Here is a 57671-nt window from a genome sequence, read left to right on the forward strand (position 1 = left end):
AATTATAGTTGTCAAAGGCCAGAAAGTTGGCGTCGATACTGTCCGGGAAATGCTCCAGGAAAACGGCAGGCACATTATGCCTGATGATACTGTTCTGAAAGTATTCCACGTTGTCCGGCTGGCAGGAGATCAGGATCAGGCCGGCTACATTCCTGCCGATAAGCTGGTCAATAATCTTGCGTTCCAGCTTTGGCGTATGGTAAGAAAATGAAATATTCAGCGAATAGTCCATGCTCTCAGCGCGTGAGATGATCCCCTTTAGAATATCTGAGTGACATGAGTCATCAATATCCGGAAAAACAACGCCAATCTCCCGGGATGTCTCTGACTTGAGGTTCCTGGCAGAAGCATTAGGGATATAGTTCAGTTCCTCGATGACACTCATGATTCTGGTCCTGGTGGCCGGCTTCACACTCTTTGTATTATTCAGACAGTTTGAGACAGTCGCGATGGAGACGCCCGCCCGTTCTGCAACATCTTTCAAAGTCGCCATAAAAGTTCCTCCTTCAATTGAGTAAACGAACAAAGTATACTATAATATTATAATGCCAGGGTCAAAAGGTCATTCAATGCATGCTCGCATGCAATTGAATGACTTTGGGACCCGTAAAACATGAGAAAGTAGCCCGATTAGGGCGGATTTCGAATGTTTTTAGGATTTTGGGAGCACGAAGTGCGGAGAAATCCGTAGGCATCAGGGGTCAAAATATTTTTGATCCCAACATTATATTGTCATAAGGAAAATGAAAAGTCAATGTTAATGTAAAACGTTTCAAGTTAAACAGCTATTTTGAGGAGGAACTCTATGCACTATCGTTTTCAGATCCTGATGAATGATTATACGCTTTGTCCTTCAGACTGGGGGATGACGGGGGAATGTGCCACATTTTACCGTATTTATTATGTCTGCGGGGGGAAGGCATGGTTCCGGCAGGGGGAGGAGGAAGTACAACTGAAAAAGGGCTGGCTTTATATCCTTCCTGTCATGCAGTCTTATTCCCTCAGGCACGATGTCAAAGACCCGCTGGAGGTCCTCTGGTTCCATGTAGAACTGGATCTGTCTATGGGGAGGGATTTCACCGCTGTCGAGATCTGTGAAGGGGAGGACTTGTACTATCTGCTGAAAAGCATCCAAGTCATCCAGAGAGATCCTGCCTCCTTTGAAGATGTGAACCGGCTCTTTGATATTTTCCTGAAAAGGCTGGAACAGCGGCTGACCCTCTACCGCACGGGAAGCAGGCGCATGAACCGGGTCCTTTCTTATATAGATGAGCACATAGCCGATGACCCGGAGATTCAGGAGCTTGCGGCCTGTGCGGGAATGGAACGGTCCTACTTCACGAGGCGGTTCAAGGAAATCTTTAAGATGTGTCCCCGGCAGTTCGTCTATACGAGAAAAATGAGTGTCGGGGCAAAGGCCCTGCTGGAGGGCGCCACTGTCAGGGAGGCGGCAGAGAAATGCGGCTACAGCGATGAAAAGGCATTCACCAGAGCATTCAAGCGGTACATGGAAGTCACACCCGGAGAATATAAGAAGCGCCGTGCCTGCACAGAACCATAAAAAAGAAGATGTCAGAAAGAATAAGTCACATCGGGCAACCATGAAGCCACAACCGAAAGTTGTGGCTTTTTGCATGGGGTGGTAAGGTTTGATCAGGAAAGTAAAGGAAACCATATATGCCAAAGGAGGAACCGCTATGCTGCACGACCCGTCACACAGACCGGTAGTACCGGAAGAGAAAGAAATTGTATTATCCCGTGGGGATAAGGATATTTTGAGACGGCTGGGAGGCCGGATTGCAGAAATATCCGGTGACAAAATCAATGAAATTAATGCAAGAAACTGGACGCTTTTAAATGATAAGAAATCTGTAAAACCGATGGTCTGGATCAACGAAGTGCCGTGGCATGAGATGAATGTAAACGAGGAACTTACGGTTCGCTGTACACATCCCTGGGCAAGGAATCTGGAAGAGACACTGCGCAGGACGATTTTCCAGTGGGACCATTTCCGCGGGGATATGGTAGTCAGCCCGTTTATCGAGTGCCCGCTGGCGATCCATTCTACAGACTTTGGTATCGTTGAGGATGTGGACACGGCTATGACTGATGATAAGAATGATATTTATTCCCGGCATTTTAAAATCCAGATCAAAGAGCCGGAAGACATCGAAAAAATCAAGATGCCGGTCGTCACCCACTTTGAGAAAGCTACCCAGTATTCCTATGATGCCATGTGCGATATATTTGAAGGAATCATACCAGTGAAAAAGGTCGGGCAGACACACATCTGGTATACTCCGTGGGATTACCTGATCCGCTGGTGGGGCGTGCAGGAGGCGATCATGGATCTGGTCATGCGCCCGGACATGGTCCATGACATTTATGAAAAAATGGTGCAGGCATGGATGACAGAGCTTGACCAGTTTGAAGAGCAGAACCTTCTTTCGCTGGACTGTAACAATACCCGTGTCGGCTCCGGCGGATATGGCTACACAACAGAACTTCCGGGAACGGACTATGACCCCGGCCACGTTCTTGCCAAAAATATGTGGGGGTGTTCCAACGCCCAGATATTCTCAACTGTATCCCCCAAGATGCACTGGGACTTTGCAATAGAACACGACCTGAAATGGCTGAAAAGATTCGGCCTGACATACTACGGCTGCTGCGAACCTCTGGATTTAAAAGTCAGTTACTTAAGAAGAATCCCGAACCTGCGCAAGATATCCGTTTCTCCGTGGTGTAAAAGCGGGCGTATTATAGAAGATATCGGCACCGATTATGTCATCAGCAGAAAACCGAACCCCGCTATAGTAGCCGGAAATATCTTTGACGAGGCCCAGGCTGAAAAAGAAATCCGTGAATTCATGGACCTGACAGAAGGAAGATATCATGTAGAGCTGATTTTCAAGGATATCTCCACCGTAAGATATGATCCTGAAAGACTCTTCAAATGGGAGAAAATCGCCATGAGGGTAGCTGGGAATTTTGCAAAATAATCTGTTTTGGGGGCATATGGAACAGCATCTGCCCCCCATTTGTCTCTTCTAAAGGTGTTCTTCTAAACTTCTTAAATAGTGTTACAACTCCTACATTTTTAGTATGATTTAAATTTAAACGTTTAAATTTAAAATTTAATTTTAATTGAATTTACTATTCCACCTCTCTATAATGGACTTATCAAGTAAAGGACGTAAGGGAGGGATCGGGATGATGACAAGTAAAGAACGCGTCAGGGCGGCATTTGAACACAAAACTCCTGACCGTGTCCCTGCTACAATGCAGGCGGTTGAGACTGCCTGGGACAAGATGAAAGAATATTTCCGGGTTGAGACTCAGGATGAAGTCATGGATATTCTGGAAATTGATACGAGGATTATGGATATTCCGCCATACATCGGAAATAAAAAGCCCGATTATGTGAATGCAAACGGGGAGGTCGTACATACGCACCCCTTCGGGCAGCGGTATGTGGAGAAATGGAATGGTGTGGAGTACAACAATCACACGATCTGGCGGCCGATGCAGCATGTGGAGACGATGGAGGATTTCCTCACTTTCCATGACTGGCCGGACCCGGACGACTTCGATTATGAGGCGGTAAAGCGGTTCTGTGATAAGCATAAAGATAAGGCGATACGCATCGGATGGCCGGGACCTTATCAGGTATTTCTGGAAATGTACCCGGCGGAACAGTTTTATATGCTTATGGCTGATGAACCGGACCTCGTCAAGGCGATGCTGAACCGTTACAGTGATTTTTACATGGAACTGTACGAGAGGATGTTTGAAGCAGGGGATGGGGCAATCGACCTGATCCGGCCGTGTGATGACTACGGGACACAGATCAGCCTGTTGTTCAGCCCGCAGATGTGGGACGAATATTTCGCGGAGAATACAAAAAAGCTTGTACAGCTTGCCCATAAATACGGATGTTACTATCTCCAGCATTCCTGCGGCGCGGTCAGGCCGATTATTCCGAACCTGATCGACTGTGGCGCAGACGGACTCGAGCCGATCCAGAAGGTGAAGGGGATGGAGGTAGATTCTCTGAAAAGGGATTTTGGAGACCAGATTTGCTTTCAGGGAGGTGTGGACACCCAGCGCCTGCTCCCGTTTGGTACACCGGAGGAGGTCCGGAGAGAAACAGAGTACATTATCGAGACGATGAATGTAAACGGCGGATATATTCTGGGACCGAGTCAGGATTTTGAAGGCGATGTCCCGGTGGAAAATATCATCGCGCTGTATGATGCGCGTAAGAAATTCATGTAATCGTAAGGAGAGCTGTTTATGAAAAAAAGGATATTATGCTTTGGAGATTCGAATACATGGGGGGCAATTCCCGGAGACAGTGCAAGACACCCGCAGGATGTACGCTGGACAGGCGTCCTTCAGAGGGAACTCGGGGAGGATTACCAGGTGATTGAGGAAGGTTATAACGGGCGGACTTCCGTACACGACGATGTAGTGGAAGGAAGACTTGCCGGAATTACCTATTTCGCACCCTGCTGCGACTCGCAGTCGCCTCTTGACCTGATCATCCTGATGCTGGGAACCAATGACTTAAAGGCAAGGTTTGCAGTGAATCCGGAGACGATTGCCTTTGGATTTGGACGCTATCTGGATGTGCTTAAGACAGTGCCGATGGACGGCAAAAAACCGGAAGTGCTGCTTGTGTCACCGATCCTGATCAATCCGGCATATAGGGACAATGTACTCTTCTATGATATGTTTGGGGACGGCGCCTATGAGCGGTCGCTGGGTTTTGCAAAGGCATACAAAGCGTTTGCAGAAGCGAACGGACTTCATTACATGGATGCGGCACAGTACGGGGAGGCTTCCACAAAGGACGGGGTCCACATGGAGCCGCAATATCATGAAAGACTTGGAAAGGCATTTGCCGAAAAGGTGAGGGAAGTTCTGAATTAACCCGGATGCAGCCGCGGTGAAGCGTCACAATTATGTGATGGGCTTTGCCGGCGGAGAAATCAATAAATAGCGTATCGGTTCCGATACGTCACAAGCGCTATACGAAAGGAGCAATCAGCATGGGTAACGCATCTAAAAATGAAGCGTATGCATTGGACATGAGAAAAGTGTCCAAAAGGTTTCCCGGAACATTGGCTGTAGATCAGGTCGATTTCCGAGTGAGAGCAGGGGAGGTACATGCCCTCATGGGTGAGAATGGAGCTGGTAAATCAACTCTGATGAAAATGCTCGCCGGACTTTTTAATGACTACACAGGAGAGATTTATATTGACGGGGAAAAGAGAGAGGTGCATACACCGAATCTCGCCAGAGAATATGGAATTGGAATGGTATATCAGGAACTGTCTCTTGCAAGAAGAATTTCTATTTATGAGAACCTTCTGGTTGGACGTCTTCCGAAGAAGAATGCATTGTTTATCGACAAGGCAAAGGCGATTGAGGAGGCGAAAAAACTGCTCCACCGTGTGGGTCTGGATGATATCGACCCGACGCTGGATGTATCCGAGATCAGCCAGTGTGATGCACAGCTGGTAGAGATTGCAAAGGTACTGGGCTTCGAACCTAAGATACTTGTTATGGATGAGCCCACAAGTGCGCTGTCCAGCGAGGAAGTCAACAGGCTGTTTGACATCGTGAGAAATCTGAAAGAACAGGGGCTGGCCATTGTATATATTTCCCATCATCTAGGAGAGATTTTTGAAATAGCCGATATGGTAACGGTCATGAGGGACGGAAAGCTGGTAGATTCCTTCCCGATTACGGAGACTAATACAGAACAGCTCGTTGAATGCATGGTCGGTGAACCGGTAAAAAGCTTTTACGCTGACCACAAGAGCATGGTAACAGATGAAGAAGTGTTACGGGTAGAAGATTTTACAAGGTGGGGATTTTTCCACCATATTAACTTCAACCTCCATAAAGGAGAAGTACTCGCCATCTGCGGACTGGCAGGATCCGGAAGAACAGAAATCGCAAGAGGCCTGACAGGCGTTGACAAGACCGACGGGGGCAAGGTATATATCCACGGCAAAGAAGTTCATTTCAAAGACCTCGGAGAGTCTATCAGGGGCGGCCTCGGATATCTGACAGAAGACAGAAAAGTCGTAGGTCTGGCGCTTCCGCAGACTGTGTCCGACAATGTGACGGCATGCATTATTGATAAATGTGGGCCCGGAATCCTTTATCAGGCAAAGAAGCAGAATGACCTTGTCGATGAGAGAATCAATGAAATGAGTGTATACCCGGCAGACAGGGACAGACTGGTAAACAGCTTCTCCGGTGGTAACCAGCAGAAAGTGCTGATGGCAAAATGGCTGGCGGCGGACGTAGATATTCTGATTCTGGATGAACCTACACGAGGTGTTGACGTCAATGCAAAACAGGTTATCCATGATGCTGTGAAGAGATACGTTTCCCAGGGAAATGCATGTATTCTTCTTTCCAGTGACCTGCCTGAGGTAGTAGGTTTATGTGACCGTGCAGTTATTTTAAGAGAAGGGCATATCATCGGTGAAATTCCGAAAGAAGGAATTAACGAAAACGCACTGTTGATTGCAGCAAATGGGGAGGGTGAGTACGTATCATGTCAGAACAAATAAATAAAAATTCAAATACAAACACTCCAAAAGTAGATACCAGAAAGACGGAAATCAATAAGTTCAGTCTCATTTTCAATAAATTGGGAATCTATGTTGTAGTCGTAGCTCTGATCATTATCGGCCTGATTGTTTCGAAAGGAACATTTTTTGCAGCCAGCAATATCCAGTCTATTCTGGAAGCGGTTGCCCTGATCGGTATGGTCAGTTCAGGCCTGATCTTTATTACATATTCCGGCAACATGACAGACATGTCCATCCCACTGACAATGGCGGTAGGAGGTATGATGGCAGTGCAGACCATCAACTTCGGATTCCCTGTTGCAATTCTGATTGGTATCCTGTCAGGTGCACTGATTGGCCTTGTCAACGGATTCATGATCGGAAAGTTCAGGGCGAACCCGATCATCTGGACATGGGGGTTCAACCTGCTGCTTTCCGGTATCGTAAGAGTTATCTGGGAAGGAAAACAGCTTTATGCAGATAAAGTTGCAAAGGATACAGAATTCGCACAGAATGCGGCTAATACATTCTTCTCTATAGCAAGGACCTACATTGGGAAATACATTTCCCTGATGGCAATCGTCATGATCGTGATGATGGTGATTGCATGGTTCATTCATTCCAAGACAAAATTTGGACAGAAGCTGAAACTGATCGGAACGAACTACGAAGTAGCGAAGTTTTCCGGAATCAATTGTACAAAGACGCTCGTAACGGCGTATATCATCAACGGAGTCTGTGCATCCATAGGGGGAATCTTCTTCGCAGCATTGCGTAAGACCGCTTCCTATGAAAACGGGACAGGATATGATTTCTCATGTCTGACAGCCGTACTTCTCGGAGGATGTCTCTTAAACGGAGGAAAAGGCTCGGTAGTCGGGACCTTCGGGGGCGTGCTTGCATATGGAATCCTGAACAATATCCTCTCCTGGATCGGTCTGGGAACATATGAAAAGTACCTGGTACAGGGACTTGTCTTCCTGTTCATTGTATGGCTGAACACATATTCTAACAGAAAGTTGGGTAGAGCATAATGAAAAATAAGAAGATTAAAATTAGTGCAAACTTAATTAATGAAAACAGATCTTATCTTTTCCTGGCTCTGATATTGATAATTGGTCTTTTTGTAGATAATTTTTACACCATGTACAACATTAGTGCCGCTACGGGAAACGGAAGCCTTGTAATCTGGCTGGGACTTGGGTTTACAGTATGTATGATCGCCGGGCACATGGACCTTACGATTATGTATATGTCCACGTTTGCAGCCCTGCTCTGCCTCGGTCTGCACGGTGACCAGGGACTGCCCTGGGCCGTATGTATTCTGATTGCAACACTGGCCGGCGTTTTGGTAGGATGCATCAACGGCTTCCTCGTTACAAAGTTAAAGATACACTCCTTTATCGCAACGCTGGGTATGCAGTTCGTATTAAAAGGCTCCATGTATATCTACACAGGTGGTGAAGAACTCAGTATCGGAAAAGATTATGCATTCAGTGATGTGCTGAATGACACACCGGTTGGTTTCCTGCCGTTTTCCACCTATTTCCTGATTACAACACTGGTTGTGTTCATCGTCATGATCGTACTGCGCTACACAAGATTCGGCCGCAACGTATACATGATCGGCGGCAACCTTGAGACGGCATGGCTGGCAGGAATCAAGAGCGACGGCGTGACAACAATGGCATTCGTCATTTCTTCCGCGGCATGTGCACTGGGCGGGGCGCTGAACGGAATTTACTCAGGAACGGCCGGAATCACAATGGGTGAGAAAGGAATCAGCCCTCTTATGATCGCCCTGACCGCTACCATCATCGGCGGAACCGCAATCAATGGCGGTAAAGGAAGTGTCATATGGACATGGGTTTCACTGGTTGCAATCGCACTTCTGAAGGCGATCTTTAAGAAAACAGAGATCCAGGTGCTTGTAATCGCCGCGATACTGATCGGATGTATCGTCTACGAAACAATCGCTTTATATAACAGGAACAAGACGGTTGGCACAAGACCGAACCTGCATAAAGAAGCCTTGAAAGAACTCGGAAAATCACACTAAATTTCAACGGGTGCTTCAGGATCAGGGGAAGGCCCCGTCAGAAATAAAAGATGCAGGGTGTTATATGGATTAGAAACATGCGGGACATGTTTTTAATAAACAAACAAAAGGAGGAAAGAAAAATGTTCAAAAAGTATTTAGCAGTTATGCTTGCCGGAACGATGCTGGTGAGTACCTTATGTCTCACAGGATGCGGAAACAGCGGCTCAGACTCAAAGGATGACAAGAAAGCTTCATCGGAGGATTCTTCTTCAGGCGGGGACAATCTGGCAGAATCAAAGGAATTGCTGCAGAAAGCAATCGATGACATTCAGACGACGGACAACCACCAGATGATGGCGGAAGGAACAACTTTCGACGTACCGGAAGCAGAAGGTGATGCAGAAGCACTGGAAAAACTGGATGATTCCGACATGAACAAGTGGCATTATTATGAATATCTGGACTGGGATTCAGAAGCTGACTCAAGATTCCCGGAATCTCCGGCTGACGGACAGAAGGGCAAACACGTAATCCTGATCGTACATGGCGCCCATGCATGGACAACATGTTATCAGGAAGCTTTTGAGGAAGCTTGTGAAGCAGTTGGAATGACTTGTGACGTATATGATCCGAACTGGGACCAGTCCACGCAGGACGGATATATTGACCAGGCTATCAATGAGCAGCCGGATGCTATCGTAGTTATTCCTGTAAGTGCTGACCATGCGGGACAGCAGTTCAAGAAGATCACAAAAGCCGGTATTCCTGCATTCTGCAGCAATACACTTCCGGAAGCTGACGCAATGAACAACATCTTAGCTTACACAGGACCGAACGACTGGTACCAGATGAGAAACCTTGCAAGCAAGCTTGGTGAGGAACTCGGAGGAAAGGGCGGCGTTGCCTACATCACACATAATGTAGGAACATCACCATATTATGCACGTACATTCGGACCAATGTCCACATTAGCAGAAGAATATCCTGACATCAAATCTCTTGACGTACAGTCACCGGGATTCGAAGCTTCTGCTGTAAAACAGGTTGTTTCAGACTGGATCACAAAATATGGAAAAGATCTGAATGCAATCGTTCTCGCAGATGATTCTGACCAGGCAATCGGAGCAACAGAGGCCTGCAAGGCAGCAGGGCGTGAAGATATCCTGATCGTGGCAGCAGGTATGTCCAAACAGGGTGCAGAGCTCATCCAGAGCGGCGAACTGAAATATGCAAGCTACCAGTCATGTCAGGCAGATGCAGGTCTGGCAGTAAGAACAGTATCCGAGTACTTTAACGGTGAAGATATCGAAAGAGTATCTTATATCGGAACAGACATCATCGGAGCTGACAATGTAGAAGAATACCTTCCTTGCCAGTGGTAGGCAATTGAGCGAAGCAGCATAAAAAGAATGGGCGGACGGGCGGAGGCCGGCAGTAAAGCTTCCGCCTGTCTTGTAAAAAGGAGAGACAGATGAACAGTAAAGAACGTTTTTTGGCAACGGTTGAGAGGAAACCGGTAGACCGCCCCGCAGCATGGCTCGGTATGCCGGATATCTATGCACAGCCGGCATTATTTGAGTACTATGGTGTTAAGAATATGCATGAGTTAAAACTGGCGGTAGGGGATGATTTCTATGCGGTGGAAGTTCCATATCAATCACCGACGGCAAGTGCCATTTATGCTGCATTTGACTGGTATATGGACGGAAATGTGGATGCAGAAGACCGCACGCTGACCGCTGACGGATGCTTTAAAGATGCGGAGGAGCTGGAAGATCTGGATTTCTTTAAATGGCCAGACCCGGCGGAATATATTGACGTCGAAGAGTGCAGACGCCGTGTAGAGGCGGCTCCCGACGATAAAGTGACTTTAGGCATGTTATGGTCTGCACATTTTCAGGATACGTGCGCGGCTTTCGGTATGGAGACAGCCTTAATGAACATGATTGCAAATCCGGAGATTTACGAGGCTGTTGACGAGAAGATCATGGATTTCTACCTGAAAGCAAATAAAATTTTCTTTGAAGCCACAAAGGGCAGACTGGACGCCGTACTGATCGGCAACGACATGGGAAGCCAGAGGGGGCTGATGCTTTCTCCGGACATGGTCCGCCGTTTCATTATCCCGGGCTGTAAACGACTGGTAGAACAGGCGCACAGTTATGGTGTAAAAGTAATCTATCACTCCTGCGGATCAATCGCCGATATTATTCCGGACCTGATTGAAGCAGGCGTGGATATCGTACATCCGATTCAGGCACTGGCTGCAGGCATGGAACCGGAAAGCCTGAAAGAAAAATTCGGTGACAAAGTATCCTTCTGCGGAGGCGTAGATACACAGGACCTGCTGGTAAACGGAAGCCCGGAGGATGTGCGTAACAAAGTAAAAGAACTGCGTACCATATTCCCGACAGGACTGATTATATCCCCAAGCCATGAGGCAGTTATGCCGGACGTTCCTCCTGCAAACATCCATGCATTATTTGAAGAAGCACAAAAAGTATATTAGGAGGTGCAGCAATGCAGAGATATGGTTCCATAATTGGAGTGAAAAAAGAAAAATTAGATGAATACAAATATCATCATGCAAATATATGGCCCGAGATCAACGCCATGATCAAAGAGTGTAACCTGTCGAACTATTCCATTTATAACTTTGGTGAATTATTGTTCTCCTATTATGAGTATACCGGCGACGATTATGAGGCAGACATGGCAAAAATGGCCGCAGACCCTAAGACACAGGAATGGTGGGATCTGGTGATGCCTTTCCAGCAGCCGCTTGACGGAAGAAAAGAAGGCGAATGGTGGGCTGAGATGGAAGAGGTCTACCATCTGGATTAATTCATGCCTGCATTATAAATATGTATACGAAGACAGCCTTAAGAATCAGGAATAGAAATATCTGACAATCAGACAGAACTGTCTGCCCGGAAACTGGCAACAGAAACTGTCAGAATGTCAGATGTTTTTGCTTTTAATCAAAAAGAATACACACTTTATTCTTTAATTAGAGTTAAATAAAAAGATAATTAGTCAAATATATATAAAAAAACTAAAAATAGTGTTGACAAAATGGGAAACGTGTAGTATTCTTAATACAAGAAATAAAACAAATGAACAATCGCTTAAAAAGAAAAAGTAATCTCATAAGAGAGAGGAAAATTCTTCGTAAATGAAAGTTCAGAATGTTTTAGGAACTGGACAAAAGTAAATGATTAGAACGGAAAGATGGAGAAATTATCATAATGACGAGAAAGTTATGAGAGAAGTAAAATCCATCGTAAAAAGAAAATCATTGAACATGTCCGGTAAAGTTTAAGAACAGGAGGTACGGACCACCAGCAAATTAAAGTTTTAAACCAAACCGCTATCAACAAAATTGGTAGAGAAAGAGGTAAAAAAAGAATGATAGAAATATCAGTGTGAAGATGGGTGTTAATCATAATTAGATTGGCATCCATCTTTACTTTGTGTGGATATAAAATAGCTTTGCGGAAAGTGACCCGAAAAGCTATTTTGTGTTGTATATTTCTGCAAAAATTGTTAAAATAAGAAAGATGTGGGGAGAAATCAGAGCATGTTGCAGGGGAGATGAGTATGGCAAGATCAAGTAACCAGAAGGAAAAGATCCTGTTTCTTATGAGGCTGTTCCACGAGGAAACAGATGCGATGCATCCTCTTTCCAGAAAGCAGCTTGAAGAGAAGCTGTTGGAATATGGAATTCAGGCAGAACGGAAAAGTCTGTATAATGATATCGAGACGCTGAAAAAGTTCGGGATGGATATCGCTTACCGGAAAGAGCGGCCTGAAGGATATTTTCTTCAAAGCCATGAATTCGAACTGGCGGAGCTGAAATTACTGGTGGACGCGGTTCAGTCTTCCAGATTTATTACAGAGAGCAAGTCGAACAGCCTGATCCGTAAGATCGAGAGTATGGCAAGCAAGTATGAAGCAAAGCAGCTTCAGCGTCAGGTTGTTGTTGCGAACAGAATCAAGGCGATGAATGAAAGCATTTATTATAATATAGATAAGATTTATGCGTCTATTGCTTCAAACCAGCAGATTCTGTTCCGGTATTTCGAATGGACGATCGAGAAGACAACCAGGCTCAAGAAGGGCGGGGAGCCATATCAGGTCAGTCCCTGGGCGCTTACATGGGACGATGAGAATTATTATCTGATCGGGTATGATGTAGATGCCGGAATCCTGAAGCACTTCAGGGTGGATAAGATGCTTGATATTGAAACATTGGGAGAACCAAGGGTCGGGAAGGAAGAGTTTGGAAGATTCGACCTGGCACACTATACGAAAAAAACATTTGGTATGTTTGGCGGGGAGGAAGAGACCTTACGTATCAGATTTCATAATAAATACATAGGCGTTGTCATAGACAGGTTTGGGAAGGATGTATCTGTCAGGCCGGACGGGGAGGAGAGTTTCACGGCACGCGTGGATGTGGCTGTCAGTGGACAGTTTTTCGGCTGGCTGACCGGGCTGGGGAAGGATGTCAGAATTCTTTCTCCGGTGTACGTGGCGGATATGTATCTGGATTTCTTAAAGGAGATCACCGGGGCATATGACAGCGGGGAGTAACTGTAAATAATTTTAAGGGACAAAGGTGAACAAGATGATAATGAATATGGATTACATTTTAGGACAGGTGCAGGGGTACCTTGATACAGGTATGGCTGTGTTGACGGATAAGGGGAGAGACTTGGGTCAGGCGGATCTTATCACACTGATTGTGGTGGCTGCCACCGGCCTTCTGTTTTGCTTCTTCGGACTGAAGATGGTGCGGTTCTGGGCAGCGGTTCTCGGACTGGCCGTCGGTTTTTCAGGCGGGGCGTATCTGGCTTCTTATTTCGGACTGGACGGCTACATCCCACTAATTATCGGTGCGGCGGCAGGTCTGATCCTCGCAGGGCTTAGTGCGGGATTCTTTCTGGCAGGGGCATTTTTCGTCATGTGGATTCTGGGTACGGCAGGCAGTGCATGCATTTTACAGCCGAAGGACTGGCAGTTTATGCTGGTCTGTGCAGCAATCGGGCTGGTCATCGGATTAATTACCCTGAAATTCGCGGGGCCGGTTACGATGCTGGTTACCGGTATTTATGGTGGTTTTGCCGCAGGACAGGCAATTTACATCCTGCTTCCTTTGAAGAACCGGATTATAAATATCGCGGTCATCGCAGTGCTTGCGATTCTCGGCATTATTGTACAATTTCTTTTGGAATCAAAGAAGCGCAAAAAGCAGCATCTAAAGAAAGCTGAGGAGATTAGAAATACACAATCTGTTGCCAATGAAGTGGACAAGGCCCGTGCAATGGTGGACAATCTGGATCAGGAGGCACCAGTTATGGAGGCTGGCCCTGACGACATTGGTGAGGAGCCGGAGGATGAAGGTGAGGCGTATTCCGGTATGGATTTCGATGACATCGATGAGGATATTGACGAAGAATTTCTGGAAGATGATGAAGAATTCGAAGACGATGACGACATCCAGATTTTCAGTCTGGATGATGATGAAAAATAATCTGGATACAGTTTACAGTACGGAACAGGAAGAAGTTTATTGCCAGTCCCCCGGCAAAGTTGTATAATATATCTATAATCCAATTGAAGAAAAGGGGGCTTACTTATGAAGATTGATATGCATTGCCACGTGAAAGAAGGGTCTATTGACAGTAAAGTAAGCTTGGACGAATATATTACAATTCTAAAGAGCAAAGGTTTTCAGGGGATGGTGGTTACTGACCATAACACGTATAAGGGGTACCGCCACTGGAAGTACCACATGAAAGGGAAGGCCCATGAAGATTTTGTGGTGCTAAAGGGGATCGAGTACGATACGAGAGATGCCGGACACATTCTGGTCATCATGCCTGAGGGCGTGAAGATGCGGCTCCTTGAGATGCGGGGGATGCCGGTATCTGTGCTGATCGATCTTGTCCACAGGAACGGCGGTGTATTAGGGCCGGCCCACCCGTGCGGAGAGAAGTATCTGAGCATCACGAATACGAAAAAGTTTTATACGAACCCGGAGATCATGAAGCGATTTGATTTCGTCGAGGCTTATAACTGCTGCGAGTCTGCCGCATCCAATGCGGGAGCAATGAAGCTTGCACAGAAGTATGGAAAGGTGACGATAGGGGGGAGCGATTCGCATAAGCCGGGCTGTGTGGGACGGGCCTATACGATCATACCGGAACCTGTGACTTGTGAGACCGAACTGATCTCCATGATCCATAAAAAGACGAAGTTTGAGACCGGCGGAACGTTATATGAGAAGACGACGAAGGACCGCATCGGCAAGGTCAATAAGATTCTCGTCTATTCCTTCTGGTTTTACAACAAAGGCGGCGAGCTGCTGAGAAGGCACGGAAGGAATGAGAAGATGGATGTCGAGAACCCGGTCGACCCGATTGATCCGATCGAATTGTACTACACGGGGGACCCGAACCTGTTCTAACCAGCCGCTGTCAGACAGATTTGCGGTACTGCATTGGTGTGAGGTGGTATTTACGTTTGAACAGCCGGTTAAAGTAGGACAGGTTGTCAAAGCCCGTGCGCGCTGCAATCTCAAGGACGGAGGCCCCTGTGGAGGCGAGCAGCCGCGCGGCCATCGTGAGGCGGTAGTCATTCAGGTATTCGATGAATCCTGTGCCCATATGGGTTTTGAAGAACTTCATGAAGTGGGATTTACTGTAGTATGTCAGTGCCGCCATATCATCGATAGTGATTGAATCGGCGTAGTGGTCTTCCACATATTTTAATATTGTTTTTAATTTCTTCAGAGATTTTGTCTTGATTTTCGGGACAGGGTCTCTGTTTTTTTGTGCCGAGATAAGAAAAAAGAAGAAGCGGAACAGCTCGGCTTTGACAGCAAGCTGATACCCTTCGGACTGCACCTCGCACAATTCATCGATATGACGGATACAGCCTGCAATTTGCGGATAAATCTGGCAGGCGGGGGTGATGAAGGTCAGAGGGCTCTGCTCCTCATTCAAAAGGGGCAGGATAAACCGGTTCGCACACAGGTCATTTTCACCCGATATGAGCATCCCGGGCATGAACAGTATATTCTCGTATTCCATTTCACAGCCTGCCTTCTGATCGATCGAGTGGAGCTGGCCTGGGAGGATCAGGACGATGTCCCCGGCAGTGACCGTCTCGGAGTGCAGATCTGCGGAGACATAACCCTGCCCCTTTTTTATGACAATCAGTTCCAGCTCTTCGTGCCAGTGGAACGGGACCTGCGTGAAATCCAGTGGGATGGAGCAGAGATAGGTATTGTAGGGAAATTCAGATGATGTATGTGATTTGGTTTCATGATAGTTTTGGTATTCTTTGATATTCATGGGAGGTCCTCATTTTCTGCAAAAAACTATTTTACGGATGCTGTTTTGCGATTAATATGATAGTATTGTACTATAAATGAAGAGGATTTTGCAAGAAAATGAGATAGAAACATATTAAAATGCATACTATAGAAACTGTTTATATGCATTGAAAGGAGTAGTCTAATGAGTATACAGGATAGTTTGCAGCAGAAATTAGGAAGAGGAATAGCGGAGGCGTCGAATGAAGAGATTTATTCGGCTCTTTTAAAGATTGTACAGGAGATGGCTAAGGGGAAGGAACGCCCGGAGAAAAAGAAAAAACTGTATTACATATCGGCAGAATTTCTGATCGGTAAACTACTTTCCAATAATATGATCAACCTTGGGATTTACAATGAAGTCAGGGATGTACTGGCGGCAAATGGGAAGGATATCTGCGAGATTGAAGAAGTGGAGCCGGAGCCGTCCCTTGGAAACGGGGGTCTTGGACGCCTGGCAGCCTGTTTTTTGGATTCCATTTCCACACTGGGATTGAGCGGTGACGGGATTGGGCTGAATTACCACCTCGGGCTTTTTAAACAGGAGTTTGAAAATGAACTCCAGAAGGAGACTCCAAATCCGTGGATTGAGAACGAAAGCTGGCTTGTAAAGACAGATGTGAGCTACCCGGTTTCCTTTAAGGGAATGACTCTGAATTCCAGAATGTACGATATTGAAGTGACTGGATACAATAATATGACGAATAAACTTCACCTGTTTGATGTGGAAACTGTGGATGAGGATATTGTGGAAAACGGGATTGATTTTGACAAGGAGGATATCGAAAAGAACCTGACCCTGTTCTTATATCCGGATGACAGTGATGAAAAGGGGCGTCTCCTGCGAATTTACCAGCAGTATTTTATGGTAAGCAACGGTGCCAGACTGATTCTGGATGAATGTACGGCGAAAGGCTGCAGCCTCTATGACCTGCCGGATTATGCCGTGATCCAGATCAATGATACCCATCCGACAATGGTGATTCCGGAACTGATCCGCCTTTTGATGGAGAGGGGGATGGAAATGGATGACGCGATCGGCGTGGTTTCCCGTACCTGTGCATACACAAACCACACGATTCTGGCCGAGGCACTGGAAAAATGGCCGCTCGGATATCTGAAAAAGGTAGTGCCGCAGCTGGTACCGATCATCGAAGTGCTGGACGACAAGGTGCGGAGAAAATATGCGGACGAAAGTGTGGCAGTGATCGACAGGAACGACACCGTACATATGGCACATATCGATATCCATTATGGGTTCAGTGTGAATGGGGTTGCCGCACTGCATACAGAAATATTAAAACAGAACGAGCTGAACAACTTTTACCAGATTTATCCGGAGAAATTCAACAACAAGACGAACGGAATCACGTTCAGAAGATGGCTGCTCCACTGCAACCCGCTCCTGACAGAGATGCTGGACTTTATTATAGGAAAAGGATACCGTTCGGATGCAAAACAGCTGGAGCGCCTGTTGAATTTCAGGGGGGACCAGAACGTACTGAGCCGCCTGCAGGAGATCAAAAAAGCGAATAAGGAAAAACTCTGTGAATATCTCATGGAAACACAAGGGATAAAGCTGAATCCGGATTCCATTTTTGACATTCAGGTAAAACGCCTCCATGAGTACAAACGTCAGCAGATGAATGCGCTCTACGTTATCCACAAGTATCTGGAAATTAAAGCAGGAAAACTTCCGGCTACACCGATTACCGTAATCTTCGGTGCAAAAGCAGCTCCGGCCTATATCATTGCAAAAGACATCATCCACCTGATCCTGTGCCTGCAGGAAGTTATCAACAACGACCCGGAAGTCAGCCCGTATCTCAAGGTGGTCATGGTGGAAAACTATAACGTAACAAAAGCAGAAAAACTGATTCCGGCATGCGACATATCCGAGCAGATATCCCTCGCATCCAAAGAGGCAAGCGGAACCGGCAACATGAAATTCATGCTCAACGGAGCAGTAACACTCGGAACCGACGATGGTGCAAACGTCGAAATCCACGAACTGGTCGGCGATGAAAACATCTTCGTATTCGGCGCATCCAGCGACGAAGTCATTGAACATTACGCAAAAGCAGACTACATCTCCCGCGAGTATTACGAAAAAGACGCCGACATCAAAGCAGCGGTAGACTTTATCACCAGCGAAAAAGTACTCGCCGCAGGAAACGCAGAAAACCTGACAAGACTTCAGAACGAACTCCTGAAAAAAGACTGGTTCATGACACTGCTCGATTTCAAGGCATATGCAAAGAAAAAAGAAGAAGCATTCAAAGCTTACGAAAACAAAAACGAGTGGGCAAAGAAAATGCTGGTAAATATAGCGAAAGCAGGATACTTTTCCTCAGATCGTACAATAGAAGAATATAATAGAGATATCTGGAAACTATAAAGAGGTACACCACAAAAGTCAAAAAGGTGCACCACTGAAGTTAATTCGGGACGTAGCCTTTCTGCAAAAGGCTACGTCCCGAATTAAGTTTTATCATTAGGAGGATAAGTATGAAGAGCAAGAAGGTTTTATCAGCGATTCTGGCGGCGTCTATGCTTGCCGGGCTCTGCACCGGATGTGCGGGGAAAAAATCGGAATCTGCCGGTTCGAAGGAGGACAAGGGCAGTGTATACTACTTGAGTTTTAAGCCGGAACAGGCGAAGCAGTGGGAGAAGGTCGCGAAGGAATATACGGAGGAAACCGGTGTGCAGGTAAAGGTCCAGACTGCGGCGGCAGGCACGTATGAGCAGACTCTGAAATCTGAGATTGCTAAGAAGGACGCACCTACCATTTTTCAGGTGAATGGCCCGGTCGGATATCAGAACTGGAAGGATTACTGCATGGATCTTGCAGACACGAAGCTGTATACGTGGCTGAACGATAAGGACATGGCGATCAAGGGGAAGGGTGACGGTGTATATGCGATCCCTTATGCCGTGGAAGGATACGGAATTATCTACAATGAGGAGATTATGGATAAATATACGGCGATGGACGGGGCAAAGGTTAAGTCCGTGGATGAGATTAAAAACTTCAAGACGCTGAAGGAAGTTGTGGAGGATATGACAGCTAAGAAGGACCAGCTTGGAATCAGCGGTGTGTTCGCTTCTACTTCGTTTTCGCCCGGCGAGGACTGGAGATGGCAGACGCATCTGATGAATGTACCGGTTTATTATGAATATAAAGATGAAAATGTGACTGATGAAAATGCAATCAGTTTTAAATACAATGAGGAATTTAAAAATATTTTTGACCTGTATCTGAACAATTCTACGACGGAACCGGCGATGCTTGGTTCTAAAACGGTTTCTGACTCGATGGCTGAGTTTGCGCTCGGCAAGGCTGCAATGGTGCAGAACGGCAACTGGGCATGGGGAGATATCAGAGGCGTGGAAGGAAATACAGTTAAGGAAGATAAGATTAAATATCTGCCAATTTATACCGGGATAGAGGGTGAAGAGAAACAGGGCCTGTGTATTGGCGGTGAAAATTACCTCTGTGTGAATGATAAGGTTTCAGAGGCAGACAAGAAGGCTTCTATCGATTTTATTGAGTGGCTGTTCGGCAGTGAGGAAGGAAAGGAAGAAGTTGCAGAACAGCTGGGATTCATTACGCCGTTCAATACGTTTGAAGAAGACCAGAAACCGACCGATCCTCTGGCACAGGAGGTCATCCGGTATATGGAAAATCAGGACCTGACGAATCTCTCATGGGATTTCCAGACATTCCCGAGCCAGACCTTTAAAGATAACCTGGGAGCATCACTGCTCGAATATGCGACAGGGAATAAGCAGTGGGATACGGTTGTTTCGGATTGTGTGGAGGACTGGAAGATCGAAAAAGAAGCTGCAGCCGAGTAGACATGTTCCGCATGCAATTCGTATAAAAAATGCAGAAGCAGGCGGGAGTGGTTTCGTCTGTTTCTGCATAATCAAACAGGAGGAACAGGATGCAGAAAGCTTATAAGAAATACTTTTGGATATTTGTACTGCCTACATTGATTGCATTTACGCTGTTTTTCATCATACCGTTTGTACTCGGCATCGGATTGTCATTCTGCAAATTTACTACGGTTACGAATGCGGTATGGGTTGGGACTGACAATTATGTGAAGGCCTTTTCCAACGCAGATTTCCTAAACGCACTCTGGTTTACCGTGAAATTTACCGTCGTGTCGGTGATCAGTATTAATGTAATCTCGTTTATCTTTGCCTATGGCCTGACCAGGGGGATTAAAGGCACCAATCTTTTCCGAACAACGTTTTTCATGCCAAATCTGATAGGGGGTATTGTGCTCGGCTATATCTGGCAGCTGATGATCAACGGGGTGCTGGCCGGATTCGGCGTGACAATTACAACAGATGCAAAATATGGTTTCTGGGGGCTGGTTATCCTCATGAACTGGCAGCTGATCGGCTATATGATGATCATTTACATCGCAGGAATACAGAATATCCCGACGGAACTGGCTGAGGCGGCGAAAATTGACGGGGCCACGAAAATGCAGGCACTGTTCAAGGTCACCATTCCGATGGTCATGTCATCCATCACGATCTGCCTGTTTCTGACCCTGACGAATTCCTTTAAACTCTTTGACCAGAATCTGGCACTGACTGCCGGGGCGCCGTCCCGAAAAACGTCAATGCTGGCGTTGGATATTTATACGACGTTTTATAACCGGAACGGCTGGGAAGGCGTCGGGCAGGCCAAGGCGGTCATTTTCTTTGTAATCGTGGGAATTCTGGCGCTGACACAGCTTTATTTGACAAGAAACAGGGAGGTAGAAAACTAGATGGCGGGAAAAACAGAAAAGCAGGAAGAACCTCAGATGATGGAAGTCTCAAAAGGAACAGGCATGCTGATGACCGTTGTATTTTCTGTACTGGCGGTCATCTTCATCTTTCCGATTGTGCTTGTATTTATGAACTCGTTTAAAAGTAAGCTCTATATCAGCGACAGGCCTTTTGCACTGCCAGACAGTGAAACATTTGCCGGACTTGGCAACTATGTGGACGGGGTGGCAAAAACGGGGCTTTTGAAGGCTGCGGGATACTCCATATTTATCACCGTATTTTCTGTAGCTTTGATCGTGCTCTTCACAGCCATGACGGCATGGTGGCTGACCCGGGTGAAAAGCCGGATATCCACAATACTTTACTACCTCTTCGTGTTTGCCATGATCGTCCCGTTCCAGATGGTCATGTTTACGCTTTCAAAAGTAACAGACACTCTGAACCTGGGGAACCCTGTCGGGATTATCTTTGTCTATATCGGGTTCGGGGCCGGACTGTCCGTGTTTATGTTCGCCGGATTCGTAAAAGCCATTCCGGTCTCACTGGAGGAGGCGGCAATGATAGACGGGTGCACACCCATCCAGACATTTTTCAGAATCGTCCTGCCCGTGCTCAAACCGACTGCGATCACAGTGGCCATACTCAATGCCATGTGGATCTGGAACGATTACCTGCTCCCCTTACTCGTTCTCGGAAGTGATTACCAGACAATCCCCATCGCGGTCCAGTATCTGAGGGGAGGCTACGGTTCCGTGGACATGGGCGCAATGATGGGAATGCTCGTGCTGGCAATCCTGCCGATTATTATATTCTATCTGGGCTGTCAGAAATATATTATAAAAGGGGTGGCGGCCGGAGCGGTAAAAGGCTGATCCGGTCAGATATCAACAGACTTTATCTGCGGATTGTCCTTTAACAGATCGATTACGTCCTGATACGTGTAATCCTCCGGAAACGCTACGTTCAGCTTGATCTTTAACGTCTGGTCATCCAGACGGGTCGCCTTCATTGTCATGATCTTTAAGTCCTTGATGGAAAAGGAATCCGTCAGGACCGACTTGATATTCTCCGTATTATTCATGACAAGCGTAATCTGCTGAATCGTCGGGGTCTTCAGCCAGCGGAATCTGCGGTGCAGGATAAACTGGAAAATGAGGATGCATACGGTCGTCATGATACCGAGGACATACATCCCGGCCCCGAATGCCATCCCGATCCCGACGGTTGCCCAGATTCCGGCAGCCGTTGTCAGGCCGCTGACACTGATATTCCTTGTAAAAATCACGCCCGCCCCGAGAAATCCGATTGCCGTGACAATCCCCGCGGCCACACGGGAAGGGTCTAGGCCGATATGGTCGAGGGCAAGGATATCCTGAAAACCATATTTTGAAATAATCATCATAACCGCAGAAGCAAGCGCAACAATCGTGTGGGTCCGGATCCCGGCCGTTTTCAGGTGGTTCTCCCGCTCGTACCCGACAAGCAGGCCGCAGATGGCCGCCCCGAGTATTCTTACAAGATATTCTAATTGAACAAAAATCATTGGCCACATAGCAATTCCTCCTTTTAAATGATTTTAGCACGCAATGTAAAAAAATACAAAATTCCGGACGGTTTTTTTGTAAACTTTCGTTACTGTTCACACCATGCCGTGCACCCTGCTGCACGGCATCGGGCCAATAAAGTGATGGTCTCAGGGCATCTGCTTCTCGCCGAAGGCGACTTGAAATAAGCAGATGCCGTTACTGTGCACGCCCGCAGGGTGTGAACAGTAACAAACTTTCTGTAGTATAAAGAGCGTTTTGCTAGTCATCTTTCTGCCTCTATTGTATGACCAGATAAGGTATAATGCTATCACTAATAAAGGATAAGGGCCAGAAATATGGAAATAAGGGACTTGAGATATTTTGTTGAGATAGTAGACCAGAAGAGCATGAGGAAAGCCGCCGCGAGCCTGTACATCTCACAGCCGAACCTGAGCAGGGCCGTGCAGGGACTGGAAAAGGAGTTCGGCGCGCCGATGCTTGTCAGGACCAACAAGGGCGTGGAGGTAACGGAGATCGGGGAAGGCTTCTATTATTATGCAAAATCCATCCTGAAGCAGGTGGACGAAATCTCGATGATCAGACTCCAGAATGAAAAATACATAGAATCCAGAATCAGCATCGCCATCGGAAAACTAATCATGCGTGACGATATGATTTTCCAGTTTTACGAGACGACCAGGGCGGAGCGCACCGAAATCAATATAACAGAAACAACCATAGAAGACGTACTGGACCGGGTAGAAAAGACGGAGGCAGACATCGGCATTGTGACAATTAACAACATCCAGATGTCCGCATTTCACAAGCTGACAGAACTAAAAGACCTCGAAATACATGAGATCAGCCAAGGTCCTCTTTACATTCAGGTAGGAAAGGAAAATCCCTATTACAATGAGACTTCCATCGACGTGGAAAAAATGCTCCCATACAGCCATATCAGCCTTCCGGTCGATTACTTTGCAAATCTCAATAATATCATCAAGATAGACGGAAAGATCCAGATAGCAGATTTTTCCAAAAAGATAAAGATGAACAACTACCATGCCATCATCAACATGATCAAAAGAACAGACTCCTTCATATTTGGAAACAAATGGCAGGTGGAGGAGCTTAGAAAGGGTAAAATAAACAGCCTGCTTCTGAACCACTGTGAAGTCACCCAGAAATTATTCTGGATCAAAAGAAAGCGAGAAATCCTATCCAGACAGGCCGAAGCATTCCTGAAACTGTTTCTGGAATGCTATGGAGATTAGAAAACAACATCCGCGATAAGTCAAATGCATCACGGGACAATCACATATAAGTATTAGCCAAAACCTCCTTTTGTGTATATAATGTAAACATAAAACAAAAGCACGGAAACCTTAAGGAGGTATAAGGAATGAACAAATTAAAACTTGGTAAAAAGAAAATATTGGGATTCGTAACAGCAGGGGCAATTGTTGTGACGATGGCGGGATCTTATGCGGTATGGGATCAATTAACAATGACCACAGATGCGACATTAACATTAGATAAGCCTGTCGTTACAACACTTTCAATGGATAGTTTTCAGCCAGAAGAAAGAACTTTAGGGGCAATAAATACGTATACGGATACAACGACTTATGTAACTGAGAATATACCCGATGATACCACTGTTAAGGTAGATATTATACCTACTATAAAAACAAAAGATGGAAATACTGATTTAACAAGTCACTTCGATATTACAATAAAGAATGGATCGGATGAATTAGATTTATCCTCTGGAACAGCTACAGATACAAAAGTTGCAAAAAATGGTACAACTAGCTACACTGTAACTGTCACTCCTAAGGCAGAGGCGGATGGGGAGGCCAATAGTGCAATTATGGATATAGCTAAGAGTGCCGACCCGCAAGTATCAGTTATATTAGAAAGTAAATTGACGGCAGTCACGGCACCATAAATATATGAAAAAAGTATTAAAATTTGTGCCTAATATTTTGCTAATTATGCTTGTAGCATATATAATTTTAATTAAGGTTTATCCAGAAAAGATAAGCAGAATATTAGGGTATCAGCCATTTGTAATTCTAACAGACAGCATGGAGCCAGTCATACCGACTGGCTCTGTTGTACTTGTTAAAAATTTAAAAGAAAATGAAGAGCCCAAAAAAGGTGACATCATTACTTTCAATGTTGATCGCTTGGGGAAAGAAGCTGTATTTACCCATTATTATCGTGGAACAGAAGTCCAGGAAGACGGCTCCGTCCGCTATCTCACAGAAGCTGCATTAGCAGACCGCTATGACGATTATGTCTCACACAGAGAGGATATCATAGGTACTTATGTTTTCCATATTCCATATGTAGGAAAATATGCCTTATTTTTAAAGAGTCCTTTCGCATTAATTGAACTCGGAATTATTATGTTTATTATGATTATCTATGAAATTCTATGGAGTAAGTTTGATAAAGAAGAGCGTAAAGCACAGGAAGAGTCCGAGCAGCCCGAAGAACCAAAAAGTATATGCAGTAACTAAAAGGCAGGAAACCTATATACAACGGTTATCCTGCCTTTTGCCATTCTCCCACTATAAAATCTAAATTCCTATTCCTTGCCGGTCCCTCTATTTCCGCCTCCGTTCATTCACTTTCTTCCGCAGTTCCTCCAGCTGAACTTTATAATTCCGTGATTCCATCTTAGGGAATGCCTTTACAAGACGTCTGCTGACTTTCGGTGTCTTGATGCTGAGGTCCTGATAACGTGTTTTCAGATCGTCGATGCGGCTGCGCATTTCATCAGATATTTCCTGCGTTTTTTCCAGTAGGCCGGAAGCGGTTTCCTGCGTCTTTTCGAATAAACCGGAAGCAGTTTCCTGCGTCTTTTCGAGTAAACCGGAAGTCGCCTCCTGTGTCTTTTCTTTCCACTCTGCGGCTGCTTCATCCAGTTTCTGTCTGGAGGCTTCCTGTTTCTCCATTGCGGTGATGACTGTCTCGTAGATATCCTCGCCGATCTGGTCAGATATTTCGTGCAGTTCCCCGGCGATTTTTTCCATGCTTGCCAGACGTTTGTTAAACTTGAAGATCGCGGATGCTGTAACGTAGAGATCTGCAAACATTGCGATTCCGAGTACTGCCATCAGCACAATTCCGAGTGTGTGCGGGATGAATGTCAGTGCCTGATGGATCAGCGGGTGGACTAAATCCATGATTGCAACGCAGGCAATGCCCCATACGAGCGAGAAGATCAGGCAGACATATCCGCCAATGTTGAATGGCTGTTTGGAATAATCCCACCATTTATTATGAAAGATCTTATCCATTGCCCATCCGGTGACACCCTCCAGAAGTGTGACGAGGATGACCGAGGATATGTAAAGCAGGATCAGGTTGTCCTTATATGGTGTCAGGAATGCGATGACTATGGTAACGCCTACGCCGTAGATCGGGCAGATGGGACCATTTAAAAATCCGCGGTTGACGAACTTGTGCTCCTTTACCGCGGCAAAACCGACTTCTGCACACCAGCCTAGAAAACCATAAACGAAGAAGTAAAGTATCATGTAGTAAATATCCATATTGTGTGCCCCTTTTCTTTTGCTGTCTACGCAGTGCACGCCCGGAGGATGTGGACTGCAGTCTTTTCATTCCAAGTAATAGAGTAATTGTTATGGCGGAAATTGTCAATGCGTTTGACATATATAACTATATCCTAAGGGTGGGAGGACGGGGCAGGGATATCAATATCTACCTGTGGGGTATTCAGATATGTATTTGTGTAGGCATTGCGGTACTGGGAGATTGTGATACCTTCAATATTTTTAAACAGCCTCATAAGATATTTTTCGTCTTTAAAGTTCAGGAGGTATGCAATCTCTTTCACTGTCATGCTGCTCGTGCTCAGAAGTCCTTTTACCGTGTTAATTTTCTGAATATTGATGTATCTGTTCGTACCAATTCCCAACTCCTTTTTGAACAGACGGGTCAGGTAATCCGGGCTGAAAGCAAATTTTTCGGCAACAGATGCAACTGTGAGATCAGCATAGACATTGATTCTGATCCATTCCAATATTTGTGAGAGTCTGTGAGAACGTTCCGACGGAGGAAATTCCTGCGTAATGGAAGATTCACGGTATTGTTCTGTAATCTCCAGTGCCAGCGAGGTGATCAGATAATCTGCACAATAGATGCTGTATGACTGGGAATTGGCAATATCAAGTATCTGGTGTGCCAGAATATATAGTTTTTCCGGCGACGGTGAATGGAGGCATAAGGGCAGGTACACATAAGAGGAAGCATCCCGGGAGAGGTCAGCATTCTTTTTCTGCGTGTAAAAAACATCTTTCCTGACAGAAGAGGCACTTTCCAGAGAGCGCAGTTCAGTAACGGCATTTTCGGAAGAGATGTTAAAGCGTCCCAGACGCGGGAAAAAATGCATCCAGTAAAAGCTTACCCCTTCCCCGGAGGGCCGGTTTCCTTCAAATGTGATATAGGGAGGGATGACAAAGACATCTCCGGGAGAAATAGTATATGAAATCCCCCCGATACAAAGATGAATTTCCTTTTCAAGCCCGAGAATAATCTCGTAATCCCCGTCCAGACACATTCGTTTATGCATCCATCCCTCTGAACCAAGGAACTGTCCTGATTTAAAATAACAAAGTGGCTCAATGATGCTTATTTTTGATATTGTCATAAGAAAGTCCTTTCTTAATTTCCGGCATAAATCCGTATGCTTATAGTTTGATTATAGAATTTCCCAGTAAAAATGTAAAGAGACAGTTTTTTGAAACTAAATATCGGAAAAGTACACCATTTGTTTAAAACGCGCAATATAACTAGGGAAATCAGAATAAAGAGGTCGGAAAAAGACACTTATCTTACGAAAAAGTGAGTTTTGTATTTGGGATAATTAGGATATACTGATTGCAGAAATTACAAAAAAGGAGAAAGACCTATGGAAATGAAATTAAGAAAAACGGAAAAAGTAGGTTATGCGCTGGGAGATGTAGGGTGTGCATTTGCCATGACAACAATTAATACATATCTGATGTATTTTTACACGGATGTATTCGGAATTAATGTAGGTGCGGTAGGTACATTGTTTCTGGTTGCGCGTATCTGGGATGCATTCAATGATCCTATCATAGGGAACTGGATTGACAAGTCAAAGTTCAAAAAGGGGAAATACAGGACATGTATCCTGTATGGGTGTGTGCCTCTGGCAATCTTCTCGGTGCTTTGCTTTAGCGCTCCGAATCTTTCACCCACTTGGAAGCTGATTTATGCCTACATTACTTATATCGGGGCAGGGATGTTGTATACGCTTGTAAACACTTCTTACAGCTCACTGTCATCTGTTATGACAGAAGATCCGGTGGAGAGGACAACTCTGACCGCAGTCAGGATGTATCTGGCGAATATAGGTAATATGATGCTGTCTGTGGGAGTGCCGATGCTTGCAGCTTTCTTTGGTAAGAAGTCAATGGGAACCGGATACCGGATTACGGCTTTTATTTTCGCCGGAATGTCAGTTGTATTATTCCTCTTTACTTATTTTTCTACAAAAGAACGGATAAAGGTAGATCAGTCCGAAGAAAAAGTTACGCTGAAGGTTATGGTTTCTGCAATGCTTAGCAATAAGCCGTTATTACTATTATGCCTTGTATTTATTGTTACATTTACAAATGTATCGATTAGTTCAGCGGTAGGAACTTACTATATTAAATATAACGTGGGCAGAGCAGATCTGACAGGGATTTTCATACTGTTTTCAAACCTTCCGGGGGTAATATCTCTTGCACTGATTCCACATTTCAGCGTAAAGATAGGAAAGAAGAAGTTATTGTTTATTTCTTACATTGTTAGTATTGCAGGTTTGGCCGGAATGTTTCTGGCGCCAGTGTCAAATCTCATTGCGGTCTTTAGCTTCCGGTTTATTGCCGGGTTTGGCGCAACATTGATAATGGGACTCATCTGGAATATGGCGCCGGATGTGATTGACTACGGCGAATACGTGTCTGGACAGAGACTTGGGGCCGTAACCTATGCTATTATAGGTTTCTTTTTTAAGCTTGGTAATGCTCTGGCCGGAATTATACCGGGAATTATCCTCGGAATGACAGGATATGTGGCAAATGTGGAGCAGACCGAAAGATCACTGGCCGGAATTAAATTTACACTGGTTGGTGTGCCTATTATACTTTCACTTCTAGTCTTAATACCGATTTATTTTTATAGACTGGACAATAAAGAGACGCTGAGGATAGCAGGAATACTCCATGAGAGACGGGAGCAAAATGCAAAATAAATAAGAATGGGAGATAACCAATGGAAAAGAAAGTAATTATTCAGGATAAGTTCTGGCTCAGATACAGAGAACTGATTCGAAAAGAGATGATACCATACCAGTGGAATGTTTTAAACGACAGCATTGATATTAAAATAGAAAAAGAGCGTAATGATAATACACTACTCCTTGAAAAGAGCCATGCGATCATGAATTTTAAGATTGCAGCAGGCCGGGAGCAGGGACACCATTACGGGTGGATATTCCAGGACAGTGATGTGTATAAATGGCTGGAGGCAGTGGCATATTCCCTGAAGGAGAAAATGGATGAGAACCTGAAGGACCTTGCCGATGAGGTAGTGGACCTCATCGCTGAAGCACAGGAGGATGACGGGTACCTGAGTACATATTTTACGATTGATGCGCCGGAAAGGAAGTACCGCTGTCTGAATGAAAGTCACGAATTATACTGTGCAGGACATTTTATGGAAGCTGCCGTGGCATATTATGATGCGGTGAAAAATCAAAAGGTACTTGACACGGCATGCTGTCTTGCGGACTGTATAGACCGGAATTTCGGAAGAGAAGAAGGAAAAATTCATGGCTATGACGGACACGAGGAAGTGGAAATCGGCCTGCTCAGGTTGTATGAGGCCACTGGAGATAAGCGCTATCTGCAGTTAAGCTGCTATTTTCTTGAGGAAAGAGGGAAAGATCCTTATTTCCTTTCAAGGCAGAAGGCAGAAGAACAGAGACCACCGCTTATAGAAGGAATGGATCAATGGCCGCTTGAATATTATCAGGTCCACAAGCCTGCACTTGAACAGACAACGGCAGAGGGCCATGCAGTCCGGCTGGTGTATCTCTGTACAGCTATGGCACAGGTTGCACGGGAGACGAAAAACGAAAAAATGCTGGAGGCATGCCGGAAATTGTGGAGGAATATCGTGGATAAAAGAATGTACATCACAGGCGGTATCGGGTCTACAGTCCACGGAGAAGCATTTACAACGGATTATGACCTTCCCGATGATACCATGTACTGTGAGACATGCGCGTCAATAGGTCTTGTATTCTTTGCTCACCAGATGCTGAAGAATGAGACATACGGGGAGTATGCGGATGTCATGGAGAGAGCTCTGTATAATACGGTTCTTGCGGGCATGGCTCTGGACGGGAAACATTTCTTTTATGTGAATCCGTTGGAAGTGGTTCCAGAGAAGGTGAAAAAAGATCCGGGCAAGAGCCATGTAAAACCAGTGCGTCCACAGTGGCTGGGATGTGCCTGCTGTCCCCCGAATCTGGCGAGACTTCTTGCATCTGTAGATGAGTATGTGTATATCCAGAAAGAAAATACCATTCTGGCAAATCTGTTTATGAACTGCGAAAGCAGTTTTCAGATGCCAAAAGGTGAATGTACAATTATGCAGAAGACAAACTATCCCTGGGATGGAAACGTAGAATTTATTATCGGCAGCACAGCAGAGGAACCAATGACCTTTGCAGTACGCATACCGGGGTGGACAGATAACTATATGATCAAGATGAATGGCAGGACTTTATCTTTGGAGGTGAAAAATGGGTATGTCTTTTTTGAAAAGGCTTTTGCAGCTGACCATATCCAGATTGAATTTGAGATGAAACCGAAAAGATGGTATGCGAATCCGCATGTAAGCAACGAAAACGGAAAGACAGCACTTTCCAGAGGGCCGCTGATCTATTGTATGGAAGGGGCCGACAACGGGGACTGCCTTCACCTGTTGGAATTGAAGGAAGATGAAGAGATACAGTATAGTTACGAAGAAAACCTGTTAGGCGGAGTAGGTACTCTGCACACATGTGGGATGAAACTGGATTTAGGGCATTCAGATATGCCTCTATATCTAAGCAGGCATTTCGAGACAGAGAAGGTAAAGAAAAAAATAAAATGGGTCCCGTATTATAGCTGGGCAAACCGCGGGGAAAACGAAATGAGTGTGTGGATCAGGGAAGAAAAGGTTCCCAGGGGTAAACCGGCTGGAATGCCAAATAAAATGAAAGAGGTGTTTTGATATGAAAAAGGTAAAAGTAGGTATTGCAGGATTAGGCAGGCTGGGAAAAGTTCATGCAAATAATATCGCTTTTCAGATTCCAAATGCTAAACTGACAGCAGCTTGTTCCATAGTACCGGAAGAATTGGAATATGCCAGAAATGAGCTGGGTGTGTCAGATGTGTATACTGATTATCGTGAGATGCTGGAAAAGGCAGACATAGATGCAGTGGCAATTGTAACAACAAGCGGTGAACACTGTTGGCAGATTGCAGCAGCATTAGATAGAGGAAAACATGTTTTTTCGGACAAACCACTCGGGGTAAATGTGGAGGAGTGCAGACTGGCAGAGGAAGCAGTTGAGCGCCATCCTGAACAGATATTCTTCCTTGGGTTCATGCGCCGTTTTGATCCGTCTTATACATATGCAAAGAAAAAAATTGAAGAGGGTGCAATTGGAATACCATACATGGTAAAAGCTGCCGGAATTGATCCGGAGGCCCTTGTAGAAGGTGCAATAAAATTTGCATCTACAAGCGGAGGTATTTTTATTGACATGGCAATCCATGATATTGACCTGATGAGATGGTTCCTTGGATCAGATCCGGCAGAGGTATATGCTGCCGGAGCGACATTTAAGCATCCGGAATTTAGAGAGGCGGGAGATGACGAAACTGGGATTGCGACATACCGCTGTGAAAATGGTGCTCTGGGATTCGTACATGTAGGACGGACGGCGGCTCATGGCTACCATGTAGAGACAGAGATAATCGGAACAGAAGGATCACTGCGTATCAGCCCTGTACCGCAGAAAAATCTGTGCATGATCTATGACAAGGCTGGTGCCGTTGTTGAATGTGTCAGTGGATTCCCGGAAAGATTTGCCCAGTCTTACTTATTGGAGATGCAGGAATTCATTGACTGTGTGGAATCAGGAAGGAAGCCGGAAGTAACGGTATATGACGGGACAAAATCGACACAGATTGGTTTTGCTACAACGGAAGCATGGAAAAAGGGAGGGGTTGTGAAAATCGAATATTAATTCTTCCGAATCCGGAATGTTAGATGTTTTTTGCATAGTAATAATTTTAAGAAAACTGTTATGGCGGAAATTGTCAATGTGTTTGACTTATTGCAGTAAAAGTTTTATAATTGCTAATAGATAATAATTATCAATTACAAAAATACGAAAGAAACATACTTACAGGAGCGGCCATGAGGTTAAAAGAGGGAAAGAACAATCAAACGTACCGGGTTCAGGAGATTGATATTGAACTGAATCTGGAGAGAAGGCTGGAGGCGCTGGGGCTTACCACTGGTTCAAAGATCACCATTTTAAACAATGATAAAAAAGGGGCTGTCACTGTCCGGTTTCGCGGAACACGCTTTGCAATGGGGCGGCGGATCGCGGATCACATTACCGTGGAGGAGGCAGCACAATGAGCAAAGAGATTATTAATGTAGGATTTATCGGGAATCCGAACTGCGGGAAGACGACGCTGTTCAATGCCTATACAGGGGCGAACCTGAAGGTGGCGAACTGGCCGGGAGTTACGGTTGAGAAGAAGGAAGGGAAGGCATTCTACAAGGAGCAGGAGTTCAAGCTGATCGACCTGCCCGGTATTTACAGCCTGACCTCTTATACAATGGAAGAAAAGGTGTCCAGGGAATGTATTATGAGCGAGGAAGTGGATGTCATCGTCGACGTTGTAGATGCTTCCTGTCTGGAAAGGAACCTTTACCTGACACTGCAGCTGATTGAGCTTGGCAAACCGGTGGTGCTGGCACTGAATATGATGGACATTGTGGAAGAGCGGGGTATGGAGATCGACCTGCACCGCCTTCCGGAGATGCTGGGGATTCCGGCGATTCCGGTTTCTGCCAGAAAGAAAACCGGGCTGGAGATTCTGATGCATGCGGTGGCACATCACAAGGATTTTGCAAAACAGAGCCCGTTTATCCACCACCATCCGCAGAAGACAGGACACATACACAATCATCACAGCGAGTATGCGATGGTATATCACGACGATATTGAGGACAAGATCGACCAGATCATCACGCAGTTGAACAAGAATTATCCAGAGGTTGAGAATAAGCGGTGGCATGCGATCAAGATGCTGGAGCAGGATAAGGCGGTCATGGAGAATCATCCTCTTGATATGCCCGCAGTACTGGACCGAAGCTATGAGAAGGATATAATTAACCAGAAGTATGACTTTATAGAAGAAGTGATTCAGGAGACGCTGGTAAATAAGAACAAGAAAGAGGAACGGACGGATAAGATCGACAGGTACATGACCAGTAAATGGCTGGGGCTTCCGATTTTCCTCGGGATCATGGCGCTTGTATTCTTTCTGACATTCACGGTCGGAGACTGGCTGAAAGGCTACTTTGAGATTGCCCTCGAGTGGATCTCGGGGGGAGCCGGGAATCTGCTGGAGGCATGGCACGTCAGTTCCATGCTGCAGTCGCTGATTGTAGACGGGATCATTTCCGGAGTGGGAGGCATCCTGACGTTTCTGCCGAACATCTTTATCCTGTTTCTGGCACTGGCTTTTCTGGAAGACAGCGGATACATGGCGAGGGTGGCCTTTGTCATGGATGACATCATGGGGCATCTTGGATTGTCTGGGAGGGCGTTTCTTCCGATGCTGCTCGGATTTGGATGCTCGGTTCCGGCGATTATGGCTTCCCGTGCACTGGAGCACAGAAAGGACAGGCTGAAGACGATTCTGGTAACGCCGTTTATGTCATGCAGCGCAAGACTTCCCATTTATGTACTGTTTTCTTCCATGTTTTTCGGGAAAAATGCAATGCTGGCCTGTTATTCCATGTATATCCTCGGAATTGTCGTGGCGATTACGACGGCATTTATTCTGTCCAAGATTGACGGAAGCAAGGCAGAGCATGCGCTGCTCATCGAGCTGCCAGAGTACAAGACTCCGAACGCAAGGACGATTGCGATTTATGTGTGGGAAAAGGTGAAGGATTACCTTTCAAAAGCCGGTACGGTTATCTTTATCGCTTCAATCATCATGTGGTTTATTCTGAACTTCGGCATGTCCGGGTATGTGACGGACATCAGCCAGAGCTTTGGCTCCATCGTGGGAAAGGCCATTGTACCGGTATTTAAGCCGCTCGGGCTGGGTTACTGGCAGATCGTGGTTGCGCTGATTGCCGGAGTCGCGGCGAAGGAAGTCGTTGTATCCAGCTGCAGTGTTCTGTTCGGGATTCAGAACATCACTACGGCCCACGGGATGACAAGCTTCGTAGGGACACTGGGCGCAATGGGGTTCGGCGCGGCAAATGCCTATGCACTGATGGTATTCTGCCTGCTGTATGTGCCATGTACGGCTACGATTGCGACGATCAGACGGGAAGTGGGCAGCAGAAAAGTCACACTCGGGATCGTTCTGTTCCAGCTGGCGGTTGCCTGGATAGTAAGTTTTCTGGCGTTTCATATTACAGGGCTTTTCCTTTAGGGTTTACACCATAATTTGGAACATGGAAAAATCGTGGTAGAAAAATCGTCAGTTTTCTCTTGTCAGAAGACAGGCCGCATAGTATAATAAAAAACGTAAACAGGGGAGCTCGCGTATCAAGCGGGCTGAGAGTAAGCTGAATCGCTTAGACCCATGAACCTGATTTGGATAATGCCAACGTAGGGATATACAGAGGGTGAATGGATTTTACTGCTGTAATGCTCATGTTGCATTGCAGCAGTTTTTCTTTTTTAAAAGCAATATCCGGGGAATCCCGCACCTCGATTACGTATTCATCCGCGTGGCTTACTTGAATCCATCAGAATCTAATTACAAATTAAAGACGATTCAAGAAAGGACGTAAAGAGAAATGGAAAATTATGCAACACAAATGGAGGCGGCACGAAAGGGTATCGTGACGAAAGAACTTAAGACTGTGGCTGAAAAGGAGCTTATGACAGTGGAAGAACTTCTTCCTCTTGTAGCTTCCGGCAGGGTGGTGATCTGCGCGAACAAGAGGCATACCTGTATTGACCCCGAGGGTGTGGGATCTATGCTGAAGACGAAGATCAATGTGAATCTGGGTGTTTCCAGAGACTGCAAGGATTATAATGTGGAGATGGAGAAGGTGATGGAGGCCGCTAATATGGGGGCGCATGCCATCATGGACCTTTCTTCCCACGGGAATACCATTCCGTTCAGGCGGAAACTGACAAGTGAGTGCCCGGCAATGATTGGGACGGTTCCGATCTATGACTCCGTGATCCACTACCAGCGGGATCTGGATTCACTGACTGCAAAAGATTTTATTGATGTGATACGTCTGCATGCGGAGGACGGGGTGGATTTCGTGACGCTGCACTGCGGTATCAGCCGGAAAACGATTGACCAGATCAAGAACCACAAGCGGAAAATGAATATTGTTTCAAGGGGAGGTTCCCTTGTGTTTGCATGGATGTGCATGACTGGGGAGGAAAATCCATTTTACGAATATTATGATGAGATTCTGGATATCTGCCGTGAATATGACGTTACGATTTCTCTTGGGGATGCATGCAGGCCGGGATGTCTTGCGGACGCCACGGATGTCTGCCAGATTGAAGAACTCGTGCGCCTCGGGGAACTGACGAAACGGGCGTGGGAGAAGGATGTGCAGGTGATGGTGGAAGGGCCGGGCCACATGCCGATGGACCAGATCGCCGCGAACATGAAGGTACAGCAGTCTGTCTGCCAGGGGGCACCGTTCTATGTGCTGGGACCTCTCGTGACGGATATTGCGCCGGGCTATGACCATATCACATCTGCCATCGGCGGTGCCATCGCGGCGGCCTCCGGTGCGGCATTCCTCTGTTATGTGACTCCGGCGGAACATCTGGCACTGCCGAATGTGGAGGACGTGAAGCAGGGGATCATCGCCTCCAAGATCGCTGCCCATGCAGCGGATATTGCGAAAGGGGTAAGAGGTGCACGCGAAATCGATGACAAAATGGCGGATGCAAGAAGAAAACTGGACTGGGAGGCGCAGTTTGACTGTGCAATAGACCCGGATACGGCAAGACGGATTCGTGATGAGCGGAAGCCGGAACACGAGGATACCTGTTCCATGTGCGGGAAATTTTGTGCGGTGCGCAGCATGAATAAGGCACTGGCAGGGGAACATATTGATATTTTATAAAAATAATAATGAGGGGCCGTAAAGCCCCTCTTTTAATATTCGATTTCCTGAAGAAACAGTCCTTTGGGATCGCATGGTGCGCTGGCTGCTTCCCCGCCGGAGAAGATGGCTTCGATGCATTCCTTCTTTCTCTTTCCCAGACCGATGTCAAGCAGTGTGCCGGCGATTATTCTGGGCATGTTGTGCAGGAAGTCCTTTGCACGCATGGAAATCTGTATTTCATCGGCATCGCCATAAATTTTAATCTCATACATTTCTTTTTCCGTGGACTTGCTCTTTTTTACGGTAGAAAAGTTCTTGAAATCGTGTTTACCGATCAGTTGGATTGCCGCCTGCTGCATAACCGTGATATCCGGTGTCTTGAAGGCGTAATAGGTGTATTTGCGCTCAAATACGCTGGGGACATCACCTATGGCGATACGGTACAGATATGTTTTGGAAACCGCATTTAAAGAGGCGTGGAAGCGTTCAGGCATTTCTTCGGCCGTGAGCACGGCGATATCCATCGGGAGATAGCGGTTCAGGTACTGCTGAATCTCGTATGGTTTCATATCTGAGGTGGTCTTGAAGCTGACAGTCTGCTCATAGGCGTGGACACCGACTTCCGTTCTTGCCCCGCAGTATAATTCCACATCCTCGGCGGTCATTTTGTGAATGACTTCTAAGAGCTTATTGGAAACCGTATTCGTGGATTCCCCCGCGGCGCGCTGCCATCCCTGATAGCGGGAACCGTCATATTCCAGTGTTAATTTGATATTATGCATTGTGTTATCTCCTTTTGTAAAGAGGGTAACCCCTCATTTAAATGAAATGGTTTTAGATTCTGATGTTTCAATCTTACAGGAAAGGCACAGAGAATTCAACAGATTCCGGAAAATTACCTTGAAGTGTGACTGCTTTAGAGATTATAATAGAGAAGTATCATTTCATAGAGTTTCTGGCTGCCGGGGAGGTTAATATGTTTCAATCAATGAGTAAAGAAGGTCTGGCATCTAAAGGGGCAATCCTGACCGGGAACGTGGGAGAAGGACTGAGACAGTATCAGTCAGTCATACTGAAAGGCGGAAAGCAGGCGATGGAAGCATTCCTTATGCGCTGTCTGGAGGAAAACAATGACAAAGCATACGCAGATTTCTATTATGCGGTGCTTGAAAAGGAACAAAAGGAACAGTTTGAGGCCGGGCTGGATGAGAAAGAAAAGTCTGTTTTTTCAGAATTTGAGATAGACCGGGGATGGGTCTACTATCCGCTTCAAGAGGAGAACTTAGGTTTTCTGGCCGGGATTACAGCGCGAAACTGGCTGTTTTCCACATTTTACTTTACGGGACATAAAGCGGTGGTCTGGGGGAATTATAATCTGGAGTATCCTCTGTTCTGTGAGGATCTTCAGACTTTGGAATTCTATAAAAATATAGCAGCAGAATGCGGATTGGAGTTGTTGTAATGGTTGAAGAGAGAAGAGTTGCTGATTCAAGGGTGGAGACGGTGCACATGGTGCGCCCGAACCATCTGAATGCGGCAGGACGTTTGTTCGGAGGAATCCTGATGCAGTGGCTGGATGATGTGGCAGGGCTGGTGGCAAAGCGCCACACGCGTGGCAATATTATTACTGCATCGGTAGATAATCTGAGATTCATACAGGGTGCCTACCAGAAGGATGTGATCGTGATCATCGGGAAGGTGACTTACGTGGGGAACACATCTATGGAAGTCCGTGTGGATACTTATGTGGAGAACATGGACGGGATGCGCCGTCCGATCAACCGGGCCTATTTCACAATGGTTGCCCTGGATGACAATGATAAGCCGACGAGGGTTCCGCGCCTGATTCTGGAAGGGGAGGAAGAGCGCGCAGAGTGGGAGGCCGCTGAAAAGAGAAGAGAGATGCGGATTAAGAGAAAAGAAGAAGGTTTTTAACCCTTCTTCTTCATAATTGAACTGACCATATTAATAGTCTGGTCGATCTGGGCCTGTTCCTGTTTGGATTTGCCTTCTTTGAGGATTTCCAGTATCAGTGACATCTCATCCCCTGTGAAACTGATGCCTTTTTTATTGGCATTGGTGATCAGGGCAAGCATGACCGGGGCAAGGTCCCTGCCGCTTTTGCCGGAAGTCTGGGAAGCTGCCATCTGTATCAGCTCCAGCTTAACCGGGTCTATATTCTTCATTGCCGGATTGTTCATCCATTCGTTCATCTGTATCATCTCCTTTCTCGAAAAAGCTGTCTTTTGTGCCGTCAGGATCTGTGCTGTTTTCATTTGAACCCATCTCATTTGAGTTCATTTCATCCTCAAACATATGATTGTACATCTGGAACATATTCTGCTGTTCAGGAGTCAGCATCCCCATCATCATATCCATCGGATTGAATCCGCCGGATCCCCCGCCAAAGGAGGAGAACATATCTGACATGTCTCCGAAGGGACTTCCGCCCGTGTCACCCCCGCTTCCCTGAAACATCTGTACCATTTCCATTATATTCATCATATTCGAAAAAGTGTCCATCATTTCAGCTTCTTTCGGAGGCATATAGGGTTTGATTTCCTGCAGCATTTCCATAGCAGTCGGCGGAGAACTGCGGTTGAATGCCTGAGTATGTAAAGGATTTCCGGAATTCTGAAAAAATGCCATTGTTTCTTTCAATTCCAGAAATTTGATAAAGACCCCAAGGAACTGCTGATTAGAAGAAGGAGTGTAGGGAAGGATCAGCTTCAGCATATGAAGCTGCTGCGGTATTACCAGTTCATCAAAAGGTGTCATTGGTTTTGGCGGTTGTTTTTCCATAAGCACTCCTAATTATAACGTTGTAAATATATATGTTCGGAAGTATAAAAATATGAGGATTTGGAAAGACTAAAGTTAATGTTCCTACATACTATAATAGGGAATAGAAAGGGAATGGTAATTGATATGAAACGAAAATTAATCATTGACGGTAATGCAGTATATGAGATTGATGAGGACTGCATGCTCAAGAAACGTCTGAACGAGAATAAAGATACGAAGGAACAGAAAGCGAAGAACAGCCAGAACCATGAGAATCAGGCAAGGCCATAAAAGAACCCCGGCACAGGAAGCTGTACCGGGGATTTTTAGGACTTTTTAGATTAGAATGTTCTATTGCAGTGAACTAATTAGCATCCGCAGCCATTGTTGCATCCGCAACTATTTCCGCCGCCGAAACCGCCACAGCAGCAAAGCAGTAAGATGATCCACAGGCAGCTGTCATTTCCGCCGCATCCACAGTTGTTTCCGCCGCATCCGCCGCCGAAACCGCCGCCGCAGCAGCAAAGCAGGATGATGATCCACAGGCAGGAGTTCATTCCGCCGCCACAGCCACCTCCGCAGTTACTCTCACATCCACATCCACAGTTTGTAGCACTTAAATCACTCATGTTAAATCCTCCATATATGTTTGATTACAGTTCATAATATGTAGCGGGTTACAAATGTGTGAGAAAGTTTTTGAAAAAATTTTACCGGACCTGTTTGACGCGGACGCAGGACAAGATTTCTGAATACCTTATTAAAAAAGGTGTTTCTATGAAATGGGTAAAACAGACAGTAGGGTATTGGTGCCCGGATATCCTGATAAATAAATGCCTGGGACAGGGTGTGCGGGTTGCGGTCCTTGATACGGGGATTACGCTGCACCCTGATTTTGATAGAAGAATCATCGGATTTCGAGATTTCGTTCATAATAAAGAAAAGATATACGACGACGGGAAACACGGGACGCACGTTTCGGGAATTCTCGGCGGAAGCGGGAAACTTTCCTCTGGTATCTACGGGGGAATGGCCCCTCAGGCGGAAATCCTGATGGGAAAGGTACTGGACCATACGGGAAATGGCTCTGTTGATCACGTCGTTGCAGGCATAGACTGGCTGCTATCGGTCCACAGGCAGATGAAGCTGCGGATTGTGAATATCTCTGTGGGGACCCAGCCGGGACTGGATGCGGCGCAGGAGAAGCGCCTTCTGGACGCGGTGGACGCACTTTGGGACGAAGGGCTGGTTGTCGTTGTATCTGCAGGAAATTATGGCCCGAAAGAGGGAACCGTGGCGGTTCCGGGCACAAGTAAGAAGGTCATTACCGTGGGGGCGATTGAGGATCGGAGGGCAGTGGTACAGGGGAGGGGGAATACCGGAGAGTGGAATTATTCCGGGAACGGCCCGACTCAGGAATGCATTGTGAAACCGGATCTGTCGGCGCCGGGGACGAATATTCTGAGCTGCAACGGAGACTATACCAACCGGTGGCAGAAACCGTATGTGGTAAAGAGCGGGACTTCGATGGCGACTCCGGTTGTATCAGGAGCCATTGCCTGCCTTTTGTCCAAATATCCGGATATGACGAATGTGGAAGTGAAACTTAGGCTGCGGGCATCCTGCGTACAGACGGAATACGCCCGGCAGGGGTGGGGGATGCTGCAGGTGGGGAAGATGTTCGAGGCTTAAGAAGTGAAGCAGGAGCTTTTTTTAGAGTGCTGTGCCGTCCATATTCTGCTATAAGGAATGTGGACGGCGGCAGCTGTCAGGAGAGCTTTTCGATTAAAAGGAGCACTGCACCATGTACGGGAACGTCTTGTTCGATTAATAAATTTTCCTTTACCTGCTTCGTCTCGATGAATAATAGAGGGCCGTCCTTTGATTTCAAATATTTGTGAACGCTGCCGCTGATGGAATCGGGATGCCCCATGTTCATCCAGGCATCGTATACGGAACCATGCAGCCTGTCGAGGAGATAGGCTTCTGTTTTATAATTGCCAGATTCCAGATTGAGTACCAGATTCAGTTTCAGCGTCTCTCCCTTTTCATAAATATTATATCTGTCAAAGCTGGACAGCAGATCCTTATCCCCTGATAAAAAGGTCCTGCTGAAATAACAGTAATTATAGAATATAAACTGGTACTGTTCTCCTGAGCGGGTAATAATGTAGGAATCACCGCGGAAGATCTCTTTATCCCCCAATTGATTTAAAAACCACAAACCTGTATAGGCTGGCTTTTTTAACCCGGCAGAAGTGAGAAAGCCGGGACCGCCGTAAAAAGTTTCCCCTGATGGAATAAGTTCGTTCGGGTAATCCTGCATTAGGGAATAGATAATTTCATCAATCTGCCGTGGCGCGTTCAGGTGGGTATGAAGAAGATAAGAAAGCATGAAAACGGTATCCCGGCAGTAATCCTGAGGATAGTCGTTAATGTTCCACTCTGAGGCAATCAGAGGTGCTGTGCACTGATTGCGCTGCATACAATGAATGATTTTCAGTGTGGATTCATTAAAATAATTCTGACTGTCTGTGAAGTCCGCATCTGTCAAACCAGAAGGTGCATAATAATGATGATTAAGATTGAGTGGATTTGTAGGTGTGTATAAGTAGACATTCATAAAATCAAATTGAATGTGCTCTTCCCTGCAGTAAGTAAAAAAAGAATCCAGCCAATCTTCTTCATAATCCGGCAGCAGGGCGGGAGAACCAATCTGCACCTGTGGGAGTATCTGGCGTATGGTCAGATATGTTTTTTTCATGAAACGGAAAAAATCATGTGCGGTTTCAGAAGTTCTCATGGCACCTTCTGACGGAAGAGACCAGACCTGGAATTTCCAGCTGTTTACTTCCTGCCTGCCATAGCGCTCAATGCAGTGGGAACAGAAATCAGACAATATAAGGCCCCATTTTTTCCCGGAAGCCAGAATCGCATAATTCTGAGGCACAATCCCAAGCAGTTCGCGTTTTGTAGCAAAGAATCCGCAGGATGGGCCAAACACAAAGAATGGTTTCAGTGAAAGATTACATATAAAGTCTAACAATTCATCTATTTCTTCCCAGAAATAGGTGTAGGTACCGTCTTTCGATTCTCTGCAGAAAAAAATGTCGTCGGAAAAGATTCCATAGAACCTTATATACTGGAATGGAATCTCTGCGGTCAGCTCACGGATTTCATTCTGTACCTTGCGATGCAGGCATAATGAAGCACTGCCGAGAAACAGCGTGCGGTTCCAGATCTGTTTCAGGGGCCAGTCCACAGCCGTTTTCAGGTTAAAACCGATATTGACAGTTCGGATTTCCTCATCCGGCAGTGTATATGGAACCTGTTTTCCGGGTGGAAAATCCTGAATCAGATTTTCTCTTGTAACGGGCTTTATAAGATCCGGGTCAGGGGATTTTTTTGAGCTTCGGTTCTTCGTGCGGTATTCGGAAGGGCTCTGTCCGAATTCTTTCTGAAACACCCGGCTGTAAGATTTCTGGGTGTTAAATCCATTGGCAAGTGCGATGTCTATAATCCTTTCTTCTGTATTACACAGCATGTCCAGTGATTTGTGGATACGAAGTCTGTTTACATAATCCAGAAATCCGGTTCCCATGACCGTTTTAAAATATTTTGAGAGATAAGGTTTGCTTAAACTGAATTTTTCAGACAGCATGTCAAGGGTAATTGTCTCCGAATAATTTTCATTCAAATAGCTTAGTATGTTTATAATCCGGGTCCTTTTTTCATCTTTCTTAACGTACAACTCAGAAGTTTGCATGTTAATACAGGACTCGCACAATTCTATGAGAATATTAGTGATGCATGACATCGACAATAGCAGGAATGTGTCAGGTTTTTCTACCAATTGATAAAGCAGTGTATGGAGCTGGGCATAAATATTTTTATAAACGGTATGTTCTCTGTTGTTTAACGTATCCCTGTATTGAAAGGGATAATCTGTAATCCCCGGATAGAAGCGGGTAAAAGCAAGCAGGTCGATGTGTATGCATAAAATCCGGCTCTCGGATGAATAAGAGTTAATGTGATGTAGTTCCAGACTGTTTACAAAGAAAAAATCTCTCTGGTTCAGAATGTACTTCTTGTAATCCACAGAATATTCCACAGAACCTTTTAAAATAAAAACCAGTTCCAGTTCAGGATGAATGTGCTGTTCTTCCTGAGACGGGGATTTGATTTCTATCCTATAGGGAAGATTTTGGCTTGATGAAATGATCTGTAAATCCATACGGAACCTCCTCGAATTATTAGAGCTTGTCTTTGTATGACTGCATCAAAGTACATGACATACTGCATGATATTATACATCTTATCAGTTTGTCCCGGATGAAGCCGGACAATTCTTAATTTATCATGTCCTTAAAATTAACCATATTTATTTTCGAATCGTCAAACAGAATTAAAAATAGGAAGAAAATAACAGAAAAAAGGAAAATAATATAATATTTAACATATATAATGAAAACAATCAATATAAAAACAGAAAAATAAAGAAATAATTGAAAAGGAGGCTGCATAATGGAGGAAAGAATGAGGTTTGGAGTAATCACAGCTGCACATCAGGCGGAAGTGCATGAAAGGCCGCTCCCGCCTCTGGGGGATGATCAGGTTCTGCTCAGGATGGAAACATGCAATATCTGTACAACAGATTACGGTCTGTGGACCGGGGCGAGAAAAAATCAGCCAATGCCGATGGCCGGAGGACATGAAAATGCAGGGGTAATCATCAAAAAGGGGAAGAATGCGGGCAGTCATCTCAATATTGGCGACAGAGTCGGCCTGGTAGCTTATGAGAACTGCGGGCAGTGCCGGGAATGCCGGCTTGGCCATACTCTGGGCTGTACGAATATAGAGGACGACTGGGTACAGTCAGAGGACGGATACTGGGGGGATTTTGGTTTTGCTAATTATTATGTGGCGGATGCGAGAAATGTGATCAAGTTTCACTCAGATATTCCTTTTGAAGAGATTGGATTTCTGGAGAATTTGTCCACAGTTATGCATGGGATCCGTATGCTGGATATCAAACCTTTTGAAACCGTTGTGGTGATCGGTGCGGGGACGATGGGGCTCTTGAATGCAATGGCAGCAAGGGCCTATGGTGCAGAGGTTCTGGTTACTGAGGTTGACGAAAAGAAAATAGCACATGCAAAGAAAGAAGGATTTCCGGTGATTCATCCGGGGGAGGCAGGATATCAGGAGCAGATACGGGAATCTTTTAATGGCAGGGCGCTGAACTCCATTATTGTGGCGGCAGGCGTGACACCTGCGAACAGGCAGGCGCTAGAACTGGCCCAGATGGATACGAAGATTCTTTTCTTTGCAGCGGGATACCCGGCACCTGACCTCCCGGTTGGTTCGAATGAGATTCATTATAAAAGGCTGCGCCTGATGGGAACCTTCGGCGCGGAATTAAGTGATATTCAGATAGCGGCAGACCTGCTCGATTCCGGGCGTGTAAAAGTAAGTGGACTGATCGAGGCGCATTATCCTTTGGATGACATCCAGAAGGCTTATGAGGCCGCAAGTACTCCCGGGGCATACAGGGTAGCAGTTCATATGTGGAAGGATGAGGAGGAGTCATTATGTACGTTACGATGAAGGAAATAGTAGACAGGGCTTATAAAGAAGGGTACGGAGTACCGGCAGTACTGGGGGAAAATGAAACTTGCATTATTGCGGCAATCGAGGCGGCAGAAGAAACGAAGTCTCCTTTGATTTTTATTAATTTCGTGGATACAATGCCGGATCCTTTCTTCTACTGCCGGATGGTAAAAACCTATGCAGACCAGGCATCCGTACCGGTTGCACTCTGTCTGGACCACAGCCCCGATTTTGCAGATGCAGTGGCAGGAATACAGGCCGGATTTTCGGCAGTTATGATTGACCGTTCCAGACTCCCCTTTGACGAGAATGCTAAAGAAGTAAAAGAACTGGTGCGTATAGCACATTCCGTTGGCGTCACGGTAGAGGCGGAACTGGGGCATGTGGGAGACGGGGAAAATTATGAAACAGACGGAAAGACTGCATTTACAGATCCTGACGAAGCACAGCGTTTTGTGGAGGAAACGGGAATCGACTGTCTTGCTGTCGCAGTGGGAACTGCACACGGGGCATACCGTGGAACACCGAAAATCCAGTTTGACAGGCTCAGAGAGCTCCATGAGCGGTGCAGTGTACCTTTAGTCCTGCACGGCGGTTCAGGCAGCGGGGACGAGAATATCTATAAAGCCTGCCAGAACGGGATTGCGAAAGTCAACTTTGCACGAGATATCGTGCAGGCTGGCTATGATGCCCTCATGGAAGCAAAACTTGAGGGGGACAGCATGTATGATTTCTTTGATGTAATCACAAATGGAATCAAAGAAAAAGTAAAACACTTTTTTGAAATTACGGGCTGCAAAGGAAAGGCCTGGTCCCAGATCCCGGAATTCGGGGTCCAGAAGCTTGGCCTTGAAGGCGGGAAAGAGCATGAAGATAAATAACGATCCGATTAAATGGGAAAGAGCAGATGAAGATTATGTCATATCATGTTACAGGGAGCTGCACCAGATTCCGGAGACAGGACTCTTTCTTCCCCAAACAAAGGCTTACATAGAGAAAAAACTACAGGAAATGGGGCTTACACCCGTGCATTATGAGGGACACAGCAGTGTCAGTGCGAAGATTTGCGGAAGGGATGAAAGCCGGGTGATTCTGCTTCGTGCCGATATGGACGGACTTGAGATGGCAGAGGAGACGGGGCTTCCATATGCATCAGCAAATGGAAACATGCACAGCTGCGGACATGATGCCCATATGGCGATGCTGCTCGGCGCGGCCCGGATTCTTATGCGGTACAGGCAGCGGATGAAGGGATGTGTAAGACTCTTATTTCAGGCGGGGGAAGAGGAACCGGGAGGGGCTGTCCTGCTGCTTGGCCAGGGGATTCTTGAAGGGCCCGTGGAGGCTGTATTCGGACAGCATGCAGGAAACCTTGCGGGACTGCCAAAGGGGAATATCGGAGTGAAATCCGGTCCGGTGATGGCGGCAAAAGACAGTTTTTCCATTACAATTCATGGAAAAGGGTGTCACGGTGCGATGCCGGAGCAGGGAATCGATCCTGTAGTAACTGCCGCTCAGATCATTCTGGCTTTGCAGACACTAATCAGCAGGGAACGCAGAGGGACAGAACCGGCGGTGCTTACAGTTGGATCGGTACATGGTGGTGCGGCTGACAACATCATTTCCGACAGCGTGGTCATGAGAGGGGCTTTGAGGACAACAGACAGCAAATTCAGGGCGTATATGGAAGAACGGATCGTTACGATCTGCACTAAGACTGCCGAAGCAATGCGCGCAGGCTGTGACATCCATTATAGCAGAGGGTATCCGGTACTGGAAAACGATCCGGCCTGTACTACATTTTTCAGAGAACAGGCACAGCGGTTCTGGGGAAAAGAACAGGTATCGGAATTGGAAAGTGCGATACTTGCCAGTGATGATATGGCCTGTTATCTGGAACAGTGCCCCGGTGTTTACTGGTTCTATCAGACTATTGAGCCGGAAAGCCCATATGGGAATCACCATCCCGGGTTTGTAACGGATGAAACGTTATTGATGAAAGGTGCCGCCTTTCTGGCACATCTTTCAATGGAATGGTTTTTGAAGAAGGAGGATGGGAATTGTTTGCAGAAATAAACGGAGCAAGGATATTTTTTGATGTAGAAGGGAAGCAGTTTGTGCCGGAAGGCCCCGTTATGAAAGAAAAGCCGGTCTGTTTTGTCGTACACGGCGGGCCCGGCTGTGACCACGGGGATTACTGCCCGGTATTAAGCCCTCTCAGTGACTATATGCAGCTTGTTTATATCGACTACAGAGGAAATGGGAGAAGCGAAAGAACGAAAAAGGAAGAGTATACACTTGATCAGAATGTAGAGGATATCGAGGGGCTCAGAAAATACCTCGGACTTGATAAAATCTACCTTCTGGGGCAGAGTTATGGCGGTTATGTAGGGCAGGCCTATGGAATCCGTTATCCGGAAAATTTAAGCGGCCTTGTGCTGATCACTACGGCTTGTGATCATTCCGTCCACGAAAAAGGAATTGCGGAATTAGAAAAACTCGGGACGGAGGAACAAATACAGATGGGTAAAGACTATTTGTGGCACGGGACTTTTCCGAATAATGAAGAATATGACAGATATTATAAGGTTTTTATGGACCTGTACTCTTATAAAGTAAGAACCGGGGAAGTAAGCAGAGAGGAGGTCGAGGAGGAGATCCGGCGGGGAATCCCGTCCTATGAAGCGGTAAATCAATGGTTTGGCGGGGAACAGCTGACTTTTGATTTTCGGGAAGAACTTCACACGATCACCTGTCCAACATTGGTAATCGGAGGCAGGCATGACTGGGTGGCACCGGTTTCATTTACTTATGAGATTGCAGACCTGATTCCAAAAGGAAAGGCTGTCGTCATGGAAAACAGCAGTCATTCCGTGTTTACAGATGAACCGGAGGAAACATTAAAGGAGATTATATCCTTCATTTTGGACCATGAGAAGCAAAAGGAGAAGGGAGTGTAAAATGAGATATAAACATTTTAAAAATGCAGATGTCAGAGTTTCCGTACTGGGACTGGGAAGCTGGGGGAATGGAGGGGCAGATGCACAGGGAAATAACTTCTACGGAAGATTTACAGAAGAAGACTGTCTGAAGGCGATGGATGTTCTGATTGGGGAAGGCGTTAATCTGATTGATACGGCCCCGGCTTATGGCTGGGGGAGTTCGGAAAGACTGGTTGGCAGAGGGGTAAAAGGAAAGAGAGATAAAGTATTGATTTCCACGAAATGCGGCCTGCTTCCTGACCCGGAAGAGGAGTGTATTAATTCGGCATCCTATCCGTCAGTAATCCGGCAGTGCGAAGAGTCTCTGAAAAACCTGCAGACAGACTACATAGACTTCTATTTTATACATGAACCGGATCGGGAAACACCTATAGAAGAGACAATGGGGGCTCTGGAAGAATTGAGGAGACAGGGGAAAATCAGATTCACCGGCCTGTCTAATTTTACAAAAGAGGAGACGGAAGAGGCGATGAAATACGGAAGGATTGACGTGATCCAGCCATCCTTTTCCCTTTTAAACCAGACAAATAAAGAGATGATTCTGTGGGCAAAAGAACAGGGCATTGACACCATGTCATACGGGACGCTGGGCGGAGGTATCCTGTCTGGTATTTACCGGCATATTCCAGAATTTGAAGAGAATGATATCCGGAATAATTTTTATTCTCTTTACTATAGGGAGCCGGTGTTTTCAAACATTATGAAGCTACTGGAGACAATGGATGATATAGCGAAGGCCCATAACCGGCCGGTGTCGCAGGTGGCGGTCAACTGGAGCACACAGCAGCCATATATAGGGACAGCCCTGATTGGGGCGCATAATGCAGGTAAGGCAAAACGAAATTGTGAGGCTTTCGAGTGGACGCTTACGGATGATGAGATCAGTAGAATTTCTCTGGAAGCGGAAAGGCTTGGGCTGACAATGCTGGAGCCGTCCTGGGATGAATAGGAGGGAATGGACTATGGAAAGCGTTTTTGATGCAGCTAAAATAAATCAGTCCCAGCCCGGAATATTACTTTTAAGCCACGGGCCTTATGCAAAGGCTCTCTTCGAGACAATGGAGCTGATTTATTCTGAAGTAGATAATGTGGCGGCTTTCTCGCTGGAAGAAGGGGATAATGTAGAAGAGTTTTATAAAAGTTTTGTAAAGGCGATGGAAAGTTATAAAAAGGGCTGTATCTGTCTGGTAGATCTGATGGGCGGAACACCCTGCAACCAGTTGAGAAAATACTCTCTGGTACAGAAGAAAGAGGTGTATGCGGTATTGGGAATGAACCTGCCTATGCTCTTAAGTGCGGTAGAATTAAGGCAGGAGACTGATTCCCTGGCGGATATGGCGAAACAGCTCGTTCTGGACGGACAGGAGGGTATCATGAACTTTAACGAGTAAGAGGAAGGGGCGTAAAGGAATGGCAAATATAGGATTAATCAGGATAGATTACCGACTGGTGCATGGACAGGTGGTAGTCAGGTGGAGCAAGGCGGTCCATCCGGACCGGATTGTAGTCATTGATGACGTGCTCTGTAAAGATGAGATGATGATGCTTGTATATAAAATGGCGGCGCCTAAGAATTATGAATTCAGTCTTCTCGGGACCTCAGACTTTATTGAAAAATGGAAGGCAGATACATTTCAGGATGAAACCCTGCTTGTACTGTTCCAGACAGTAGAGTCCTGCTATAAAGCATTCGAAGAGGGAATGCCGATGGACAAAGTACAGCTTGGAAACTGCCCGAAGGAACCAGGAAAAACAGATGTGTGCAAATATATTTTTCTAAGTGATGCAGAGGCCGGGATGCTGGAAAAAATGAAGGAGAGCGGTGTCACGATCTGCATGCAGAATGTGCCGGATGACAGAGAACTGAAGTATTCTGTAATTGAGAAAAAGATGAAGAAGTAGGGAGGGAATCTATATGACGTTGAAGCTCGCTATTATTTCCGGCATTATATATGGTTATGCCAATACGGAAATGTTCTATGTGCCGATGAATATATTCTGGCTGTGTGGTCTTGTACATGGCCTTATATTCGGCATTGTAACCGGTGATATTTCCACTGCTATGATTCTTGGCGGACAGATTACCCTCCTGACGATCAGCCAGGTGGCATCCGGCGGGGTAGAGCCGTCGGATATCTGCCTTGCCTCATGTATTACGATTCCTTTGGCACTGATTACAGGCATGGATGTTAAAACAGCCTTGCCGCTGTGTATCGCGGTGGGACTGATCGGCAATATGAATACCCCGTTTTTCTATTCAGTAAACAACTATATGGCCCATGTTGTGGATAAATATGTCGACAGAGGGGATATCAGGGGGATCAAAAGAATGACATGGCTGACTGCAGCCATTGATTTCGTAATCTCATTCCCATTTGCATTTATCGGTGTTTATTTTGGATCTACTGTTGTCATGGCACTTGTTGAGAAGATGCCGGAGTGGATTGTGAACGGGTTAAATGTAGCCGGTGGTATACTGCCTGCAATTGGTATTATGGTAACGCTGAAGGTGATTGACCGGCCAAAGATGATTCCTGTATTCCTGATGGGATATTTCATGGTTATACTATTCGGAGTTTCTGTAATCGGGGCGGCCATTATGGGCGGCTGTGTTGTAGCGATTATGTGGAATGTGTCTGCTTTCAGAACGGAAAAGCAGTAGAGAGGGTAGGTGGAAATATGGCTGAAAATCAAGAGAAAGAATCTGTCCTGACTAAGAAAGATATCAGAAAGGCTTATAATGGATGGCACCAGTGGGCAGAAGTAGGACACTCTTACGAGAGGATGCAGGGAATCGGCATGTGCCGCTCTCAGCTTCATATACTGGAAAAATTATATAAAGATAATCCGGAGGGACTGAAAAAAGCACTGAAAAGGCAGTCGGAACTATTTAATACAGAAGGCTGTATCGGGGCAACAGTTGTAGGGGCAACCGTGTCGATGGAAGAGACTATGGTTGAACTCCCCGAGGAAGAAAAAAACTCGATCATCACCAGTCTAAAGGTTGGCCTGATGGGACCGTTCGCGGGGCTGGGGGATTCTCTGAACTGGACGGTACTGAAGCCGATATTTCTTGGGATCGGCTGTGATCTGGCGATAAAAGGGAACCCTCTGGGTGCAGTCATTGCCATCATATTTGCAGTGCTGATGTATCTCGAGGGACGATATCTGTACCAGATGGGGTACAGGATGGGAAAGAGTGCATTTACAGCGATCTTAGGCGGAAATCTGATCAGTAAACTGACTACCATTTCCAGTATTCTGGGTATGTTTATGATGGGCGCCCTGGGAGCAAGTTATGTTTCTCTGGCGACTCCGATTGAGATTGTGATCGGAAACAATGATGCCATTGTACTGCAGGAGGCACTGGATTCTATCGTAGGCGGGATTCTGCCGCTGGGCGCGCTATTTTTGATCTATTTTATTATGAAGAAAACAAACAGGTATGGACTCATCTGCCTTTCTGTTATGGCAGTCAGTGTGGTGGGTTCATTCTTCGGAATCTTTTAAGAAGCGGCACCCTGATATATGACAGGAGGAAGAGATGGAATCATTTACCTATACGATTAAATGTGAAATAGGAATTCACGCGAGGCCGGCAGCAATGCTTGTGAAACAGACCCAGTCCTATACTTCGGAAGTTATCCTGTCAGCACAGGGGAAAAGGGCCAATGCTAAAAAGCTGCTGGCAGTATTGAAGTTAGGGGTTTCAAAGGAAGTAAAAGTAACGGTAACGCTGGAAGGTCCGGATGAGGCAAAAGAGGCACAGATACTGGAACAGTATTTTCAGAAGAATTTATAGATCAACAGGAGAGCCGGAATGGAAAAGTATGAAGGAAAGCTGGTAGTTCCCGGTGTCGCTGCCGGCACTGTATTTGTCTATTCGAAACAGAAACCGGATATCAGGCAGCAGGACGGCCAGGATAAGGCAGAAGAAATGAGGAGATTCCAGAATGCAAAAGTAAGGGCTGTTGAGCAGCTGAATCTCCTGTATGAAAAAGTCTCGGAGGAGATTGATCAGGATACAGCGGCCATTTTTGAAGTACAGGCTATGATACTGGAGGATGAAGACTATAATGATGCGGTTATACAGCTGATTCAGGAACAGGGGAAAAGGGCGGAATATGCGGTCGCGCTGACGGGAGATATGTTTTCCGGATTTTTTACTGGCATGAAGGATGAATATTTCCGGACAAAATCTATTGATATTATGGATGTGACAGAAAGACTGGAACATATTCTGACCGGAAAGGAAAAGCAGCAGGCCCCTGAAAACGAGCCGGTCATACTGGTAGCGGAAGATATGGCACCGAGCGAATTAATACAGATTGAAAGAGAAAAACTGCTTGGCCTTGTGACGCGGTTCGGCTCGGCCAATTCCCACACGGCGATGATTGCAAGGGTACTGGAGCTGCCAATGATGATTCAGACAAGGATCAAGAAAAACTGGCATGGAGAGGAAGCCATTCTGGACTGCGAGGAGGAATGCCTTTATCTGCGGCCCGATGATGAAGTAAAAGAGATGGCGCTGAAGAAAATCAGGGACTCCCAGAAGCTGATCCGTACGATGAAAGGGAAGGCGACACTGACTCAGGAAGGAAAATCTGTACCGCTTTACAGCTGGATACAGGATAAGGCCGATATAAGCAGGGCCGGAAGATTTGAGGGTGAAGGTGTGGCTTTGTTTCGAAACTGGTATGCTCCGTTTACAGAGGTGTGTCTTTATGAGGCATATAAAAATCTGATGGGAACAAGGGCCAGGAGGAAACTGATCATCGGAGAGGATGGAGGGGAAGAATCTAAGGAACGACTGAAGATTCAAATGAAAGCCGCACTCAAAGTAAGTGCTTATGGAGCCTGTTCACTTGGTTTTTACCATGTGGCAACAATCAGCAGACTGGATGTCGTGAAAGGCTTGATAAAAGAAACAAAAGAGGAACTAGAGTCTGAGCGGATTCCATTCAAGGATATCCCGACAGGAATCTTGATTGAAACGGCTGGTGCGGGGATGATCAGTGACATACTTGCAGACAATGTAGATTTTATCGGTGTTTTTTTAAAAGAGCTGACAGAAAATATGCTGGCTGTACATCTTACAGATCAGGAATATCCGGAGGACACAGAAGGTTTTTATCCGTCTGTAATGAGGCTGCTTATGTTGATCTGCGGCAATACGAAAAAGGCGGGAGCCACATTTATTCTCTGTGGAAAAATCAGGAGGGATGGGACGCTGATACGAGAATTGATTACAGCCGGGATTGACGGTATTTGTGTTCCAGATTCCCAGATACTTTCTTTAAGGGAATGTATCAGTATGCTGTGAATTGTTATCCATTTTCAAAAGAAGAGACAGGTGTCAAGAAAAAATACTTGACACCTGTTTTACTTTTGTGTATGATAACTAAGGTGATGAATGTGAATGAGATTTTAGAACAGGCGTTGTTATACGATTTTTATGGTGAACTTCTCACAGATCACCAGAAAGACATTTACGAACAGTTTGTACTTGAGGATTTATCCTTGAGTGAGATTGCACAGGATGCGGGAATCAGCAGACAGGGTGTTCACGATCTGGTGAAGCGCTGCCAGAAGATTCTGGAAGGCTATGAAGTCAGGCTGCATCTGGTGGAAAAGTTCCTTTCGATTAAGGAAAAGGTTCATAAGATTAACGAAGTTCTCGATTCATATGAGAAGCAGGGAATGGAACCTGAAAAGATGGCTGAGAGAATCCGGAAGATTTCGGATACGATAATAGAGGAGTTATAGAATGGCATTTGACAGTTTAACTGAAAAGCTTCAGAACGTATTTAAGAACCTCCGCAGTAAAGGGCGGCTTACGGAAGATGATGTGAAGACAGCTCTCAAGGAAGTAAAGATGGCACTGCTGGAAGCGGATGTTAACTTTAAGGTCGTGAAGGGATTCATTAAGAGTGTGCAGGAACGTGCGGTCGGACAGGATGTCATGAACGGGCTGAATCCGGGGCAGATGGTGATCAAGATCGTGAATGAAGAGCTGGTCAATCTGATGGGGTCGGAGACGACTGAGATCCAGCTTCAGCCGGGAAGCGCGGTCACTGTGATTATGATGGCCGGCCTTCAGGGTGCAGGTAAGACGACCACGACGGCAAAGCTCGCCGGAAAGTTCAAGCTGAAGGGAAAGAAACCGCTGCTTGTCGCATGTGATGTATACAGACCTGCGGCAATCAAGCAGTTACAGATAAATGGAGAAAAGCAGGGCGTTGAAGTTTTCTCGATGGGAGATAAGAACAAGCCTGCGGATATTGCAAAGGCTGCGTTAGAGCATGCCAGGAAGAATAACAACAATATTGTGATTCTGGATACGGCCGGACGTCTTCATATTGATGAAGACATGATGGGAGAACTTCAGGAGATTAAGGAGGCAGTTACCGTGCATCAGACAATCCTTGTTGTGGATGCCATGACAGGACAGGATGCGGTGAATGTTGCCGGAAGTTTTAATGAGAAGATCGGAATCGACGGTGTGATCGTAACCAAGTTAGACGGTGATACCAGAGGTGGTGCAGCGCTTTCTATCAAAGCAGTGACCGGAAGACCGATTCTCTATGTAGGTATGGGTGAAAAACTTTCCGATTTGGAACAGTTTTATCCAGATAGAATGGCTTCCCGTATTTTAGGTATGGGAGATGTCCTGACCCTGATTGAAAAAGCAGGGGCTGAGATCGATGAAGAAAAAGCCAGACAGATGACGCAGAAGATGAAGAAGGCCCAGTTTGATTTTGATGATTATCTGGAGAGTATGAACCAGATGAAGAAGATGGGCGGTCTTTCAAGCATTATGGGAATGATGCCTGGACTCGGCGGCATGGGCGGCAAGATGCCCGACCTCGACAACGAGGAGAATGAAAAAAGGATGGCAAGGATGGAGGCCATGATCTATTCCATGACACTGGAAGAGAGAAGGAATCCGGATCTTTTGAACCCATCCAGAAAGCACCGGATCGCGAAAGGCGCCGGAGTGGACATTGCGGAAGTCAACCGCATGGTCAAGCAGTTCAATGAAGCCAAGAAGATGATGAAGAAGCTTCCAGGCATGATGGGCGGCAGAGGTGGTAAGAAAGGCAAGTTTAAACTTCCTTTTTAACACATACATTACATAGCAGGCTGCATGGCAGTTTGCTAGCAGGTCCTTAAACGGGATCAGACAAAAAGAAAAAATATTAAGAAGAGGTGAAAGAAAATGGCAGTTAAAATCAGATTAAAAAGAATGGGACAGAAGAAGGCTCCTTTCTATAGAATCGTAGTTGCAGATTCAAGATCTCCTAGAGATGGAAAGTTTATCGAGGAAATCGGAACATATGATCCGAACCTGGAGCCAAGCGGAATCAAAGTTGATGAGGAAGCAGCTAAGAAGTGGTTAAACAACGGAGCTCAGCCTACAGAAGTAGTTGGAAAAATCTTAAAAGCAGCAGGTATTGAGAAATAAGCTGTTCCGCGGAGGTGGCTTAAATGAAAGAACTGGTTGAAGTAATTGCGAAAGCATTAGTAGACGATCCGGACAGCGTTGTTGTTTCTGAGAGACAGGACGGCAGAACTACGGTAATCGAGGTTCGTGTCGCTGACGGCGATATGGGCAAGGTTATCGGAAAGCAGGGACGCATTGCAAAAGCAATCCGCTCTGTGGTTAAGGCAGCTGCTGCCAAGGAAGATAAGAGAGTTGTTGTTGACATCGTGCAATAGCAAGAGAACGTAAGGGACAGCCTTCATGCATTATGAGCATCGAGTGACTGCCCCTTTCTTTTTCCTGCCGGACCGTTTTTTCCGGCAGAGATGGTAAATAGAGATACCGGCAGACAGATTCGTCCTGCCAAGGTACAGATATAGGAGACAGGTATGGAACAATACTTACAGGTAGGGATTATTTCATCTACTCATGGAATCCGGGGTGAAGTGAAGGTTTTCCCGACAACGGATGACCCGGCAAGATTTAAGGTGTTAAAAAATGTAATACTGGATACAGGAAAAGAGCAGATTCCGATGGAGATTCAGGGTGTGAAGTTTTTCAAGCAGTTTGTAATCGTAAAGTTCAAAGGAATTGATAACATAAATGATATTGAAAAATATAAAGGGAAGAGCCTTCTTGTAACACGCGAAAATGCTTCTCCACTGGAGGAAGATGAGTATTACATCGCTGATCTGATCGGGATGACGGTATTTACCGAAGACGGTGAGTTTGGCGTGCTCAAAGATGTTATTGAGACCGGGGCAAATGAAGTCTATGTTGTGGATTCAAAGGAGCATGGGGAAGTGCTGATCCCTGCAATCCATGATTGTATACTGGATGTGAACGTGGAAGAACAGACTATGAAGGTACATCTGCTGGACGGACTGATATAGAGGAGCGAAAGAAACATGAATTTTCATATTTTAACCTTATTTCCGGATATGGTCATGGACGGACTGAACACAAGTATCATCGGACGTGCGGCAGGGAAAGGCCTTCTGTCTATTGAGGCCGTGAATATCCGGGATTATGCATTTAATAAGCACCAGAGTGTGGACGATTACCCTTATGGGGGCGGTGCGGGCATGCTGATGCAGGCGGAGCCGGTATACTTAGCCTACGAGGCGGTTGCCGGAAAGCTTGAAAAGGCTCCCAGAGTGGTATATCTTTCACCGCAGGGGCAGACATTTAACCAGCAGATGGCTGAGGAACTTGCACAGGAGGAGGAACTGGTCCTGCTGTGCGGACATTATGAAGGAATCGATGAGCGGGTGTTGGAAGAGATCGTGACGGACTACGTTTCGATCGGAGATTATGTGCTGACCGGCGGGGAGCTTCCGGCGATGGTTATGGTGGATGCGATTTCGAGACTCGTTCCCGGTGTTCTCCATAATGATGTATCCGCGGAGTTTGAATCCTTCCAGGATAATCTGCTGGAGTATCCGCAGTACTCTCGTCCAGAGGAATGGCATGGGAAGAAGGTGCCGGAAGTGTTGCTGTCGGGACATCATGCAAACATTGAAAAGTGGAGGCGGGAACAGTCTGTTCTGCGTACGAAAGAACGGCGTCCTGATTTACTGGAAAAATGTGAGCTGACAGATGCGGAGAAAAAATTAATCGAAGATTACGAGTCAGAAAAATAAAACAGCAGGGTAAGACGGATGCGATCCGGCTTGCCCTGCTGTTCTGTTATTCAGAAATTATAAATCATAATACTTTTCGAATTCCGCCGGATGCGGGATCTGTGAAATTTCAAGGCTTTCTTTCCGTTTGCGTTCCAGCCAGATCTGAATCAGCCTCTCGGGGAATACACCGCCGGCTGTCAGATAATCATGGTCAGCCTCCAGAGCGTCCAATGCCTCATCCAGTGTCTTTGGAAGCGACTGGATCTTTGCCTTTTCTTCCTCAGGAAGTTCATATAAGTTACAGTCATAAGGTCCCCAGCCGTTTACTGACGGGTCAATCTTGTTCTTGATGCCGTCCAGTCCGGCCATCAGGATTGCCGCATAAGCGTAATAAGGATTCGCCGTCGCGTCCGGGTTCCTGAGCTCGAAGCGTTTTGCCTTCGGAGACTTAGCGTAGGCCGGAATACGGATGACCGCACTCCGGTTAGAGGTTGCATACCCAATTGTGACAGGGGCCTCATATCCCGGGACAAGCCTCTTAAAGGAGTTTGTGGATGGGTTGGTCAGTGCACACAGAGAAGCAACATGCTTCAGCAGTCCCCCGATAAAATAATGTGCTGTTTCACTTAAACCGGAGTATCCGTTTTCGTCATAGAATACCGGTTCGCCGTCCTTCATAAGGAGCATATGTACATGCATCCCATTCCCGGCCTCCCCGTAGATCGGCTTAGGCATAAATGTTGCGGTCTTGCCCTCTTTTACAGCGGCATTCTGGATGATATACTTGATAATCATAGTCTTATCGGCCATATCAACCATATCGCCGAGTTCCACTTCGATCTCCATCTGTCCGGAACCGCCGACTTCGTGGTGATGGTATTTGACATCGACTCCCCAGTCCTGCATGTACATACACATCTTACTTCTTAGGCTGTAGGCGATATCGTGCGGCGCTGCAATATGGTATCCGCCCCCTTTAGGCACCTGGAAACCTGCATTTTGGGGCCCTTCGATCCCGCTGTTCCAGGATGCCTGTCTGGTATCTACGGTAAAGGACGTTTTCTGAGGTTCCACCATGTAGCTTACATTGTCAAATAAATGAAATTCGAATTCGGGTCCGATCAGCATCTCATCTGCGATGCCCTCCGACTTCATATACTCAACTGCCCGCAGGCTGACGTTTCTCGGATACTGGTCAAACGGTGTATTCTCCCTGCCGATCACACATACATTGCCACACATGGTCAATGTAGGAATTTCAGTGAACGGATCGACAACCGCAGTCTCCGGGTCCGGGATAAAGACCATATCACTCTTTTCGACCGGAGCATACCCGTAATTAGATCCGTCAAATCCAATGCCATATACAAAAATATCATCGTTGAA

58 protein-coding genes and 1 riboswitch (2 of these 59 running past the window's edge) are annotated in these 57671 nt (G+C 46.1%); of the genes, 47 read left to right on the forward strand and 11 right to left on the reverse strand.

Annotation, left to right across the window (positions count from 1 at the left end):
• Positions 1–493, reverse strand: partial view of an extracellular solute-binding protein gene (locus tag ABIN22_RS07300; protein ID WP_346907647.1) — the 5' end (the start) only. Its footprint begins 1763 nt before the window's first position; only the first 493 of its 2256 coding nucleotides appear in the window; the start codon lies at positions 491–493; its stop codon lies off the left edge, out of view.
• A gap of 312 nt (positions 494–805) precedes the next feature.
• On the opposite strand from ABIN22_RS07300, the gene ABIN22_RS07305 reads away from it, so the two are divergent.
• The 13 genes from ABIN22_RS07305 to ABIN22_RS07365 all read left to right on the forward strand — a co-directional run bounded on the left by ABIN22_RS07305 (position 806) and on the right by ABIN22_RS07365 (position 15106).
• Positions 806–1561: a helix-turn-helix domain-containing protein gene (locus ABIN22_RS07305; protein WP_346907649.1), complete on the forward strand. Its 756-nt coding sequence runs from the start codon at positions 806–808 to the stop codon at positions 1559–1561.
• 88 nt (positions 1562–1649) lie between these two features.
• The gene (locus ABIN22_RS07310) at positions 1650–3002 is read left to right on the forward strand and encodes a hypothetical protein (protein WP_346907651.1); all 1353 of its coding nucleotides are present in this window, start codon (positions 1650–1652) and stop codon (positions 3000–3002) included.
• A gap of 211 nt (positions 3003–3213) precedes the next feature.
• On the forward strand, positions 3214–4278 hold the full coding sequence (locus tag ABIN22_RS07315; protein ID WP_346907653.1) for a uroporphyrinogen decarboxylase family protein: 1065 nt from the start codon (positions 3214–3216) through the stop codon (positions 4276–4278).
• Positions 4279–4296: 18 nt separating this feature from the next.
• Positions 4297–4935: an SGNH/GDSL hydrolase family protein gene (locus ABIN22_RS07320; RefSeq protein WP_109731983.1), complete on the forward strand. Its 639-nt coding sequence runs from the start codon at positions 4297–4299 to the stop codon at positions 4933–4935.
• A 119-nt stretch (positions 4936–5054) separates the two neighbouring features.
• On the forward strand, positions 5055–6593 hold the full coding sequence (locus tag ABIN22_RS07325; RefSeq protein WP_242996111.1) for a sugar ABC transporter ATP-binding protein: 1539 nt from the start codon (positions 5055–5057) through the stop codon (positions 6591–6593).
• Positions 6578–7627: an ABC transporter permease gene (locus ABIN22_RS07330; protein WP_346907656.1), complete on the forward strand. Its 1050-nt coding sequence runs from the start codon at positions 6578–6580 to the stop codon at positions 7625–7627. Before ABIN22_RS07325 ends, ABIN22_RS07330 begins: the two co-directional genes overlap by 16 nt.
• A 110-nt stretch (positions 7628–7737) precedes the next feature.
• Positions 7738–8652 carry an ABC transporter permease gene (locus tag ABIN22_RS07335; RefSeq protein WP_346907657.1) on the forward strand — a complete coding sequence of 305 codons (915 nt, stop codon included), beginning with the start codon at positions 7738–7740 and terminating at the stop codon, positions 8650–8652.
• Positions 8653–8774: 122 nt separating this feature from the next.
• On the forward strand, positions 8775–10016 hold the full coding sequence (locus ABIN22_RS07340; protein WP_242996113.1) for a sugar ABC transporter substrate-binding protein: 1242 nt from the start codon (positions 8775–8777) through the stop codon (positions 10014–10016).
• An 89-nt stretch (positions 10017–10105) separates the two neighbouring features.
• A complete protein-coding gene (locus ABIN22_RS07345) occupies positions 10106–11143 on the forward strand; it encodes a uroporphyrinogen decarboxylase family protein (RefSeq protein WP_109731987.1) in 1038 nt (345 codons plus the stop codon).
• Between the two features lie 11 nt (positions 11144–11154).
• On the forward strand, positions 11155–11478 hold the full coding sequence (locus ABIN22_RS07350) for an L-rhamnose mutarotase (RefSeq protein ID WP_109731988.1): 324 nt from the start codon (positions 11155–11157) through the stop codon (positions 11476–11478).
• 756 nt (positions 11479–12234) lie between these two features.
• Positions 12235–13230 carry a helix-turn-helix transcriptional regulator gene (locus tag ABIN22_RS07355; RefSeq protein WP_109731989.1) on the forward strand — a complete coding sequence of 332 codons (996 nt, stop codon included), beginning with the start codon at positions 12235–12237 and terminating at the stop codon, positions 13228–13230.
• A 46-nt stretch (positions 13231–13276) separates the two neighbouring features.
• On the forward strand, positions 13277–14170 hold the full coding sequence (locus ABIN22_RS07360; RefSeq protein WP_346907660.1) for a hypothetical protein: 894 nt from the start codon (positions 13277–13279) through the stop codon (positions 14168–14170).
• A 105-nt stretch (positions 14171–14275) separates the two neighbouring features.
• A complete protein-coding gene (locus ABIN22_RS07365) occupies positions 14276–15106 on the forward strand; it encodes a PHP-associated domain-containing protein (RefSeq protein WP_109731991.1) in 831 nt (276 codons plus the stop codon).
• Positions 15107–15116: 10 nt separating this feature from the next.
• On the opposite strand, the gene ABIN22_RS07370 is transcribed toward ABIN22_RS07365, so the two are convergent.
• Complete coding sequence (locus tag ABIN22_RS07370; RefSeq protein ID WP_109731992.1) at positions 15117–15995, reverse strand: AraC family transcriptional regulator; 879 nt, start codon at positions 15993–15995, stop codon at positions 15117–15119.
• A gap of 165 nt (positions 15996–16160) precedes the next feature.
• Between ABIN22_RS07370 and ABIN22_RS07375 the strand changes: the two genes are divergently transcribed.
• From ABIN22_RS07375 to ABIN22_RS07390, 4 genes are all read left to right on the forward strand, one after another.
• Positions 16161–18413 carry a glycogen/starch/alpha-glucan phosphorylase gene (locus ABIN22_RS07375; protein ID WP_346907663.1) on the forward strand — a complete coding sequence of 751 codons (2253 nt, stop codon included), beginning with the start codon at positions 16161–16163 and terminating at the stop codon, positions 18411–18413.
• Positions 18414–18523: 110 nt separating this feature from the next.
• Positions 18524–19873, forward strand: coding sequence for an ABC transporter substrate-binding protein (locus ABIN22_RS07380; RefSeq protein ID WP_346907665.1), 1350 nt, complete (start codon positions 18524–18526; stop codon positions 19871–19873).
• Positions 19874–19962: 89 nt separating this feature from the next.
• A complete protein-coding gene (locus ABIN22_RS07385; RefSeq protein ID WP_109731995.1) occupies positions 19963–20805 on the forward strand; it encodes a carbohydrate ABC transporter permease in 843 nt (280 codons plus the stop codon).
• Complete coding sequence (locus ABIN22_RS07390; RefSeq protein ID WP_118620677.1) at positions 20806–21678, forward strand: carbohydrate ABC transporter permease; 873 nt, start codon at positions 20806–20808, stop codon at positions 21676–21678.
• Positions 21679–21683: 5 nt separating this feature from the next.
• Here the strand turns inward: ABIN22_RS07390 and ABIN22_RS07395 are convergent, their stop codons facing one another.
• Positions 21684–22358, reverse strand: a complete 675-nt coding sequence (locus ABIN22_RS07395; protein WP_109731997.1) for an MgtC/SapB family protein — start codon at positions 22356–22358, stop codon at positions 21684–21686.
• Positions 22359–22703: 345 nt separating this feature from the next.
• Here ABIN22_RS07395 and ABIN22_RS07400 point away from each other — a divergent pair, with 345 nt between their 5' ends.
• The 3 genes from ABIN22_RS07400 (at position 22704) to ABIN22_RS07410 (ending at position 24860) form a co-directional block, all read left to right on the forward strand.
• The gene (locus tag ABIN22_RS07400) at positions 22704–23606 is read left to right on the forward strand and encodes a LysR family transcriptional regulator (RefSeq protein WP_346907668.1); all 903 of its coding nucleotides are present in this window, start codon (positions 22704–22706) and stop codon (positions 23604–23606) included.
• A gap of 128 nt (positions 23607–23734) precedes the next feature.
• On the forward strand, positions 23735–24283 hold the full coding sequence (locus tag ABIN22_RS07405) for a hypothetical protein (RefSeq protein ID WP_346907670.1): 549 nt from the start codon (positions 23735–23737) through the stop codon (positions 24281–24283).
• 4 nt (positions 24284–24287) lie between these two features.
• Positions 24288–24860, forward strand: a complete 573-nt coding sequence (locus tag ABIN22_RS07410; protein WP_346907671.1) for a signal peptidase I — start codon at positions 24288–24290, stop codon at positions 24858–24860.
• A gap of 87 nt (positions 24861–24947) precedes the next feature.
• On the opposite strand, the gene ABIN22_RS07415 is transcribed toward ABIN22_RS07410, so the two are convergent.
• The gene (locus ABIN22_RS07415; RefSeq protein ID WP_346907673.1) at positions 24948–25898 is read right to left on the reverse strand and encodes a putative ABC transporter permease; all 951 of its coding nucleotides are present in this window, start codon (positions 25896–25898) and stop codon (positions 24948–24950) included.
• Between the two features lie 134 nt (positions 25899–26032).
• A complete protein-coding gene (locus ABIN22_RS07420; protein ID WP_346907675.1) occupies positions 26033–27016 on the reverse strand; it encodes an AraC family transcriptional regulator in 984 nt (327 codons plus the stop codon).
• 261 nt (positions 27017–27277) lie between these two features.
• Between ABIN22_RS07420 and ABIN22_RS07425 the strand changes: the two genes are divergently transcribed.
• From ABIN22_RS07425 to thiC, 6 genes are all read left to right on the forward strand, one after another.
• Positions 27278–28630, forward strand: coding sequence for an MFS transporter (locus ABIN22_RS07425; RefSeq protein ID WP_346907677.1), 1353 nt, complete (start codon positions 27278–27280; stop codon positions 28628–28630).
• A gap of 20 nt (positions 28631–28650) precedes the next feature.
• Positions 28651–30660 (forward strand): glycoside hydrolase family 127 protein, encoded by a 2010-nt coding sequence (locus ABIN22_RS07430; RefSeq protein ID WP_346907679.1) that lies wholly within the window; start codon positions 28651–28653, stop codon positions 30658–30660.
• Position 30661: 1 nt separating this feature from the next.
• Positions 30662–31681: a Gfo/Idh/MocA family protein gene (locus ABIN22_RS07435; RefSeq protein ID WP_346907681.1), complete on the forward strand. Its 1020-nt coding sequence runs from the start codon at positions 30662–30664 to the stop codon at positions 31679–31681.
• Between the two features lie 173 nt (positions 31682–31854).
• Positions 31855–32082 (forward strand): FeoA family protein, encoded by a 228-nt coding sequence (locus ABIN22_RS07440; RefSeq protein ID WP_109732002.1) that lies wholly within the window; start codon positions 31855–31857, stop codon positions 32080–32082.
• On the forward strand, positions 32079–34124 hold the full coding sequence (gene feoB, locus ABIN22_RS07445; RefSeq protein ID WP_346907683.1) for a ferrous iron transport protein B: 2046 nt from the start codon (positions 32079–32081) through the stop codon (positions 34122–34124). Before ABIN22_RS07440 ends, feoB begins: the two co-directional genes overlap by 4 nt.
• A 90-nt stretch (positions 34125–34214) precedes the next feature.
• Positions 34215–34327, forward strand: a riboswitch (TPP riboswitch).
• Positions 34328–34494: 167 nt separating this feature from the next.
• Entirely contained in the window at positions 34495–35799 is a 1305-nt protein-coding gene (gene thiC, locus ABIN22_RS07450; RefSeq protein WP_346907685.1) for a phosphomethylpyrimidine synthase ThiC, read from the forward strand.
• Positions 35800–35831: 32 nt separating this feature from the next.
• Here the strand turns inward: thiC and truA are convergent, their stop codons facing one another.
• Entirely contained in the window at positions 35832–36563 is a 732-nt protein-coding gene (gene truA, locus ABIN22_RS07455) for a tRNA pseudouridine(38-40) synthase TruA (RefSeq protein WP_346907687.1), read from the reverse strand.
• A gap of 194 nt (positions 36564–36757) precedes the next feature.
• Between truA and ABIN22_RS07460 the strand changes: the two genes are divergently transcribed.
• Complete coding sequence (locus ABIN22_RS07460; RefSeq protein WP_346907689.1) at positions 36758–37243, forward strand: hypothetical protein; 486 nt, start codon at positions 36758–36760, stop codon at positions 37241–37243.
• On the forward strand, positions 37243–37716 hold the full coding sequence (locus ABIN22_RS07465) for an acyl-CoA thioesterase (RefSeq protein ID WP_109732007.1): 474 nt from the start codon (positions 37243–37245) through the stop codon (positions 37714–37716). The genes ABIN22_RS07460 and ABIN22_RS07465 overlap by 1 nt, the downstream gene beginning before the upstream one ends.
• Here the strand turns inward: ABIN22_RS07465 and ABIN22_RS07470 are convergent.
• A complete protein-coding gene (locus ABIN22_RS07470; RefSeq protein ID WP_109732008.1) occupies positions 37713–37994 on the reverse strand; it encodes a hypothetical protein in 282 nt (93 codons plus the stop codon). The genes ABIN22_RS07465 and ABIN22_RS07470 overlap by 4 nt on opposite strands.
• Positions 37945–38583, reverse strand: a complete 639-nt coding sequence (locus ABIN22_RS07475; protein ID WP_181368740.1) for a hypothetical protein — start codon at positions 38581–38583, stop codon at positions 37945–37947. The genes ABIN22_RS07470 and ABIN22_RS07475 overlap by 50 nt, the downstream gene beginning before the upstream one ends.
• Before the next feature lie 126 nt (positions 38584–38709).
• Here ABIN22_RS07475 and ABIN22_RS07480 point away from each other — a divergent pair, with 126 nt between their 5' ends.
• Entirely contained in the window at positions 38710–38856 is a 147-nt protein-coding gene (locus tag ABIN22_RS07480; protein WP_181368741.1) for a hypothetical protein, read from the forward strand.
• Positions 38857–38933: 77 nt separating this feature from the next.
• On the opposite strand, the gene ABIN22_RS07485 is transcribed toward ABIN22_RS07480, so the two are convergent.
• Complete coding sequence (locus tag ABIN22_RS07485; RefSeq protein ID WP_118620668.1) at positions 38934–39194, reverse strand: chorion class high-cysteine HCB protein 13; 261 nt, start codon at positions 39192–39194, stop codon at positions 38934–38936.
• Between the two features lie 148 nt (positions 39195–39342).
• On the opposite strand from ABIN22_RS07485, the gene ABIN22_RS07490 reads away from it, so the two are divergent.
• Positions 39343–40257, forward strand: coding sequence for a S8 family peptidase (locus tag ABIN22_RS07490; protein ID WP_109732180.1), 915 nt, complete (start codon positions 39343–39345; stop codon positions 40255–40257).
• A 76-nt stretch (positions 40258–40333) separates the two neighbouring features.
• Here the strand turns inward: ABIN22_RS07490 and ABIN22_RS07495 are convergent, their stop codons facing one another.
• A complete protein-coding gene (locus tag ABIN22_RS07495) occupies positions 40334–42799 on the reverse strand; it encodes a GH39 family glycosyl hydrolase (protein WP_109732010.1) in 2466 nt (821 codons plus the stop codon).
• A gap of 290 nt (positions 42800–43089) precedes the next feature.
• On the opposite strand from ABIN22_RS07495, the gene ABIN22_RS07500 reads away from it, so the two are divergent.
• From ABIN22_RS07500 to trmD, 17 genes are all read left to right on the forward strand, one after another.
• A complete protein-coding gene (locus tag ABIN22_RS07500; RefSeq protein WP_346907692.1) occupies positions 43090–44172 on the forward strand; it encodes a zinc-dependent alcohol dehydrogenase in 1083 nt (360 codons plus the stop codon).
• On the forward strand, positions 44157–45056 hold the full coding sequence (locus ABIN22_RS07505) for a class II fructose-bisphosphate aldolase (protein WP_346907694.1): 900 nt from the start codon (positions 44157–44159) through the stop codon (positions 45054–45056). The genes ABIN22_RS07500 and ABIN22_RS07505 overlap by 16 nt, the downstream gene beginning before the upstream one ends.
• Positions 45043–46251 carry a M20 metallopeptidase family protein gene (locus ABIN22_RS07510; protein WP_346907696.1) on the forward strand — a complete coding sequence of 403 codons (1209 nt, stop codon included), beginning with the start codon at positions 45043–45045 and terminating at the stop codon, positions 46249–46251. Before ABIN22_RS07505 ends, ABIN22_RS07510 begins: the two co-directional genes overlap by 14 nt.
• Entirely contained in the window at positions 46236–47135 is a 900-nt protein-coding gene (locus ABIN22_RS07515; protein ID WP_346907698.1) for an alpha/beta fold hydrolase, read from the forward strand. The genes ABIN22_RS07510 and ABIN22_RS07515 overlap by 16 nt, the downstream gene beginning before the upstream one ends.
• A gap of 1 nt (position 47136) precedes the next feature.
• Positions 47137–48126: an aldo/keto reductase gene (locus tag ABIN22_RS07520; protein ID WP_109732015.1), complete on the forward strand. Its 990-nt coding sequence runs from the start codon at positions 47137–47139 to the stop codon at positions 48124–48126.
• 13 nt (positions 48127–48139) lie between these two features.
• The gene (locus ABIN22_RS07525; RefSeq protein WP_181368742.1) at positions 48140–48568 is read left to right on the forward strand and encodes a PTS sugar transporter subunit IIA; all 429 of its coding nucleotides are present in this window, start codon (positions 48140–48142) and stop codon (positions 48566–48568) included.
• Positions 48569–48587: 19 nt separating this feature from the next.
• The gene (locus ABIN22_RS07530; RefSeq protein ID WP_109732017.1) at positions 48588–49079 is read left to right on the forward strand and encodes a PTS sugar transporter subunit IIB; all 492 of its coding nucleotides are present in this window, start codon (positions 48588–48590) and stop codon (positions 49077–49079) included.
• 13 nt (positions 49080–49092) lie between these two features.
• Complete coding sequence (locus tag ABIN22_RS07535; protein WP_109732018.1) at positions 49093–49839, forward strand: PTS mannose/fructose/sorbose/N-acetylgalactosamine transporter subunit IIC; 747 nt, start codon at positions 49093–49095, stop codon at positions 49837–49839.
• A 17-nt stretch (positions 49840–49856) separates the two neighbouring features.
• A complete protein-coding gene (locus ABIN22_RS07540; RefSeq protein WP_118620659.1) occupies positions 49857–50687 on the forward strand; it encodes a PTS system mannose/fructose/sorbose family transporter subunit IID in 831 nt (276 codons plus the stop codon).
• Positions 50688–50721: 34 nt separating this feature from the next.
• Positions 50722–50979, forward strand: a complete 258-nt coding sequence (locus ABIN22_RS07545) for an HPr family phosphocarrier protein (RefSeq protein ID WP_109732020.1) — start codon at positions 50722–50724, stop codon at positions 50977–50979.
• Positions 50980–50997: 18 nt separating this feature from the next.
• The gene (locus ABIN22_RS07550) at positions 50998–52500 is read left to right on the forward strand and encodes a phosphoenolpyruvate-utilizing N-terminal domain-containing protein (RefSeq protein ID WP_346907702.1); all 1503 of its coding nucleotides are present in this window, start codon (positions 50998–51000) and stop codon (positions 52498–52500) included.
• A 71-nt stretch (positions 52501–52571) separates the two neighbouring features.
• Positions 52572–52943, forward strand: a complete 372-nt coding sequence (gene ylxM / locus ABIN22_RS07555) for a YlxM family DNA-binding protein (RefSeq protein WP_109732181.1) — start codon at positions 52572–52574, stop codon at positions 52941–52943.
• Position 52944: 1 nt separating this feature from the next.
• The gene (gene ffh / locus ABIN22_RS07560) at positions 52945–54300 is read left to right on the forward strand and encodes a signal recognition particle protein (RefSeq protein ID WP_109732022.1); all 1356 of its coding nucleotides are present in this window, start codon (positions 52945–52947) and stop codon (positions 54298–54300) included.
• A gap of 96 nt (positions 54301–54396) precedes the next feature.
• Positions 54397–54642 (forward strand): 30S ribosomal protein S16, encoded by a 246-nt coding sequence (gene rpsP, locus ABIN22_RS07565; RefSeq protein WP_009003357.1) that lies wholly within the window; start codon positions 54397–54399, stop codon positions 54640–54642.
• A gap of 23 nt (positions 54643–54665) precedes the next feature.
• The gene (locus ABIN22_RS07570; RefSeq protein WP_009003358.1) at positions 54666–54896 is read left to right on the forward strand and encodes a KH domain-containing protein; all 231 of its coding nucleotides are present in this window, start codon (positions 54666–54668) and stop codon (positions 54894–54896) included.
• A 153-nt stretch (positions 54897–55049) separates the two neighbouring features.
• Complete coding sequence (gene rimM, locus ABIN22_RS07575) at positions 55050–55553, forward strand: ribosome maturation factor RimM (RefSeq protein ID WP_109732023.1); 504 nt, start codon at positions 55050–55052, stop codon at positions 55551–55553.
• Between the two features lie 15 nt (positions 55554–55568).
• Positions 55569–56303: a tRNA (guanosine(37)-N1)-methyltransferase TrmD gene (trmD, locus tag ABIN22_RS07580; protein WP_346907706.1), complete on the forward strand. Its 735-nt coding sequence runs from the start codon at positions 55569–55571 to the stop codon at positions 56301–56303.
• Positions 56304–56360: 57 nt separating this feature from the next.
• On the opposite strand, the gene glnA is transcribed toward trmD, so the two are convergent.
• A protein-coding gene (glnA, locus tag ABIN22_RS07585) for a type I glutamate--ammonia ligase (protein WP_109732025.1) crosses the window boundary here: on the reverse strand, positions 56361–57671 show its 3' portion. The gene runs 117 nt beyond the window's last position; the window shows 1311 of its 1428 coding nt (coding positions 118–1428); the start codon falls outside the window, past its right edge; its stop codon occupies positions 56361–56363.

This window comes from Faecalicatena orotica (assembly GCF_905197545.1).
Classification (GTDB): domain Bacteria; phylum Bacillota; class Clostridia; order Lachnospirales; family Lachnospiraceae; genus Faecalicatena_A; species Faecalicatena_A orotica.

Bases quoted from the DNA above. Each gene is read 5' to 3' on its own strand.
- ABIN22_RS07305 (WP_346907649.1), top strand. From the start codon at position 806: ATGCACTATCGTTTTCAGATCCTGATGAATGATTATACGCTTTGTCCT.
- ABIN22_RS07315 (WP_346907653.1), top strand. From the start codon at position 3,214: ATGATGACAAGTAAAGAACGCGTCAGGGCGGCATTTGAACACAAAACT.
- ABIN22_RS07320 (WP_109731983.1), top strand. From the start codon at position 4,297: ATGAAAAAAAGGATATTATGCTTTGGAGATTCGAATACATGGGGGGCA.
- ABIN22_RS07325 (WP_242996111.1), top strand. From the start codon at position 5,055: ATGGGTAACGCATCTAAAAATGAAGCGTATGCATTGGACATGAGAAAA.
- ABIN22_RS07330 (WP_346907656.1), top strand. From the start codon at position 6,578: ATGTCAGAACAAATAAATAAAAATTCAAATACAAACACTCCAAAAGTA.
- ABIN22_RS07335 (WP_346907657.1), top strand. From the start codon at position 7,738: ATGTACAACATTAGTGCCGCTACGGGAAACGGAAGCCTTGTAATCTGG.
- ABIN22_RS07340 (WP_242996113.1), top strand. From the start codon at position 8,775: ATGTTCAAAAAGTATTTAGCAGTTATGCTTGCCGGAACGATGCTGGTG.
- ABIN22_RS07345 (WP_109731987.1), top strand. From the start codon at position 10,106: ATGAACAGTAAAGAACGTTTTTTGGCAACGGTTGAGAGGAAACCGGTA.
- ABIN22_RS07350 (WP_109731988.1), top strand. From the start codon at position 11,155: ATGCAGAGATATGGTTCCATAATTGGAGTGAAAAAAGAAAAATTAGAT.
- ABIN22_RS07355 (WP_109731989.1), top strand. From the start codon at position 12,235: ATGGCAAGATCAAGTAACCAGAAGGAAAAGATCCTGTTTCTTATGAGG.
- ABIN22_RS07360 (WP_346907660.1), top strand. From the start codon at position 13,277: ATGGATTACATTTTAGGACAGGTGCAGGGGTACCTTGATACAGGTATG.
- ABIN22_RS07365 (WP_109731991.1), top strand. From the start codon at position 14,276: ATGAAGATTGATATGCATTGCCACGTGAAAGAAGGGTCTATTGACAGT.
- ABIN22_RS07370 (WP_109731992.1), bottom strand. From the start codon at position 15,995: ATGAATATCAAAGAATACCAAAACTATCATGAAACCAAATCACATACA.
- ABIN22_RS07375 (WP_346907663.1), top strand. From the start codon at position 16,161: ATGAGTATACAGGATAGTTTGCAGCAGAAATTAGGAAGAGGAATAGCG.
- ABIN22_RS07380 (WP_346907665.1), top strand. From the start codon at position 18,524: ATGAAGAGCAAGAAGGTTTTATCAGCGATTCTGGCGGCGTCTATGCTT.
- ABIN22_RS07385 (WP_109731995.1), top strand. From the start codon at position 19,963: ATGCAGAAAGCTTATAAGAAATACTTTTGGATATTTGTACTGCCTACA.
- ABIN22_RS07390 (WP_118620677.1), top strand. From the start codon at position 20,806: ATGGCGGGAAAAACAGAAAAGCAGGAAGAACCTCAGATGATGGAAGTC.
- ABIN22_RS07395 (WP_109731997.1), bottom strand. From the start codon at position 22,358: ATGTGGCCAATGATTTTTGTTCAATTAGAATATCTTGTAAGAATACTC.
- ABIN22_RS07405 (WP_346907670.1), top strand. From the start codon at position 23,735: ATGAACAAATTAAAACTTGGTAAAAAGAAAATATTGGGATTCGTAACA.
- ABIN22_RS07410 (WP_346907671.1), top strand. From the start codon at position 24,288: ATGAAAAAAGTATTAAAATTTGTGCCTAATATTTTGCTAATTATGCTT.
- ABIN22_RS07415 (WP_346907673.1), bottom strand. From the start codon at position 25,898: ATGGATATTTACTACATGATACTTTACTTCTTCGTTTATGGTTTTCTA.
- ABIN22_RS07420 (WP_346907675.1), bottom strand. From the start codon at position 27,016: ATGACAATATCAAAAATAAGCATCATTGAGCCACTTTGTTATTTTAAA.
- ABIN22_RS07425 (WP_346907677.1), top strand. From the start codon at position 27,278: ATGGAAATGAAATTAAGAAAAACGGAAAAAGTAGGTTATGCGCTGGGA.
- ABIN22_RS07430 (WP_346907679.1), top strand. From the start codon at position 28,651: ATGGAAAAGAAAGTAATTATTCAGGATAAGTTCTGGCTCAGATACAGA.
- ABIN22_RS07435 (WP_346907681.1), top strand. From the start codon at position 30,662: ATGAAAAAGGTAAAAGTAGGTATTGCAGGATTAGGCAGGCTGGGAAAA.
- ABIN22_RS07440 (WP_109732002.1), top strand. From the start codon at position 31,855: ATGAGGTTAAAAGAGGGAAAGAACAATCAAACGTACCGGGTTCAGGAG.
- feoB (WP_346907683.1), top strand. From the start codon at position 32,079: ATGAGCAAAGAGATTATTAATGTAGGATTTATCGGGAATCCGAACTGC.
- thiC (WP_346907685.1), top strand. From the start codon at position 34,495: ATGGAAAATTATGCAACACAAATGGAGGCGGCACGAAAGGGTATCGTG.
- truA (WP_346907687.1), bottom strand. From the start codon at position 36,563: ATGCATAATATCAAATTAACACTGGAATATGACGGTTCCCGCTATCAG.
- ABIN22_RS07460 (WP_346907689.1), top strand. From the start codon at position 36,758: ATGTTTCAATCAATGAGTAAAGAAGGTCTGGCATCTAAAGGGGCAATC.
- ABIN22_RS07465 (WP_109732007.1), top strand. From the start codon at position 37,243: ATGGTTGAAGAGAGAAGAGTTGCTGATTCAAGGGTGGAGACGGTGCAC.
- ABIN22_RS07470 (WP_109732008.1), bottom strand. From the start codon at position 37,994: ATGAACGAATGGATGAACAATCCGGCAATGAAGAATATAGACCCGGTT.
- ABIN22_RS07475 (WP_181368740.1), bottom strand. From the start codon at position 38,583: ATGGAAAAACAACCGCCAAAACCAATGACACCTTTTGATGAACTGGTA.
- ABIN22_RS07480 (WP_181368741.1), top strand. From the start codon at position 38,710: ATGAAACGAAAATTAATCATTGACGGTAATGCAGTATATGAGATTGAT.
- ABIN22_RS07485 (WP_118620668.1), bottom strand. From the start codon at position 39,194: ATGAGTGATTTAAGTGCTACAAACTGTGGATGTGGATGTGAGAGTAAC.
- ABIN22_RS07490 (WP_109732180.1), top strand. From the start codon at position 39,343: ATGAAATGGGTAAAACAGACAGTAGGGTATTGGTGCCCGGATATCCTG.
- ABIN22_RS07495 (WP_109732010.1), bottom strand. From the start codon at position 42,799: ATGGATTTACAGATCATTTCATCAAGCCAAAATCTTCCCTATAGGATA.
- ABIN22_RS07500 (WP_346907692.1), top strand. From the start codon at position 43,090: ATGGAGGAAAGAATGAGGTTTGGAGTAATCACAGCTGCACATCAGGCG.
- ABIN22_RS07505 (WP_346907694.1), top strand. From the start codon at position 44,157: ATGTACGTTACGATGAAGGAAATAGTAGACAGGGCTTATAAAGAAGGG.
- ABIN22_RS07510 (WP_346907696.1), top strand. From the start codon at position 45,043: ATGAAGATAAATAACGATCCGATTAAATGGGAAAGAGCAGATGAAGAT.
- ABIN22_RS07520 (WP_109732015.1), top strand. From the start codon at position 47,137: ATGAGATATAAACATTTTAAAAATGCAGATGTCAGAGTTTCCGTACTG.
- ABIN22_RS07525 (WP_181368742.1), top strand. From the start codon at position 48,140: ATGGAAAGCGTTTTTGATGCAGCTAAAATAAATCAGTCCCAGCCCGGA.
- ABIN22_RS07530 (WP_109732017.1), top strand. From the start codon at position 48,588: ATGGCAAATATAGGATTAATCAGGATAGATTACCGACTGGTGCATGGA.
- ABIN22_RS07535 (WP_109732018.1), top strand. From the start codon at position 49,093: ATGACGTTGAAGCTCGCTATTATTTCCGGCATTATATATGGTTATGCC.
- ABIN22_RS07540 (WP_118620659.1), top strand. From the start codon at position 49,857: ATGGCTGAAAATCAAGAGAAAGAATCTGTCCTGACTAAGAAAGATATC.
- ABIN22_RS07545 (WP_109732020.1), top strand. From the start codon at position 50,722: ATGGAATCATTTACCTATACGATTAAATGTGAAATAGGAATTCACGCG.
- ABIN22_RS07550 (WP_346907702.1), top strand. From the start codon at position 50,998: ATGGAAAAGTATGAAGGAAAGCTGGTAGTTCCCGGTGTCGCTGCCGGC.
- ylxM (WP_109732181.1), top strand. From the start codon at position 52,572: ATGATAACTAAGGTGATGAATGTGAATGAGATTTTAGAACAGGCGTTG.
- ffh (WP_109732022.1), top strand. From the start codon at position 52,945: ATGGCATTTGACAGTTTAACTGAAAAGCTTCAGAACGTATTTAAGAAC.
- rpsP (WP_009003357.1), top strand. From the start codon at position 54,397: ATGGCAGTTAAAATCAGATTAAAAAGAATGGGACAGAAGAAGGCTCCT.
- ABIN22_RS07570 (WP_009003358.1), top strand. From the start codon at position 54,666: ATGAAAGAACTGGTTGAAGTAATTGCGAAAGCATTAGTAGACGATCCG.
- rimM (WP_109732023.1), top strand. From the start codon at position 55,050: ATGGAACAATACTTACAGGTAGGGATTATTTCATCTACTCATGGAATC.
- trmD (WP_346907706.1), top strand. From the start codon at position 55,569: ATGAATTTTCATATTTTAACCTTATTTCCGGATATGGTCATGGACGGA.